Annotated in this window: 54 protein-coding genes and 1 tRNA gene (2 of these 55 cut by a window edge); 25 read left to right on the top strand and 30 right to left on the bottom strand. The window is 67.7% G+C overall.

The features are described 5' to 3' along the window. From thrB to argS, 5 genes are all read right to left on the bottom strand, one after another. Positions 1 to 320, bottom strand: the start of a protein-coding gene (thrB, locus tag CLV49_RS12760) for a homoserine kinase (protein ID WP_106563875.1). It extends 616 nt beyond the left edge of the window; only the first 320 of its 936 coding nucleotides appear in the window; its start codon is at positions 318 to 320; its stop codon lies beyond the left edge, outside the window. A gap of 55 nt (positions 321 to 375) precedes the next feature. After that, complete coding sequence (locus tag CLV49_RS12755) at positions 376 to 1,713, bottom strand: homoserine dehydrogenase (protein ID WP_106563874.1); 1,338 nt, start codon at positions 1,711 to 1,713, stop codon at positions 376 to 378. After that, entirely contained in the window at positions 1,710 to 3,224 is a 1,515-nt protein-coding gene (locus tag CLV49_RS12750; RefSeq protein WP_106563873.1) for a diaminopimelate decarboxylase family protein, read from the bottom strand. Before CLV49_RS12750 ends, CLV49_RS12755 begins: the two co-directional genes overlap by 4 nt. Positions 3,225 to 3,371: 147 nt before the next feature. Next, on the bottom strand, positions 3,372 to 4,160 hold the full coding sequence (locus CLV49_RS12745; RefSeq protein WP_106563872.1) for an LmeA family phospholipid-binding protein: 789 nt from the start codon (positions 4,158 to 4,160) through the stop codon (positions 3,372 to 3,374). Position 4,161: 1 nt separating this feature from the next. Continuing rightward, positions 4,162 to 5,826 carry an arginine--tRNA ligase gene (argS, locus tag CLV49_RS12740; protein WP_106563871.1) on the bottom strand — a complete coding sequence of 555 codons (1,665 nt, stop codon included), beginning with the start codon at positions 5,824 to 5,826 and terminating at the stop codon, positions 4,162 to 4,164. Positions 5,827 to 5,938: 112 nt separating this feature from the next. Between argS and CLV49_RS12735 the strand changes: the two genes are divergently transcribed. After that, entirely contained in the window at positions 5,939 to 6,556 is a 618-nt protein-coding gene (locus CLV49_RS12735) for a hypothetical protein (protein ID WP_106563870.1), read from the top strand. A gap of 54 nt (positions 6,557 to 6,610) precedes the next feature. Next, a complete protein-coding gene (locus tag CLV49_RS12730) occupies positions 6,611 to 6,817 on the top strand; it encodes a hypothetical protein (RefSeq protein ID WP_127054270.1) in 207 nt (68 codons plus the stop codon). 43 nt (positions 6,818 to 6,860) lie between these two features. Here the strand turns inward: CLV49_RS12730 and CLV49_RS12725 are convergent, their stop codons facing one another. The 6 genes from CLV49_RS12725 to CLV49_RS12705 form a co-directional block, all read right to left on the bottom strand. Beyond that, the gene (locus CLV49_RS12725) at positions 6,861 to 7,655 is read right to left on the bottom strand and encodes a transglutaminase-like domain-containing protein (protein WP_106563868.1); all 795 of its coding nucleotides are present in this window, start codon (positions 7,653 to 7,655) and stop codon (positions 6,861 to 6,863) included. 83 nt (positions 7,656 to 7,738) lie between these two features. After that, entirely contained in the window at positions 7,739 to 8,086 is a 348-nt protein-coding gene (locus CLV49_RS12720; protein ID WP_106563867.1) for a hypothetical protein, read from the bottom strand. 11 nt (positions 8,087 to 8,097) lie between these two features. Continuing rightward, on the bottom strand, positions 8,098 to 8,349 hold the full coding sequence (locus CLV49_RS18200) for a hypothetical protein (RefSeq protein ID WP_127054272.1): 252 nt from the start codon (positions 8,347 to 8,349) through the stop codon (positions 8,098 to 8,100). A 106-nt stretch (positions 8,350 to 8,455) separates the two neighbouring features. Continuing rightward, complete coding sequence (locus CLV49_RS12715; RefSeq protein WP_127054274.1) at positions 8,456 to 8,698, bottom strand: hypothetical protein; 243 nt, start codon at positions 8,696 to 8,698, stop codon at positions 8,456 to 8,458. A gap of 129 nt (positions 8,699 to 8,827) precedes the next feature. Continuing rightward, on the bottom strand, positions 8,828 to 9,106 hold the full coding sequence (locus CLV49_RS12710) for a helix-turn-helix domain-containing protein (RefSeq protein ID WP_243696584.1): 279 nt from the start codon (positions 9,104 to 9,106) through the stop codon (positions 8,828 to 8,830). A gap of 133 nt (positions 9,107 to 9,239) precedes the next feature. Then, on the bottom strand, positions 9,240 to 9,905 hold the full coding sequence (locus CLV49_RS12705; protein ID WP_106563865.1) for a pyridoxine/pyridoxamine 5'-phosphate oxidase: 666 nt from the start codon (positions 9,903 to 9,905) through the stop codon (positions 9,240 to 9,242). A gap of 95 nt (positions 9,906 to 10,000) precedes the next feature. On the opposite strand from CLV49_RS12705, the gene CLV49_RS12700 reads away from it, so the two are divergent. The 4 genes from CLV49_RS12700 (at position 10,001) to CLV49_RS18680 (ending at position 13,852) form a co-directional block, all read left to right on the top strand. After that, positions 10,001 to 10,073 (top strand) — tRNA-Arg (locus CLV49_RS12700). A gap of 391 nt (positions 10,074 to 10,464) precedes the next feature. Next, the gene (locus tag CLV49_RS12695; protein WP_106563864.1) at positions 10,465 to 11,583 is read left to right on the top strand and encodes a glycosyltransferase; all 1,119 of its coding nucleotides are present in this window, start codon (positions 10,465 to 10,467) and stop codon (positions 11,581 to 11,583) included. 20 nt (positions 11,584 to 11,603) lie between these two features. Continuing rightward, a complete protein-coding gene (locus CLV49_RS18645; RefSeq protein WP_342352643.1) occupies positions 11,604 to 12,809 on the top strand; it encodes a glycosyltransferase in 1,206 nt (401 codons plus the stop codon). Beyond that, positions 12,806 to 13,852 carry a glycosyltransferase gene (locus tag CLV49_RS18680; RefSeq protein ID WP_106563862.1) on the top strand — a complete coding sequence of 349 codons (1,047 nt, stop codon included), beginning with the start codon at positions 12,806 to 12,808 and terminating at the stop codon, positions 13,850 to 13,852. The genes CLV49_RS18645 and CLV49_RS18680 overlap by 4 nt, the downstream gene beginning before the upstream one ends. 75 nt (positions 13,853 to 13,927) lie before the next feature. Here CLV49_RS18680 and CLV49_RS12680 read toward each other — a convergent pair whose 3' ends face one another. From CLV49_RS12680 to CLV49_RS12655, 6 genes are all read right to left on the bottom strand, one after another. Beyond that, positions 13,928 to 15,133 carry a polysaccharide biosynthesis protein gene (locus tag CLV49_RS12680; protein ID WP_106563861.1) on the bottom strand — a complete coding sequence of 402 codons (1,206 nt, stop codon included), beginning with the start codon at positions 15,131 to 15,133 and terminating at the stop codon, positions 13,928 to 13,930. Continuing rightward, complete coding sequence (locus CLV49_RS12675; protein ID WP_106563860.1) at positions 15,130 to 16,242, bottom strand: glycosyltransferase; 1,113 nt, start codon at positions 16,240 to 16,242, stop codon at positions 15,130 to 15,132. Before CLV49_RS12675 ends, CLV49_RS12680 begins: the two co-directional genes overlap by 4 nt. Before the next feature lie 7 nt (positions 16,243 to 16,249). Further along, on the bottom strand, positions 16,250 to 18,280 hold the full coding sequence (locus CLV49_RS12670) for an acyltransferase family protein (RefSeq protein WP_106563859.1): 2,031 nt from the start codon (positions 18,278 to 18,280) through the stop codon (positions 16,250 to 16,252). Further along, positions 18,273 to 19,727 (bottom strand): O-antigen ligase family protein, encoded by a 1,455-nt coding sequence (locus tag CLV49_RS12665; protein ID WP_127054276.1) that lies wholly within the window; start codon positions 19,725 to 19,727, stop codon positions 18,273 to 18,275. The genes CLV49_RS12670 and CLV49_RS12665 overlap by 8 nt, the downstream gene beginning before the upstream one ends. Continuing rightward, a complete protein-coding gene (locus CLV49_RS12660; RefSeq protein WP_243696585.1) occupies positions 19,724 to 21,109 on the bottom strand; it encodes a sugar transferase in 1,386 nt (461 codons plus the stop codon). The genes CLV49_RS12665 and CLV49_RS12660 overlap by 4 nt, the downstream gene beginning before the upstream one ends. A gap of 231 nt (positions 21,110 to 21,340) precedes the next feature. Next, a complete protein-coding gene (locus CLV49_RS12655) occupies positions 21,341 to 22,057 on the bottom strand; it encodes a CPBP family glutamic-type intramembrane protease (RefSeq protein WP_158261976.1) in 717 nt (238 codons plus the stop codon). Between the two features lie 116 nt (positions 22,058 to 22,173). Here CLV49_RS12655 and CLV49_RS12650 point away from each other — a divergent pair, with 116 nt between their 5' ends. The 6 genes from CLV49_RS12650 (at position 22,174) to CLV49_RS12630 (ending at position 28,608) form a co-directional block, all read left to right on the top strand. Beyond that, complete coding sequence (locus CLV49_RS12650) at positions 22,174 to 23,586, top strand: tyrosine-protein kinase domain-containing protein (protein WP_106563855.1); 1,413 nt, start codon at positions 22,174 to 22,176, stop codon at positions 23,584 to 23,586. Between the two features lie 67 nt (positions 23,587 to 23,653). Continuing rightward, a complete protein-coding gene (locus CLV49_RS12645) occupies positions 23,654 to 24,283 on the top strand; it encodes an arsenate reductase/protein-tyrosine-phosphatase family protein (protein WP_106563854.1) in 630 nt (209 codons plus the stop codon). A 23-nt stretch (positions 24,284 to 24,306) separates the two neighbouring features. Beyond that, a complete protein-coding gene (locus CLV49_RS18360) occupies positions 24,307 to 25,257 on the top strand; it encodes a hypothetical protein (protein ID WP_158261975.1) in 951 nt (316 codons plus the stop codon). Beyond that, complete coding sequence (locus CLV49_RS12640; RefSeq protein ID WP_158261974.1) at positions 25,254 to 27,224, top strand: DUF4012 domain-containing protein; 1,971 nt, start codon at positions 25,254 to 25,256, stop codon at positions 27,222 to 27,224. Before CLV49_RS18360 ends, CLV49_RS12640 begins: the two co-directional genes overlap by 4 nt. A 120-nt stretch (positions 27,225 to 27,344) precedes the next feature. Beyond that, on the top strand, positions 27,345 to 27,881 hold the full coding sequence (locus CLV49_RS12635) for a hypothetical protein (RefSeq protein WP_106563852.1): 537 nt from the start codon (positions 27,345 to 27,347) through the stop codon (positions 27,879 to 27,881). 226 nt (positions 27,882 to 28,107) lie between these two features. Beyond that, positions 28,108 to 28,608 carry a hypothetical protein gene (locus tag CLV49_RS12630; RefSeq protein ID WP_106563851.1) on the top strand — a complete coding sequence of 167 codons (501 nt, stop codon included), beginning with the start codon at positions 28,108 to 28,110 and terminating at the stop codon, positions 28,606 to 28,608. 77 nt (positions 28,609 to 28,685) lie between these two features. On the opposite strand, the gene CLV49_RS12625 is transcribed toward CLV49_RS12630, so the two are convergent. From CLV49_RS12625 to CLV49_RS12605, 5 genes are all read right to left on the bottom strand, one after another. Beyond that, the gene (locus tag CLV49_RS12625) at positions 28,686 to 29,792 is read right to left on the bottom strand and encodes an ABC transporter ATP-binding protein (RefSeq protein ID WP_106563850.1); all 1,107 of its coding nucleotides are present in this window, start codon (positions 29,790 to 29,792) and stop codon (positions 28,686 to 28,688) included. Further along, the gene (locus CLV49_RS12620; protein ID WP_106563849.1) at positions 29,789 to 30,634 is read right to left on the bottom strand and encodes an ABC transporter permease; all 846 of its coding nucleotides are present in this window, start codon (positions 30,632 to 30,634) and stop codon (positions 29,789 to 29,791) included. Before CLV49_RS12620 ends, CLV49_RS12625 begins: the two co-directional genes overlap by 4 nt. After that, positions 30,622 to 31,554, bottom strand: a complete 933-nt coding sequence (locus CLV49_RS12615; protein WP_106563848.1) for an ABC transporter permease — start codon at positions 31,552 to 31,554, stop codon at positions 30,622 to 30,624. The genes CLV49_RS12620 and CLV49_RS12615 overlap by 13 nt, the downstream gene beginning before the upstream one ends. After that, complete coding sequence (locus CLV49_RS12610; protein WP_106563847.1) at positions 31,533 to 32,660, bottom strand: ABC transporter substrate-binding protein; 1,128 nt, start codon at positions 32,658 to 32,660, stop codon at positions 31,533 to 31,535. The genes CLV49_RS12615 and CLV49_RS12610 overlap by 22 nt, the downstream gene beginning before the upstream one ends. A gap of 213 nt (positions 32,661 to 32,873) precedes the next feature. Further along, a complete protein-coding gene (locus tag CLV49_RS12605) occupies positions 32,874 to 33,731 on the bottom strand; it encodes a DUF3097 domain-containing protein (RefSeq protein WP_243696587.1) in 858 nt (285 codons plus the stop codon). A 164-nt stretch (positions 33,732 to 33,895) separates the two neighbouring features. Between CLV49_RS12605 and CLV49_RS12600 the strand changes: the two genes are divergently transcribed. The 7 genes from CLV49_RS12600 to CLV49_RS12570 all read left to right on the top strand — a co-directional run bounded on the left by CLV49_RS12600 (position 33,896) and on the right by CLV49_RS12570 (position 42,402). After that, complete coding sequence (locus CLV49_RS12600; protein ID WP_208019782.1) at positions 33,896 to 35,989, top strand: TPM domain-containing protein; 2,094 nt, start codon at positions 33,896 to 33,898, stop codon at positions 35,987 to 35,989. A 70-nt stretch (positions 35,990 to 36,059) separates the two neighbouring features. Next, entirely contained in the window at positions 36,060 to 36,833 is a 774-nt protein-coding gene (locus CLV49_RS12595; protein ID WP_106563846.1) for a PspA/IM30 family protein, read from the top strand. A gap of 75 nt (positions 36,834 to 36,908) precedes the next feature. Beyond that, positions 36,909 to 37,748 (top strand): arginase family protein, encoded by an 840-nt coding sequence (locus tag CLV49_RS12590; RefSeq protein WP_106563845.1) that lies wholly within the window; start codon positions 36,909 to 36,911, stop codon positions 37,746 to 37,748. A 163-nt stretch (positions 37,749 to 37,911) separates the two neighbouring features. Further along, positions 37,912 to 38,700 (top strand): crotonase/enoyl-CoA hydratase family protein, encoded by a 789-nt coding sequence (locus tag CLV49_RS12585; protein ID WP_106563844.1) that lies wholly within the window; start codon positions 37,912 to 37,914, stop codon positions 38,698 to 38,700. 109 nt (positions 38,701 to 38,809) lie between these two features. Continuing rightward, entirely contained in the window at positions 38,810 to 40,270 is a 1,461-nt protein-coding gene (locus CLV49_RS12580) for a dihydrolipoyl dehydrogenase family protein (RefSeq protein ID WP_106563843.1), read from the top strand. After that, a complete protein-coding gene (locus CLV49_RS12575) occupies positions 40,271 to 40,684 on the top strand; it encodes a Fe-S oxidoreductase (protein WP_106563842.1) in 414 nt (137 codons plus the stop codon). It abuts the gene before it with no gap. A gap of 173 nt (positions 40,685 to 40,857) precedes the next feature. Beyond that, positions 40,858 to 42,402, top strand: coding sequence for a hypothetical protein (locus CLV49_RS12570; RefSeq protein WP_106563841.1), 1,545 nt, complete (start codon positions 40,858 to 40,860; stop codon positions 42,400 to 42,402). A 153-nt stretch (positions 42,403 to 42,555) separates the two neighbouring features. Here CLV49_RS12570 and CLV49_RS12565 read toward each other — a convergent pair whose 3' ends face one another. Next, positions 42,556 to 43,044, bottom strand: a complete 489-nt coding sequence (locus CLV49_RS12565; protein ID WP_106563840.1) for an SIP domain-containing protein — start codon at positions 43,042 to 43,044, stop codon at positions 42,556 to 42,558. Between the two features lie 76 nt (positions 43,045 to 43,120). Next, complete coding sequence (locus CLV49_RS12560; protein WP_106563839.1) at positions 43,121 to 43,588, bottom strand: carboxymuconolactone decarboxylase family protein; 468 nt, start codon at positions 43,586 to 43,588, stop codon at positions 43,121 to 43,123. 153 nt (positions 43,589 to 43,741) lie between these two features. Here CLV49_RS12560 and CLV49_RS12555 point away from each other — a divergent pair, with 153 nt between their 5' ends. From CLV49_RS12555 to CLV49_RS12530, 6 genes are all read left to right on the top strand, one after another. Then, entirely contained in the window at positions 43,742 to 44,674 is a 933-nt protein-coding gene (locus tag CLV49_RS12555) for an alpha/beta fold hydrolase (protein WP_106563838.1), read from the top strand. Positions 44,675 to 44,770: 96 nt separating this feature from the next. Further along, a complete protein-coding gene (locus tag CLV49_RS12550; RefSeq protein WP_106563837.1) occupies positions 44,771 to 46,267 on the top strand; it encodes an ABC transporter substrate-binding protein in 1,497 nt (498 codons plus the stop codon). 42 nt (positions 46,268 to 46,309) lie between these two features. Then, positions 46,310 to 47,260, top strand: coding sequence for an ABC transporter permease (locus CLV49_RS12545; RefSeq protein WP_106563836.1), 951 nt, complete (start codon positions 46,310 to 46,312; stop codon positions 47,258 to 47,260). A 212-nt stretch (positions 47,261 to 47,472) separates the two neighbouring features. After that, positions 47,473 to 48,264 (top strand): ABC transporter permease, encoded by a 792-nt coding sequence (locus CLV49_RS12540; RefSeq protein WP_424978342.1) that lies wholly within the window; start codon positions 47,473 to 47,475, stop codon positions 48,262 to 48,264. Next, positions 48,261 to 49,259: an ABC transporter ATP-binding protein gene (locus CLV49_RS12535; RefSeq protein WP_341810516.1), complete on the top strand. Its 999-nt coding sequence runs from the start codon at positions 48,261 to 48,263 to the stop codon at positions 49,257 to 49,259. The genes CLV49_RS12540 and CLV49_RS12535 overlap by 4 nt, the downstream gene beginning before the upstream one ends. Beyond that, a complete protein-coding gene (locus CLV49_RS12530) occupies positions 49,256 to 50,041 on the top strand; it encodes an ABC transporter ATP-binding protein (protein ID WP_106563835.1) in 786 nt (261 codons plus the stop codon). Before CLV49_RS12535 ends, CLV49_RS12530 begins: the two co-directional genes overlap by 4 nt. 200 nt (positions 50,042 to 50,241) lie before the next feature. Here the strand turns inward: CLV49_RS12530 and CLV49_RS18635 are convergent, their stop codons facing one another. The 6 genes from CLV49_RS18635 to CLV49_RS12500 form a co-directional block, all read right to left on the bottom strand. Further along, positions 50,242 to 51,003, bottom strand: a complete 762-nt coding sequence (locus tag CLV49_RS18635) for an HNH endonuclease signature motif containing protein (protein WP_106563834.1) — start codon at positions 51,001 to 51,003, stop codon at positions 50,242 to 50,244. Then, positions 51,000 to 51,716: a DUF222 domain-containing protein gene (locus CLV49_RS18630; protein ID WP_106563833.1), complete on the bottom strand. Its 717-nt coding sequence runs from the start codon at positions 51,714 to 51,716 to the stop codon at positions 51,000 to 51,002. Before CLV49_RS18630 ends, CLV49_RS18635 begins: the two co-directional genes overlap by 4 nt. A 63-nt stretch (positions 51,717 to 51,779) precedes the next feature. Next, positions 51,780 to 52,166 (bottom strand): hypothetical protein, encoded by a 387-nt coding sequence (locus CLV49_RS12515; RefSeq protein WP_106563832.1) that lies wholly within the window; start codon positions 52,164 to 52,166, stop codon positions 51,780 to 51,782. Continuing rightward, positions 52,163 to 52,579, bottom strand: coding sequence for an HIT family protein (locus tag CLV49_RS12510; RefSeq protein WP_106563831.1), 417 nt, complete (start codon positions 52,577 to 52,579; stop codon positions 52,163 to 52,165). The genes CLV49_RS12515 and CLV49_RS12510 overlap by 4 nt, the downstream gene beginning before the upstream one ends. 52 nt (positions 52,580 to 52,631) lie before the next feature. Continuing rightward, on the bottom strand, positions 52,632 to 53,411 hold the full coding sequence (locus CLV49_RS12505) for a glycoside hydrolase family 16 protein (RefSeq protein WP_106563830.1): 780 nt from the start codon (positions 53,409 to 53,411) through the stop codon (positions 52,632 to 52,634). Positions 53,412 to 53,536: 125 nt separating this feature from the next. Then, positions 53,537 to 57,267: the 3' portion of an Ig-like domain-containing protein gene (locus tag CLV49_RS12500; RefSeq protein ID WP_106563829.1), read on the bottom strand. Its footprint extends 178 nt past the window's final position; 3,731 of the gene's 3,909 nt are visible here — the last part of the coding sequence; its start codon lies off the right edge, out of view — the gene reads right to left on this strand; it ends in the stop codon at positions 53,537 to 53,539.

Below are 57,267 nucleotides of genomic sequence, written 5' to 3'. Positions count from 1 at the left end.
ACCACGGCCGCGCCGGACGACCCCATGCCGCGACCGTGAGGGATGGTGTTGCGCGCGCGGAGGTCGAGACCGGGGACCTCGTCGATCCCCATGGCCTTCAGCGCGTAGAGAAGGGAGGACGCGACGAGGTTGGTCTCGTCGGTGGGCACCTGTCCGGCACCGACCCCCTCGACGGTGACGCGAACGCCCGGTCGATCGACGGCCTCGACGACGAGTTCGTCGTACACCGACAATGCGAGGCCGAGGGTGTCGAATCCGGGACCGAGGTTGGCCGTGGTCGCCGGCACCCGGACGGCGACGCGGCGGCCGACGAGGCTCACGCCGACGCCTCCGCCCGCAGGCTGTGCGCGATTCCGCGCCCCTGCACCATCACCGTCAGGCCCCTTCGATTCGGAGGACGCTGCGCACCGACGCGACGGCGCCTGACGCGGAGAGAGCCTCGACCGCAGCCGCGAGAGCGGCGTCGCGGGCGGTGTGGGTTCCGATCACGAGGGTGGCCGTGCCGCCGTCGGCCTCGGTGGCCAGGCCATCGGCCGTGACGGCGCCGTTGGCGGTCTGCCGCAGGGTCTCCACCGACACCCCGCGGTCGGCGAGGATGCCCGCGAGCTCGGCGAGCACACCGGGACGATCCTCGACGTCGAGGCTGATGCGGTACCGGGTCTGCGCCGCCCCGATGGGGAGGACGGCGAGGTCGGCCGCGACGGACTCGCCCACGCCCACACCGCCGGCGATGTGCCGCCGCGCGATGGAGACGATGTCGCCGAGCACGGCTGAAGCGGTCTGCACTCCCCCGGCCCCGGCGCCGTAGAACATGAGCGGACCGGCAGCCTCGGCCTCGACGAACACCGCGTTGTTGCCGCCGTAGACGGTGGCGAGCGGGTGGTCTCGTCGGACGAGAGCCGGATGCACGCGCGCCGAGACGCCCTCGAGTCCGTCCTCGTCGGTGATGCGCTCGGCGATGGCGAGCAGCTTGATGACGAAGCCGGCCTCTCGCGCCGACTCCACGTCGGCGAGGGTGATCGCAGAGATGCCCTCGCGGTGGACGGCCGCGGCGGGGACCGAGGTGTGGAAGGCGAGACCGGCGAGGATCGCGGCCTTCTGGGCGGCATCGAAGCCCTCGACGTCGAGCGTCGGGTCGGCCTCCAGATAGCCGAGCTCGAGGGCCACCCGCTGGGCATCCTCCATGCTGTCGCCGAAGCGGTCCATCCGGTCGAGGATGTAGTTGGTGCTGCCGTTCACGATCGCAAGAATGCGTTCGACGTGGTCGCCCGCGAGGCTGTCGCGCAGGGGGCGGATGATCGGGATGGCGGCCGCGACGGCGGCCTCGTAGTACACCTCGGCGCCCACCTGGGCGGCGGCGGCGAAGATCTCGGCGCCGTGCTCGGCGAGGAGCGCCTTGTTGCCCGTGACCACGTCGGCCCCCGAGCCGATGGCCGCGAGGATGTACGACTTCGCCGGCTCGATGCCGCCCATGAGTTCGACGACGATGTCGGCGCCCTGGATGAGCGTCTCAGCATCGGTCGTGAGGAGCTCCGCGGGGAGGTTGACGGAGCGCGTAGCGGTCACGTCGCGCACGGCGATGCCGACGAGGTCGATGGGCACTCCGGCCCTCGCGGCCAGTTCGTCGTGGTGTTCGAGCAGCAGGCGTGCCACCTGCGCGCCCACCGTTCCCGCCCCGAGCAGGGCCACTCGGAGGCTGCGGGTCTCGCTCATCGTGCATCCAATCCGGCGTCGCGCGCCAACAGCTGGTCTTCGGTCTCTCCGCGCACGAGGATCCGCGCTCGTCCGTCGCGCACGGCGACGACGGGCGGCCTGGTGAGGAAGTTGTAGTTGCTCGCGAGCGAGAAGCAGTAGGCGCCCGTCGCCGGCACGGCCACGAGGTCTCCTGGGCTCACATCGGCCGGGAGGTAGTCGGCGTTCACGACGATGTCGCCCGACTCGCAGTGCTTTCCGGCGAGGCGTACGAGCTGCGGCCCGGATGCCGAGGCCCGGCCCACGACGCGCACCGTGTAGTCCGCGCCGTAGAGGGACGGGCGAGCGTTGTCGCTCATGCCCCCGTCGACACTCACGTAGCGTCGGACGGCGCTGCTTCCGACCGCCTCGGTGTCGGGAACCGCCGCTGCCGCTCCGTCTGTCGCACCCTCGGCTCCGGCGCCGGTACCGAGGTCGGGGTCGACGCCGACCTCGACCGTGACGTCCTTCGTGGTGCCGACCGTGTAGAGCGTGACGCCGGCGCCGCCGATGATGGAGCGCCCGGGTTCGAACGCGAGCGCGGGCACGGGGATGCCGAGCTCCGAACACGTGGCCGCGACGGTCTCGGCGATCTGCGCCGCGATGGTCTCGATGGGTGTGGGGCGATCGGCCGCCGTGTAGGCGATGCCGAAACCGCCTCCGAGGTTGAGCGTGGGGACGGGTCCGCCCTCGAGCAACCGCGCGTGCACCGCGAGGAGACGATGAGCCGACTCGGAGAAGCCGCCGGCGTCGAAGATCTGCGAACCGATGTGGCAGTGCAGGCCGACGAAGTCGAGCGAGGCATGGGAGCGGATGGCCGCGACGGCACTCTCGGCGGCCTCGAGTGTGAGGCCGAACTTCTGGTCCTCGTGGGCGGTGGCGAGGAAGTCGTGCGTCTGAGCGTGCACGCCGGAGTTGATGCGGAGGCGGACACCCTGCCGCACGCCGTGCCGCTCGGCTGCAGCCGCGACGCGCTCGATCTCCTGGAGGCTGTCGAGCACGATCGTGCCGACCCCACTCGTGACGGCGCGCTCGATCTCGGTCTGCGACTTGTTGTTGCCGTGGAAGCCGATGCGGGCGGGCGGCGCCCCCGCGGCGAGCGCGAGGGCGAGTTCGCCGCCCGAGCACACGTCGACGCCGAGCCCCGCCTCGAGCATCCACCGCACGACGTCGGCCGAGAGGAACGCCTTGCCGGCGTAGTAGCAGCCGGCGCTCGATCCGATCGACGTCATCGCGTCGTTCAGCGCGGTGGAGATGCGCGCGGCGTTGGCGCGCGCGCTGGATTCGTCGACCACGTACAGCGGGGTGCCGAACGATGCGGCCAGGTCGGTGACGGCGACTCCGGCGATCTCGACGACCCCGTCGTCGCGCCGCGAGGCCTCCTGCGGCCACACGCCGTCGACGAGATCATTCACGTCGGCCGGGACGTCGAGCCAGGCCGGCGCGAGCGGATTCGGGCCGCCCGCAGCGGGGGCGTGCTGTGCTGAGACCACGAGAGATGCCTGTCGGTGGAGAGAACTGTCGGTGGAGGGAGCTGTCGGGTGGAAACGAGGTGGAGAGAGAGGACGATCGGGTTTCGGGAAGTCTATCGAGGCGCGTATGCCACGCGGCGGGACGGGGATCGACGTGTGGGCCGGCGACTATCCACAGGTGCCGCGGGAGTCGAGAAGGGCACCGTCGAGCACGACGTCCGAGATGCCGAGCGAGAGCTCCGCCGCGTCGGGGGCCACCTCGAGGCCCGTGAGCTGGGCGCCCTCGGGCAGGTAGTTCGCGACACACACCGTGACGGGAGCGTCTCCGACGATGAGGTCGAGCACCGACTGCAGATCGATCGTGCCGAGGTCGGTGGTGACCTCCGCCGAGTCCGGCGTGAACACGAGCGAAGTGCCCGCGGCCTCCGGAATCACCCGCAGGAGGTAGGAGATCCGGAGACCGAAGAGGGCCGTGCCGTCCTCGTACGCCAGGGTGCCGTCGCCGAACTGCAGCGTCGGGTCGTTCCCGGGCATCTCGACGAAGGAGTTGAGCGCGTCCTCATCGAGGGTGGCGACGGCGTCGACGCGTCCGACGGGCTGCTCGATGTCGGTCGGGACCCTCGACGCCGTGACCTCGAGACCCATCGGTACGCCGTCGATCACCGCGGCGTCGTCGCTCAGGACGACCCGTTCGAGCGTGCCGCTCAGCAGCTGCACGATGACCCAGTCGCCCTCGATCGACACGTCGACGTCGGCCTCGACGGTCTCGGGCAGCTTCTGCTCCACCTGAGTCTTGACGACGTCCTCCGCGATGTTGCGCGCGATCCCGTCTCCGGCGATCAGCGCGACGATCCCGAGCACGAGCAGCACGATGGCGACCACCAGTCCGATGACCCATCGCCGTCCGCGGCTCGGGTTCTTCTCGACGGGCCGGGCCACGAAGAAGTCGTCGGTCATGTCACATCCGCTCGGGCGCGGAGACCCCGAGGAGGCCGAGACCGTTGCGGATGACCTGCCCCGTCGCGTCGTTCAGCCAAAGGCGCGTGCGGTGGAGGTCCGAGACGGGCTCGTCCCCCATGGGCAGCACGCGGCAGTTGTCGTACCAGCGGTGATACAGGCCGGCGACCTCTTCCAGGTAGCGCGCGATGCGGTGCGGTTCGCGCAGCTCGGCGGCCTGCGCGACGATCCGCGGGAACTCCTGCAGCGCGCCGAGCAGAGCGGACTCCGTCTCGTGTTCCAGCAGTTCGGGCGCGAAGGCGGAACGATCGACGCCGACGCTCGCGGCGTTCCGGTCGACGGCACTCGTGCGGGCGTGCGCGTACTGAACGTAGAAGACGGGGTTGTCGTTCGAGCGCTTCGCGAGGAGATCGAGGTCGATGTCGAGCGGAGAGTCGCTCGACGAGCGCACGAGCGCGTACCGACCGGCGTCCACTCCCACCGCGTCGACGAGGTCGTCGAGCGTCACGATCGTGCCGGCGCGCTTCGACATCTTGACGGGCTCGCCGTCCTTCAGCAGGTTGACCATCTGGCCGATGAGGATCTGGAGGTTCTCGCCAGGGGTGTCGCCGAAGGCCTCCGCCATGGCCATCATCCGGCCGACGTAGCCGTGGTGGTCGGCGCCGAGCATGATGAGGTTCTGCTCGAAGCCGCGCTCGCGCTTGTTGAGGTAGTAGCCGAGGTCGCCGGAGATGTACGCGGGCTCGCCGTTGCTACGGATGATCACGCGGTCGCGGTCGTCGCCGAAGGTGGTGGTGCGCAGCCAGACGGCGCCATCCTCCTCGAAGACGTGGCCGAGCGCCCGCAGCCGTTCGATGGCGCGGCCGACAGCCCCGGACTCGTGGAGGTGGTCCTCGTGGAAGTAGACGTCGAAGTCGACGCCGAACCCGTGGAGCTTGGCCTTGATCTCGTCGAACATCAGCTGCGTGCCGTGCGAGCGGAAGACCTCCTGCTGCGCCTCCCGGTCGAGCGCCGCCATGTCTCCGTCGTACTCCGCGACGACCCGCTCGGCGATCTCGCCGATGTACGCGCCGCCGTAGCCGTCCTCCGGCGTGGGCTCGCCGAGGTAGTGGGCGAGGAGGCTGCGGGCGAAGCGGTCGATCTGCGAGCCGTGGTCGTTGAAGTAGTACTCGCGCGTGACGGACGCGCCCTCCGCCTGGAGCACACGAGCGAGCGAGTCGCCGACGGCAGCCCACCGCACGCCGCCCATGTGGATGGGACCCGTGGGGTTGGCCGAGACGAACTCGAGGTTGATGGGTATGCCTGCGTAGAGGCTGCCGCGGCCGTAGGCATCGCCCGCGTCGACGATGGTCTTCGCGAGCACGCCGGCCGCCGACGCGGACAAGCGGATGTTGATGAAACCGGGGCCCGCGACCTCGGCTGAATCGATGCCGTCGACGTTCGCGAGTCCCTCCGCGAGCTCGGTGGCGAGCTCGCGCGGGTTGGCGCCCAGCGGCTTCGCGAGCCGCATCGCGAGGTTGGACGTCCAGTCCCCGTGCTCCCGATTCTTCGGGCGCTCGATGGTGACGGATTCGGGCGTGATCGACGCCGACGAGCCGACCTGACGTCGCTCCGCGAGGGGGAGGACGAGGTCGAACAGGGTCTTGGCGAGGTCAGCAGGGGTCACGGGGGTCGATTCTATCCGGCCGCGGCGACCGATCCGGCTCCCCTCCTCGCGCCTGCAGGGTTGCACGCTGCGCGATTGTTATCGTCGGCGTGCCCCCTCACGAAAGACCAGGATGATCGACACCTCGCTCCGCCGCCCCCGCTTCCGTCCGCTCCTGTTCGCCGCGCTCGTCGCGGGAACGGTCGGGATGCTGAGCGGTTGCGCACCCGAGCCCGGCCCGGTCGGCCCTACGGGAGGGCCCTCCGCCACCTCCACCCCGAGCGGAACGCTCCCCCCGTCGGAGCAGCCCGATCTGGGCGAGCCGGGACCCGAGTGCGGCGAGATCCTCACGGCCGACGACATCTACGCCTACAACTCGAACATGAGCGCCGTCGCCGCGCCTGCTCCCACCGAGGGAAGTCTCGCAGCCGAGGCCGCATCCCTCGAGGGCACGGTGTGCCGCTGGAGCAACGACACCTCGAACCTCGGCATCGATGTGGCGGTGGCCGTACCCGGCGATACCGCTCTCGCAGACCTGGAGGCCTCGGCCGAGGCCGACGCGACCTTCGCAGGGGAGATCAGCAGCCCGCCGGAGGTGCAGGCGTACTTCGACGTCGATGGATCCGTCGGCACGGCCCAGGTGTTCGCGGCCGGCCGCTGGATCGTGCTCTCGAGTCCCATGTTCATCGAGGCGGCCGACGCTGAGCCCCTCATCACCGCGATCCTGGCGAACCTCGGCGACGCGTCCTAGACGCGACCGAGCGGGACGGAATCAGCGCTCACGCTACCGGGGTACCCTTCAGGGGTGGAGTACATCAGGCCATGGCATCCCGTGTTCGCATGGTTCGCCCTCGTCATCGCGACCCTCGGCCTGGCCCTTTCCTTCTTCAATCTGTTCGTCAACACAGACCGTGTCGGATCCTGGCTCCCTCTTCTGCTGATCATGCCTTTCACGCTCGCCTACGCGATCGCGAGCCTGCGCCTGCGAGCGCGGCGCAAACGATCCCGCTGAGCATCGCAGGCGAAGCACCCACCCCTCTTCGGTGGCGGAGGAATCAGCCGATGCTGTACGGCGAGCGGTAGTCGTCGAACGGGAGCACGTCGGCCACTGCCGTCACGTGCACGCGGTCGAGCGTGAGAGCGCCGAAGTGGTTCGTGAGGAAGGCGATGTCGGCCGAGTCTCGGCCCGTGGCGATGCGCACGAACGACGCGCGGGGTGCGAGCCGGGTGGCGTCGATGACGATCCACCGCCCGTCCACCCAGGCCTCGGCGACGGCGTGGAAGTCCATGGGCGAGACGCCCGGGGCGTAGACGGCGACGACGCGCGCCGGAACGTCGCGAGCGCGCAGGAGGGCGACGACGGTGTGGGCGTAGTCGCGGCACACGCCCTGACGGCTCTGGATCGTGGTCGCCGCGCTGTCCGTTCCCGACGTGGAACCCGGGACGTAGCGGAAGTTCTCCGACACCCACGAGCCGATCGCGTCCACGAGCTGGCCGCCCGCGAGGTGACCGAAGGTGGAGGACGCGAAGCCGTAGAGCTCGTCCGACTCGCAGTAGCGGCTGGGCCGCAGATACTCGATCATGTCGAGCTCGACAGCCTGTTCGATCGGGCGCTGGGCGAGCACGGCGGCGAGGTAGTCGACGCGGTACGAACCGGCCGGTGCCCAGAAGCGGTGGAGTCGTGTGCCGTGACGGCCTGCGACCTCGTGGACGGGGTGCTGAAGCCCGTTGCCGAACACCGTGAGCGACTCGTGCTGGATGGGTGTGCCAGCGGCGACGGCGATCGAGAGGATGACGTCGCTCGGCGCGGCGAGCCGGAATTCGAGCATCGAGGTGACGGTGGCTGGCATCGTCCCATCCTCACACGCTCTCGGCACCCCGGATACCGTTCCGGGCACCTCTCCCCTCCCCGTCGACGCGGGGCGTTCGTCCGCTAACGCGAGGCGTCGAGAAGCATGGTGTCGAGGATGGTCCAGTCGTCCGAGAGTTCGAGCATCGGGCAGCCGTCCACCGCTCGACGGGTACCGAGGATCACGGGCATCGCCCCGACGATCTTGAGGCGGTGGATGGTGCGCTGCAGGCTTGCGATCGGAAGCGCCGATGCGTCGATGAGGACCATCGCCGGTCGCTCCAGGACCGCCTCCAGCAGCTCGGCACGCGACGAGCAGATCTCGAGGTGCCAGTCGGGACGGCGGAGCCGCACGATCTCCGCGGAATGGCCGTCGTACTCGACGCTCGCGAGCATGACGACGCGATGGGACTTCGCTCGATCGACCGCCATAGACGGGCGACTCACCAGGCCCGGCCCGTCGCGCGGGTGACCGGTTCCTCCATCAGGCGGGAGACGGACAATTCCTCCACGGCCCGGCGTCTGCGCACGCGCAGGAGACTCACGCCCTGCTCGTGCAGGTCGGCGACGATTCCGGGGGTCAGTCGAGCCCGACGCGGGCAGACCGACCATCCCGTGCGCGGGTGATAGGTCCCGACGAGATGAACTCGCGCGAGCGCGGACCGTCGGGAACCGACGCGGCTGAACAAGGGCATGTCGAGTCTCCGGGTTCACAGCCCTCAAGGGCACTCCGGTCAAACTAACATGTATACATGCGCATGTTTTCCACCCATTTTGGGGGTGAAAGCAGGGGTGAAGAGCTCACTTCCGCACCGAGACGAGGGTCTCGAGAATCGTTCGGGCCAGACGGTCTGCGCTCTCGAGACTCATGACGAGCTCTCCCCCGCCGGCCTCCTCCGCCGCGATGGCGATCCACGGTTCCTGATCGGAACGATGCTGGGCGATGACCACGTCCAGCTGATCTCCTCTGGCCAGCCGCACGATGTGCTCCTCCGGAACGAACGGGCGGGAGACGACCACCGGGACCTCCCAGGAACGACTCACGTGCCACTCCTCATCCCTCGTCGCCGTTTCTCGGTGCGTGAGGCACCAGGGGGGACACTTCACGACTCTCCGATCGGGGCGAACGTCAGAGCACCCGGTCTCACGGCCGATACGCGGCGCTTCCGTTGTTCACCGACGTGCTGCAGGGACCTCTGGGGGCAGGATCTCTCCCAGGGGGGCGTCGAGTGCAGTGGCGAGCATGACGAGAGTCTTCAGCCGGGGGTTGGCAGGCGTTCCCGGGTTCGACTCTCCGTTCTCTAACTTTCTGTACGTGAAGGTGGAGATTCCCGCGCGATGCGCCAGCTTCTCCTGGCTCCAGCCCGCAGCCTCCCGAAGTCGCGCGAGGTTGGCGCCGAGCTCTTTCGAGAACTCGATCCACCGCTCGTCTTCCGTTGCCACGTTGCTCACGTGTGCACCATAACCGCTTTAATCGTAGCCACGAGGGACCGTTCGGAGTGGGTTGGGGAACCGGATTCTCCGTCGCCGCGCACCCCCAATGCGGGGCCGGAGGCCAACAGCGCCGCCGGCCCGGATCGCTTCCTCACGGCCAGAGGTCGCGGGCTGACCATCCGTGCTCGCTGCGGGTATATTCGACCCGCTCTCCGTCGCTCGCCGGTCGGAGCTGCACCACGTCTACATGGTCGGGCTCGAGCCTGTAGGCCGTCCACGATTCGGGCACCTCGTCGGGGTTCTCTTCGATCGCGGCGAGCGCCTCGTCGCGGAGCCGTTCCACCTCGGACGGGTCGTCGAGCTCCGTCCCCTGCCGGCCGATGATCACGCCGGCGCGTGCCTTCGGGTGACGCGCACGGAAGTCCTGTTCCGACACGTCCCGCGGGGCCGGAGCGACCGAGCCGCGCACCCGCACCTGCCGCCCCGTCTTCGCCCAATAGAAGACGGCCTCGGCGACGGGCGTGTGTGCGAGCGCGACGCCCTTGGCACTCGTCGACGGGGTGGCGAACCACACGGCGTCGTCGAGGTCCTTGAGGATCACGGTCCGCGCCTGCGGCTCACCCTCGGGCGACACGGTGGCGAGAGCGAAGGCGTGGGCGACCGGGGTCTCCCGCTCGGCCTCCTGCTCCAGCCAGTCGCGGAGGAGCAGCAGCGGATCGCTCGGAACGTCGGCCGCTCGCAGCTCCGGCTGTTCGGTGGGACGGGTGGGGATCTCGCGGAGGATCTCGCGGAACGAGCCGGTGGGAGCGTCGGTCATTCCGCGAGCATATGACCGGGCCACACGGGCGCGTCACCCCTCCCCCGCACTGTCGGGGAGCCCACGCGGATTCTGATAACGTGGCAGAGCACTGCGCCTCCGTAGCTCAGGGGATAGAGCGCCGGTTTCCGGTACCGAAGGTCGGGGGTTCGAATCCCTCCGGGGGCACGCACGTCGCGAAGCGCGACAGACTCAGAGCCCGGCCATTGGCCGGGCTCTTTTATCTACTTCGTCCTGATCGCGACGAGGGTGAGGCTCCATACAGGAGGGTCCTCGTCGCCCCGTTCTGGGGTATCTACGTCACTCGCATCCGGAAGCAGCCGGAGTGTCCGCCTATATAGTGGTCGTATTCCCATCGTTGGCCTCGCCAGATGAGCGCACGGAGACCGCATGTTAAAGCAGCCGTCCGTCACCCGAGTTCAGTCGCTCGGGGCATTGACACCCTTCTCAGAGAATTCGTCACGCTTGCGGCAGGTTGGGCCGGTCTGATGCTGCGATCACCCATAGCGCCGGTCTCACATGCTTCCAACCGACCTCTTCTTGCGGGAGAGGAAGGTAGATGGCGGGCCTGATAGTCCATGAGTGGATCGAAAGGCACGGTGGCTCAGAGAATGTGGTCGACTCGATGGCGACTGCCTTTCCCGACGCGGCGATCCACTGTCTCTGGAATAACGCACCTGACCGGTTCCCAGGCCGGACGGTGACTGAGTCATGGATGTCGAAGACTCCACTCCGACGTAGCAAAGCATTCGCTCTACCGTTCATGCCCAGCACCTGGTACCGAACTGATATTTCTGAGGCTGAATTTGTCCTTGTAAGCTCCCACCTCTTCGCCCATCACGTCGGAGCAAAGGATGCCGCAAGCGGTCCGCCGCGCTTCGTTTACGTACATACGCCGGGTAGGTACATCTGGACACCGGAGCTTGATGCGCGGGGCGATAACCCGGTAACTCGAGCAGCTGCACCGCTCCTGAAGAAAATCGACCGTCGCCGCGCACTTGAGGGAGCTGATTTCGCGGCCAACAGCGATTACATCCGCAATCGCGTGTCGAATTCTTGGGGAGTGGACGCCAGAGTCATACATCCTCCCGTACGCGTCGGACTCTTGCAATCGGAAAGTGACTGGCGAAACCGCCTCAATGAAGAGGACCGACAGGTGGCGGAGGCGCTCCCGCCTAATTTCATTCTTGGAGCCTCGCGCTTCGTCGACTACAAGCGGCTGGATGTAGCTATCCGGGCAGGCGAGCTTGCCGATCTGCCCGTGGTGCTTGCTGGGGCAGGACCGCAACTAGCGGAACTCCAACAGAAGGCAAGCACCGCATCCGTTCCGGTGACGTTTGTTCATCGTCCATCGGACGAACTCCTCTTCAGCCTCTATCAGCAGGCAGCGCTTCTTGTGTTCGCCGCGGTCGAGGACTTCGGGATCATGCCCGTCGAAGCGATGAGCCTAGGAACCCCCGTGCTGGTCATCGCAGAAGGCGGCGCGTCCGAAAGCGTTCGGGCCCTTTCCGGTGGCTCGGTAATCGAGACGCTGGACGACAGCGCAATCAAGGTCGGAATATCCGAATCCTTAGGCCTCGACATGACAGTCGCTCGAGCGTCGGCCGGCAGAAAGTTCGGTCCCGAGCGATTCGAACGAGATGTGAAGATCTGGGTGAAGGACGGCATCGCCCTTTGAAGCCTTCAGTCACGGTGAGGATGAACGACCTGCCGAAGGAACGAAGCCAACCGCGGGTGCTTCACCTCGGTCACACAACTGAGATAGGCGGGGCTGAGATGGCTCTCGCTCGTCTCCTTGAATCGTCGACCCGGGGATGGAACGCGCACCTTCTCATCCCTCGAAAACCGCGGAGCAACGGTGCATTCTCGGAACTCGCGAGCCCTATCATCTCGCGGGTCGGCCCAGCTCAAGCGCCTGGAGCAACCAGCAGCGGGCGGTCAATCGGAGCGCTCCTTCGCTTCGCATTGTCGGGAGTCACCCAGGCTGTGCTCATCCGCACGAACAGCTCGTTCCGCACGGCTGATGTACTTCATGCGAACACATCACGCTCCGCAATCTACGCTGCTCTCGCAGCGCTCAGCTGCAGAACCCCACTCGTCATTCACCTTCGGGACATGGTCAGCCGCGAGAGCCTTGGCGCCCTAGGTTACGAACTCTTCACTCGACTTGTGCTCAGACGAGCCGACGGCGTGATTGCGAATTCGGGCGCGACGCTTGACTCTGCTCTGCCGCACCTTCGCGCCTCGACTCACTCGGAGGTAATTCCGAGCCCAGCTGGTATCACGACCGTCGCCCACTCAATCGAAGCTGCGAGACGGGCTGCTCGGCCCGTCGATGTGATCGGAATGGTCGCCCGCGTAGATGAGTGGAAAGGCCACGAAGTACTCCTTCGTGCGTTCTCGGCGGCCTTCGCAGGATCGCACGTCCGACTAAAACTCGCGGGCGGTACTCCCTTCGCTAACGCTGATTATCAGCGGAAATTGCTCACCTTATGCGAGGACTTGGGGGTGACCGACCAGGTGGAGTGGCTAGGCCACGTAACAGATGTGCCCACTTTTATCGCATCTCTGGACGTCTGCGTGCAGTCATCTATTCGCCCAGAGCCACTCGGACAAAACGTCCTCCAGTATCTGGCCGCTGGAAAGCCGACAGTCGCCGTCGATGCGGGTGGACCAGCCGAATGGATCGAGAACGAAACGACTGGCATTCTGACAGATATGGGCGATGTTGACGCGCTAGCTGACGCCCTTACCCGTCTCGCCGACGATCAAGAGCTCCGGGTCGCGCTCGCGACGAATGCGCCGACAACCGTCGCAGACGCCACAGACGAGATCGTGACACAGCGGCACGCGGCATTCTTTAGGCAAGTCGTCGGCAGGCGCCCGGGACAGGTCGGCCCATGAAAGTTTGTTTGGTGGCCGCTCCCCTTCTCGCTCGATCAGGCGTGTATCGCTCGTCCCGTGAGCTTGTGGCGGCCGGGCAGGCAGAGGGTCTCGACTGGACTCTGTTCCAAGGGGTGTCTAGGAATGCCGCCGGGCACCGTCCCCCAGAAGATCCACCGTGGGTCACTGAAGTGGAACTAGAAGCTGACGGCGCCAAGGGCATCGTCTCGTTACGTCAGCTGCTGAAGGGGAGCCGAGACGTCGCGGAGGCCGATGTAATCGTCAGCATGATCCCCCAAACGGATATGGCGCTCGCAACTCTCGCAAAGCCGTGGGTCGCGTATTTGAGAGGTCGCCCTTGGCCAGCTAAGGGAGAGTCGTCATCTGTGCGGCGAATTGTTTGGGAGGTCCTCGAGCGGTCCGCGCTGCGTCGGTCCAAGGAGGTGTGGGCCACGACCCATGTTCTCCGCGATGAGATCGGCTTGGGCCGGGCGGTGGAGATCGTCCCACCAGGGTTGGCCCCGCGCCCGCGTCAGTGGGATGGAATCGGTCGACGTCAAACCGCGGTCTGGGCAGCCCGCTTCGATATCGACAAGAATCCCTCCCTTTTCGTCGAGATGATGGCAAGAGATGGGTCTGACGCAGCAATGTATGGAGCGGGTCCGCTCCAGGGTCAGATCGAGTCGATGGCACCGTCTAACGTGCGCGTACGAGGCTGGGCCTCTGCGTCCGATCTATGGGATGACGCCGCGGTCTACGTTGGGACATCAACGAGGGAGGCCTTCGGACGGAGCGCCGTGGAGGCGGCAATGGCCGGAATACCCTTGATTCTCTCTGCACGGTTCGGGGCTGCCCCTCTCCTGATAACCGACCCCAGGCTTGAGGCGAAGCTGATTCTTGAACCCTCGATGGGCCATTTAGATCGCTGGGTCGAGGCCCTGCGAGAACTGCGCGAGGATGAAGCACTCCGACGCAAAGTGTCAACTCACGTCGTGGAGAATGCTGCGAAACTCACGGTTGGGGACTCCGCCCGGGCTATCCGATCACGGCTAGAAAGTCTCTAAGCCCGGAGAATTGACCTTTCGACATAGCCGGGGGTGCACGCGGGTCATAGACGATACGTCTGGCCCGGGTTCACCTCAGCGTCCACGAAGTAGTCGAAATGCTGCAAACACCTGCACGAGAAGCACCGTGCACTCGGCAACAATTTCTCCGATCAAGCCTCCCGCAGGTCCCCATATCGCAGCAAGGGAGAGGATGAGGGGGACACCGATGACAGCGCCAGCAATTGCGCTTCGAACTATCGATCGAATGTCCCGGAGCGCGACTAGCAGGATGTTTCCTGTCGCCCGAGAAACACAAACGGTGGCAATGAGTAGCCCGCCCAACATTGACAGCTCGATAGGAATATCCGTAACACCAGAAAAGAGGATCCGCGACACCGGTGGCGCGAGGATCGCGAAGCCGAGCCCCGCGGACAATCCCAGGCCCACGTTGATTAGCACACTCTGGTGAGCACGTCGCAAACGTTCAGACTGGTCTGTTCCACGCCCGACCCACGCCTGCAAGAAGTTCGGTACGGCTTGCAGTACCGACAGGCCCATCCGTTGAAGGCGTTCGACGGCGGCGAAGAGCGCCACCGAGCCGGGCGCCGCGAGCCCCACCAAGGTTATTGGGAGTGCGATATACAGCGCGCTCACGGCTCGGCCTGAGAGCGCTAGGAGTTGGGCGCGCAGAAACCATACGAGCCGTCGAGGACCGATTCCACGCAGATCCGTGCGGCTGAGCCCGACCATGAGAACTGATATGACAGGGGACGCCAAGGACGACAGCAGCACCGCGGCGCCATACGCCCATAGCGGGCCTCCCATGGAGATCACGACGGCGGCCACAGAGATGGTCGTCACCTTGGGGAAAGTGTCGGCGAGGGCAATCCTTAGGGGGGACGACGTCCCTACAAAGAACCACGTTGACGTCAGCCCGACCGCCGCAGCTCCGACGGCCATTAGGGCAGCCTCGAATGAGTACGAGCTAGTCAAGAGACTCGCTCCCACAGCTGCGGCGGCCGACATCGGGGCTAGGGCGGCCGTTTTCGTCGAGAGCGCAATGGCGAGCAGTTTTTTGCGACTTCGCAGACCAGCCCGCGCCACACGCTGGGGGCCGTTCAGGGCCCATCCAAGTTCCACGATCACTGCAGCCGCCCCGCCTAGAGACTGCCCGAGCGCAATCGCTGCCCACCCTGCTGCACCGAACTGCGACGTAACCGCCGGCAGCGCCAGAAGGGGGCTGACCGCGGCGATGATCGGAAGAAGTATGAAGCCGGCTAGCCTCAGCACGCCCTTCATTTTCTTCCGGCGTCGGCGGAAGTGCTCATCGCCCTCACGCCCCTGCGTTCCAACTCGCCTATCAGTAGATCGAAACGTTGTGTCACATAGGCTTCGAGTCGATTCGCGATACCCGCATCATGATCCGGCCGGTAACTCATACTCACTTGTGTGAGCGCAGATGCGATGTCGGCGGGCGATCCGGGCGACACGGTGAGAAGTTTCTCCCCGACCAATGGTTCAATCTCGCTTAGAGCGCGACTGTGCCTGGTCACTACCAAGCGGTCGCAGGAGAGACCCTGCCAAACTTTATTTGCGATCACTCCCTCGGCTTTAATCGACTCCCCGAAGACACCGAGAACTACCTGGTGCTCTGCAATCACCGCCCTTAGCTCTTCCGGAGCCACTGGAGGCCTGATGATGAATCTCTCTTCGACGCCGCCTGCATTGGTCTTCACCAGGTGACTACTCTTCGCGACGTCGCCGACGAGAGTCAATTGCACGTGCAAATTGGACGGAAGAGACGCCACCGCTGCCACGACGAACTCGAGGCCGTGGAGAGGGACGTGGTTGCCGTAGTACAAAACTCGAAGAGGGGGCACCTCTGTATCGGACTTCACTGGAGTCGCCCAGGGTGGCGCGCCGACAGGCAAAGACAAGGCGGTTGCATTCCGACGAATGAACGGCCTTACCGCGGCCGCTCGAACCTCGGTATCGATCAGAAAGACATCGGCGAATTTGCGAGCGATCAGATCTATCAGTCGATAGACCCTCGCTTTAAGGCTGCGCGCGCTCGCGTTGTGGCGATCCTCGATCTCGGTCTCATGCAGGCCGATGAAACCGTCAACAACGTGGATCGCTCCTACCGACCGAGCGACTGCCCACGTCACGATGGCATACGGAAGAGAAAACTCGCTCAAGACGACAACCTTTGCCTGTCGCGATTCCTTCCAGAGATGGGCGATATTTGTAGCTAGCTTCACCAGGCGATTGCGGCCAACTGCCGCTGGCACAGGTCTCACATCGAACCCGCAACCCATGAGATGACTACGAAGGCGGGAATTGCGCGGGTACTCGACGTCCCTGATCGCAAAATAGACCACAGCGGGTCGAATCGGTAGCTCAGACATTCGGGCCCTACTTCCCCGGTGCTACGACAGGAGCCGCCGCACGGTTCAAGAGTTGGCCGATCGCCTTGACGAAGACGGGGGCCATACTTCGGCTGAACTCAGCTGTGAGGTGGTGCTCGTCGCGATAGACGAGGAGGTCATCGATGATGGCTGGACAGAGTTGGTCGTCGCACAGATAGTCGTTCAGATCGAGGAGCTCGCCTCCGGCAGAACGCACATTTGTGAGTCCGGAGTCGGACGAAAGTGCTTCACTTCGTTGCGTTGCGCACGTACTCGCATCGTTCAGATGCGCGGAAAGACACAGCGCTGGGCTGGTCGACATACTCGGAGTATCTGCGATGACGAGCACCTGCTGCGAGGGAACAAGCATGGTGATGGTCTCACCTAATCCTTGGTCCCAGTCCTGAGGAGGGCCCTGAATCGCATCGACGGAACGCATGTTGGACAGGACGGTTAGGGCAGGTGGCTCCGACTGGAGCCGTTCGATTACGGCGCCTCGCCAGCGTACGCATTCGGAGTACGACGAGCCATCTCGCAATATCTCAACAGATGCTGAGGGACATGAACTCTTCGTGAAGGTCTCTAGACGAATCGTTCCGGCGTCCGCCAGAGTCTTGAGAGCTGGGAACCAGTGAGCGGCGTGGGAGTCACCGAATAGCGCGACCATCGGAGCGCTTTCGTTCGAGCCGAATCGACATGGCTTGGAATCGACAGACTCGAAGTCACGATGACAGCCCGTCGCGTAGAGCGCCGGTATGTCGTCGGCCGCGTCCCAGAGGGACGGCTTCAAGTTCGCAGGTACTGTGTCAGCCGCCCTAGGCGATTGCGATACTTCGTAAGCTTGCGCGTCATCGCCCGAAGTCAATGAGCGCGCGGACGCCGCGGGGATCGCGACAACGCTTATCAGCGCAATCACGGCAGACGAGGCCGCTACGAACAGGAGGGTTCTACGTCCACCTGCCTCGACGAAAACACGCGATCTCCTCCCGGGCTCTTCGACCAGACGGTATAGAACGTAAGCGAGCGGAACAGCTAAGAGGGCGAGACCAACGGATACGGCGATTGGCAAATCAGCGGGCGTAATAGCCGCCGCCGGAATCACTATTAGGGGCCAGTGAACCAAATAGAGAGAGTACGAGATCTTCCCGATCCATTGGAGGGGGTGAATCGAGAGCAGTCGTGCGGGTCCCAGCCGGGAATCATTTCCGCACAAAATCACTAACGCAGTACCCACGACCGGCAATATTGCCACCACGCCCGGGAAAGGTAACTCCGCGCTCAGGAACGCTCCGCCGGACACAATGGCCAAGAGTCCAGTCCAGCCAAGGGCCGCACGCGCAGTGGCTGAGACTCTACGAGCGAGCGGGTCTCCCACGAGAGCGATTAGTCCGCCGATGCCGAATTCCCAGGCTCGGGACGGGAGCGAGAAGAACGCCCAGGGCTGCGACGACCCCGTCAGTAGCACGCAAACCGCGAAGGACACGAGGACTATCGCGAAGGTGAAAATGATGAGGCTTCGTCTGCTCCTACGTCCCACCGCAAACGCGACCATCAGCGCGATGGGCCAGATTAGGTAGAACTGTTCCTCTACACCAAGGGACCAGTACTGCTGGAACACGGATGGCGACGTCTCCGCCAGATAGTCCGTACCTTGGACAGCAAAGAGCAAATTCGGGACGTAGAGCGCTGTCGCAGCGGCATCACGGAACACGGCCGGCAGGGCAAGCGGAGGCATCCAGATTGCCGCAGCCACCAGGCTTAACAGGAGTGTTGCCACGGACGCTGGGAGAATTCGGCGTGCTCGCTTCGCCCAAAACGCTGCTAGATCCACCCGTCCCTCCCGAGCTAGCCCCACCGCAAGGTGTCCGGTGATCAGATAGCCCGAAATAACGAAGAATACGTCGACCCCGACAAATCCTCCCCCGAGCCAAGGAACCCCTGCGTGATAGATAAGGACCAGGCCCACCGCTACGGCGCGTAGGCCCTGGACGTCCGACCTAAATGCACGACGGCCTGCGGCCGGCTTGTCCTCAGGCATCGATAGCTTGCCTCGAGTGGGTACGCGATCGATCAACGGAGACGAGTCCCCCCCGTTCACTGCGAGGCTCGCGGGGCTCGGACATCGCAACCCCCACAACCGCAGCCACGATACAAATTGGTGCGAGCAGGCTCCAGTACCCGGCCGTCAACATCGCGACAGCAAGAGCCAGGGCGGCAGCAGCTCCGGCAGTTCGAAGCGCGGTCCCCCTCCGCCCGAGAGACACAACAACCGCGAGAAGCATCCAAATGAGAATTGCAAGACCCAGGAACCCCATCTGAAGCCCGATCATGAGGTAGCCGTTATCCGCGTTGAGATAGCCCAGCGGGGCCACTTCAGCGAATTGCTGGCTCACCGGGCCAGCCGCGCCCGCCCCGGCTCCAAGCGGGTGACTCGTGAATGCATTCCATGCAATTGGAAGGGTTGCATCACGGCGACTGTTGAACGAACCATCGGCGTCGAGGTTGGTGAGCGTCAGCGCTCGATCAACGGCGGCCTGAACCCTCGGTACACCGAGGGCTATCAGGACACTCACAAAGATCGCCGTCCCGGCGAGAACGACCAGGAGGTTGCGCAGGACACGGAGGACGAATTCGCCTCGAGACCATATTGCCAGAGCTAGTAAACCCACCGTCACCCCCGCTATCAGAGAGGTACGCGTGAGGCTAAGGAAGTTGACGACATAGAGCAAAGTTGCGACGACAAAGAAGCCCGCCTTCGCTCGTCCGGATGCTCGCAAACCTGCAACCAATAGGGCGGGTGCCATACATGCGAGAAAGAGGCCCATGTCCTGGTTCGACTGGAATGTGCCCATGAGACGGATCTGGTCTCCAACACTGTAGGTGGAAAGGCCCTCGGTTGCTGACCGAATCTCCTCCGCCGATAATCCAAAGATCGCCTGGCGAAGGCCGACAACGATGTTGACGAGGACAACGGAGGCAATGGCGCCCAGAATGAACTTTCTAGCCCTCGGGACCTCGTGGTCGGGCGTGTGTGAGAGAGAGGCCGTCACCGCGACAACCGTGAGCGGAGCAGCTACAAGTCCAACCAGACCTCGAAGGGAAAACTCGACGTTCATCGTCGCGGCCAAACTGACACCGGCCATCACCACCGCCAGAACGAGGAACAGTGCGCCAGGAATAATGACTCGGCGATCAAGGCCCGGCCGCTTGAACGAGGCACATCCAGCCAGAATGAGAAGTGCAGTACCAACTGAGTTTAATTCCTCCACCCCTGACGCGTAGCGCCCTAGGAAGGCAGAGAAGCCAACCGTCAAGATCCCGAGAACGATGAAGCCATTTCTGATACCGAGCTTCAGGACAGTGATAAGTGCAACACAAACTCCAAAGAGCACGGCAAGGGCGACGGGTGCTTCGATTGCCAGGAATGTGGCCGCAATCGTCGCGATTGTGGCGCTGCCGTAGAGAGCCAGTCTGCCGAGTTTCAATGCGCACTCCCGCCGGGCGCGACGACCGCCCTCACTGTCCGCCAAAGTATGTTGATGTCACCCATAAGTGACCAATTCTCCACGTAGAAGAGATCGAGCCTAATCGCGTCCTCCCATGACAGCTCGGATCGACCGCTCACTTGCCAGAGGCCGCTCATACCGGGCTTGATGAGCAGTCGCCGGTAGGCGATGTTGTCGTACAGAGCTACCTCGGCTTCACGCTGAGGCCGAGGACCGACGAGGCTCATGTCGCCCTTGAGTACGTTGAGCAGTTGGGGGAACTCGTCGATCGAGTACTTCCGCAGTACCTTCCCGATAGACGTGAGTCGAGGATCGTCCTTGACTTTGAAGAGCGGTTTGTCGCTCGTGCCCTGAGCAGCGAGCAATTGCTGCAGCTCCGCGTCGGCGTTCTCCCGCATCGAACGGAACTTGAGCATCTCGAACGGCTTCCCGTTGAGCCCTACGCGTTCCTGTCGATACAGCACACGTCCCCGGCTGGTGAGCTTCACGGCGAGTGCCACGAGCAGGAGCGGGATGCTGAGCGCGAGCAGCATGAGGCCGGACCCGAGAATGTCGAACCCGCGCTTGCCGTACTTCTTCCAGCCCTCACTGCGCGGCGTCTCCACATGAATAAGAGGAAGGCCGGCCACGGGACGGGTGTGGATACGCGGGCCACCCACATCCGTGAGACTCGGGGCGAGCACCAGGTGGTGCACACCCGGGATCAGCTGCCAGCTCAGCTCGCGAAGCTCCTGCGGTGAGAGGGTGTCGCTACTCGTGACCACCACCGTGTCGGCACCGAACGTGTCGAGCGCCTCGACGATGGAGTCGTATTCCTGCGATGTACGCACCGGGATGCCCTCGAGTTCCGCGCCCGCCGGGTAGCCCTTGACCCACGCTCCCACCACGCGGTAGCCGGCGCTCGTGTCGCGCGACAGCTGGGTGGCGATGTGGACCACGCTCTGCTCGGACCCGATGAGGAGAACGTTGGACGCGAACCGTCCCTGCGAACGCTCCACGGCCAGCCACTGGCGCCACGCCCACCGGAAGAACAGCAGCATGAGGATGCCGAGGGGGAACGCCAGCAGGATGTAGCCGCGGGCGATGTCGATCCGGAAGATGAACGCGACAATCGCCACGAAGCCGAACAGGCGGCCGCTCGAATCGGCCACGAGCTTGTACTCCGTGGACCCGGCACCCACCACACGGTAGTTCCGCGAGCCTCCGAAACGAAGGGCAAGCACCCAGAGGGCCGTGAGGACGACCGAGACGATCGTGTAGCTCACGACCAGCGGCGCCTCGCCTGGAGCAGGAATCCGCGTCGTGTCGCCGTCGCCACCGAGCCAGACGAGCTGCACCCCGAAGACGACCCAGACGAGCACGAGAAAATCAGTGACCGCCAGGCGCCGAGCGTAGCTGCGACGCCAGTCACGGCGTCTGCCGGATTCGCGCGGAGCGCCGGTCTGAGTGGGCGACGACGGTGTCACAACTTCTGAATCAACATCGGTACTCACGTCGGACCCCTCTTGCGGCCGAGCATTTTGCCCTTTTCGGACCCCCATATGCGGGACCCTCTCAGTGTATTGATTCGAAGGTTTCGAGGAGATGACGTTCTACCCCAATGCGAGTGTCGGATAAACAGGGGACAAACCCGTGGCTGAGAGGGCGATCGCGAGGCCTGAAGCGTTGAACACCATGTGGGCGACGATCGCTGCACCGACCCTGTACGACCGGGCGACGAGGCCGAACCCGACGCCCGCGATGAACGTGACGAGGGCAGCAAGGAGACCCGCGCCGGCCACAGCGTGGACCGCTGCGAATGTGGCCGCCACGACGAGCACGGTGACCAGTTCACGCCAAAGCCCCAACCCCAGACGCTCCCCCACCGCCGGCTGGAGCGTGCCGCGGAAGAACAGCTCCTCGAGCACGGGGGCAACCACGATCGACGCGATAACGATGGCGATACCTGCGACGACGCCGACCGCCCCGCCGCTCAGGATCGCGGATCCCGTACCGATCCGTCCGGTCGTGAGCACCTCGAGGAGCAGACCGAGCGAGCGAGCGGTGAGCCCGACGAAGAGACCAGCCACGACCCCGGCAACGGAGATCGGCAGGCGAAGAACCCGCCACCACGGTTCGACACGCCCCTTTGTGGCGCCGCGGACGGACAGCGCGACCGCCGCGGAGAGAGGCAGCCAGACGACGGCGTACGAAAGAGACTCTCGGAGCGCAGCGGGAACCGAAGGAAGGGACGCCACCGGAAGGACCGCGACGGCGATGAGCACACCCACCACGGGCACCGTCAGGCTCCAGCGATGAGTGGTGGGCATGTGAGCCACCGTAGTGGGAGATCCGTCACGGATCGAAGCGGACTGTGGACGGATGTATGGGAGCATGTTTCGCAAGGCGTCGATCGGGCGTCGCCCTATCGAGGAAGGCCGCGAACGTGGAGTTGCGCGACTACATCAGGATCCTGCGTAAGAGTTGGGTTCTCATAACGGCGATGGTCCTGCTCGGCGTCGCCGCAGCCGCAGGGTACTCACTTCTGCAGACTCCGCTCTATAGCGCGACGAGCAAGGTGTTCGTATCGACGCAAGCCGGCGGAAGCGCGACAGACCTCAATCAAGGCAATGCGTTTGCCACGCAGCGCGTCAATACATACGCCGATCTCGTCAGCACGCCGGTTGTACTCCTTCCCGTGATCGCAGACCTGGACCTCGATACCGACGCGGATGCCCTGGGGCGAAGCATTTCTTCGTCCGCACGGGAGAGCACATCACTGATCGAGATCACGGTCACGAACGCTAGTCCGGTTCTGGCGGCAGATATTGCAAACGGAACCTCGGAGAGTCTCACAAGCGTCGTGGATAATCTCGAGCGGCCACTCGAGGAGGGCGCTGTGTCGCCGGTCAAGCTCAGCCTCGTTCAGCAGGCGACCGTTCCATCAACCCCTGTGAGCCCCAACGCCACTATCAATCTCATCCTTGGTCTCCTCGTCGGCCTCGCGCTCGGCGTGGGCTTCGGCGTTCTCCGTGAAGTTCTCGACACACGTATACGCACCGAGCGCGACGTGAAGAGCGTCACGGAGGCCGCGATCGTCGGTGGCATTGCCTTCGACCCGAAGGCCGTCTCCCGCCCGCTCATCGTGCAGGACGACCCCCGCAGCCCGCGCGCGGAGTCGTTCCGCAGTCTGCGCACCAACCTGCAGTTCATCGGGGCCGGCAGCGCCGGCCACAGCTTCGTGGTCACCTCCTCGATCGAGTCCGAGGGCAAGAGCACCACGGCGGCCAACCTCTCCATCGCTCTGGCGGCCGCGGGTTCCCGCGTCGTTCTGGTCGACGGCGACCTGCGTCGCCCGAAGGTGGCCGACTACATGGGCATCGAGGGAAGCGTGGGACTCACCGACGTGCTCATCGGCCGCGCCGAACTCCACGACGTGCTCCAGCCGTGGGGTCGCTCCACCGTGACGGTGCTCCCGGCCGGCAAGATCCCGCCGAACCCGAGCGAACTTCTGGGTTCCCCCGGCATGGAGCACCTCGTGGAGACGCTCGCGGCCGAGTTCGACCACGTGATCTACGATGCTCCCCCGCTACTGCCAGTCACGGACAGTGCGATCCTCGGCAAGCTCGTGGGCGGCGCCCTCGTCGTGGTGGCGGCGGGACGCACCACCAAGCACCAGCTGGAAGGTGCGGTTACCACTCTCGAGCACGTGGGCGCGCCCGTCTCGGGCATCATCCTCACGATGCTGCCGACATCGGGCCCGGACGCCTATGGCTACGGGCGCTATGGCTACGGCTACGGCTACGGCGCGGACGAGCCGATCGAGTCCAAGGAGCAGTCGACCGCCAGCGCGTCCTGATTCGCGCGGCTCTCCTCGGAGACCAGTCCGACAGCACACCCACCACGGGACCGACCCGAGAGACGACATGACCGCGACCTTCGAGATCCTCACCGTGTGCACGGGGAACATCTGCCGTTCCCCGCTCGCCGAACAGATCCTGCGGAGCGGCCTGGCGGACATCCCTCGCGTCAGCGTGGCGAGTGCCGGCGTGTACGCGATGGTCGGGAGCCCGATGACGCCGGAGGCGGCCGCATTGTCCGTGGAGTTCGGCGGTCTGGGCTCCGAGCACCACCTGGCGCGCGACCTCTCGCCCGCCCTCATCGACGCGTCCGGCCTCGTGTTCGCGATGTCCCGCGAACATCGTCGCTCCATCGTGGAGATGCGTCCGCGCGCAGCCCGCACCACGTTCACGTTGCGCGAGTTCGCACGGTTGGCCGACGGCACCACCGACGACGAGCTCTCCTACGCGGCAGCCCTCCCCCTCGACGCCGTCAGAGAGCGTCTGGCCGAGGCGGTGATCGCCGTCGGTGCACGCCGTGGCATCGTCGAACGCCCGGTCGACCCGGCAGACGACGACATCGTCGACCCTCACCGCCGCGGCGATGCGATCTATCGGGAGTCGGCCGGTCAGCTCGTACCCGCCGCTGAGATCGCCGTCCGCGTGCTGCGCCGCGCCGCGACGATCACCTCACCGTCGACTCCGGGAGCCCGCTGATGATGCCGAGAAGACCACGGCGGATGTCGGCGGCCCGTGAGGCGCGGAAACGATGGCTGGCGATCGCCGGGATCGTGCTGTTCCTCGCCGTCGACATCCTGCTGGTGGTTCTGGCGCTCCGCTCGATGTCTCCGCGCGACAACGGCTCGGGACCACCGGCCGAACCGGTTCCCGTCGCATCGTCACCGATGGCGACGCCCGCGAACACTCCCACGCCGAGTGCCACCCCAGGCGTCACGGTGGCGGCCCCCACGCGTGTGCTCACCGCTCTGAACGCGACCGTCGCCTGGCGAGCGATGACAGGCGCCTGCCCGGCCACGGCTGCGAATCCCGAGCTCACAACGGACGCGGGAGCCACCTGGACGTCCACCGACCTGACGACGACGACCGGGGTCCTGGCACTTCAGCGCATCGTCGTGACGGATGCCGATACCGCCACGTTCCTCGGTTCGGCCGAGGACTGCACACCCGACGCAGCACGCACCTTCGTGGCGGGAGCGGACTTCGCTGAGGCTCCCGATCAGCTCGACGGCACCTGGTACCTCGCACCGGTCGGAAGTGCGACGATGCATGCCCCCGGCCGCGACGTGGCGGCACCGTGCGCGAGTGCGGTCTCGGTGGCCCCCATCGACGATTCCCGGGCCGGCGTCTTGTGCGCCGACGGCTCGGCTCACATCACCGACGATGTCGCGGCTACCTGGACGAGTGTCGATGCGCCGGCCGGAACGGTCGCCCTCACGGGGACGAGCAACGGTCTCATCACCGCCAGCGTCGGCTCGAACGACTGCGCCGGCGTGCTGCTCACGAACATCGGTCTCACGGGTGATTCCTCTCCGCTCGGCTGTGTGGAAAGCTCGGAGTCTCCCGCCGACCTCAGCGGATCGACGGCGATCGACTGGACGGACGACAGCATGTGGATCTGGGTGGGCGATCGCCTGCTCATCTCCACCGACCAAGGAGCGACCTGGACGTGACCGACGCGAACAAGCCGGAGGGTACCGCCGGCGAGAACGACGCCACGCGCCCCGCGGATTCCACCGCGCCCGGCGGGCCCGACTTCGACCTCGACGCCTGGGAGGCCAAGGGGAACCGGCGGAGGCGGAGCTCGAGCAGCAGCGGTTCGGGGTCGAGCAGTAGCGGACGCGGGAAGGGTACGAGCAGCCGGTCCCGTCGGAAGCGTGCGCGTCGCCGCCGCATCATCGGGTGGAGCATCGCGGGTGTCGCCGTGGTCCTCATCGCGGCGACGGCGTGGGTGGGCATCCGCGCCCTTCTCGCCAAGGATGAGCTCGAGGCCGCCGTTCCGCTCGCCAACGATGTCGTGTCCGCGATCGGTGATGGCGACACCGAGGGGGCCCGCAGCACGGCGGACCGGCTCGCCCAGCACACCGCCTCCGCTGCGAGCCTGACCGGCGATCCCGTCTGGCGCGCGTTCGAGGTGCTGCCCTTCATCGGCGACGACCTCCACGCCGTTCGAGAGATCGCCGGATCGGTGGACTCCCTCGCCACGGATGCACTCGACCCGCTGCTCACGCTCGTGCAGGACTTCAGTCTCGAACAGTTCACGCCGAAGGACGGCGCACTGCCCGTCCAGCCCCTCATCGACGCCCAACCCACGGTTGCGCAGGCCGCGGCCGCCACGGCTGCGGCGCATGATCGGGTGGATGCGATCGACACGTCAGGGACGCTCTCCCCCGTGACGGATGCAGTGGATCGGCTCGGTGGGCTCGTGGACACGGCCGATGCCGCCACGGATGCCGCGAATCGTGCGGTGCAGCTGCTGCCGCTCGTGCTCGGGAGCGATCGGCCGCGCGACTATCTGCTGATCTTCCAGAACTCCGCAGAGCCTCGCTCCGCCGGCGGAATCGCCGGCGCGTTCGCTCTCCTGCACACGGAGAACGGAACGATGTCGCTCACCCAGCAGGCCACGGCGCAGGACTTCCCCAAGGCCGACCAGCCGATCATCGACCTCCCGACGGAGACCGAGGGCATCTACGGGGACATCACGGGGCGGTTCGCCCAGAACATCACGATCACGCCGCAATTCCCTCTCTCGGGCGAACTCGCTCAGGCCTGGTGGGAGCGTTCCTACGGTACGAAGGTCGACGGCGTGATCGCCCTCGACCCCACCACGCTGAGCTACCTGCTGCGTGCCACCGGCCCGATCACCCTCGCCACGGGCGACCAGCTCACGAGCGACAACGCCGTGAAACTGCTTCTTCAGGATGTCTACTCCCGCTACCCGGACACGCAGGTCCAGGACCTCTTCTTCGCATCGACCGCGGCCGCGGTGTTCTCGGCGATCTCATCCGGCGACGTCGATCCGGTCGCGTTCATCGAGGCCCTGGCCCAGGCCTCGAGCGAGCGACGAGTACTCATCTGGAGCAGCGATCCCGTCGAGCAGGCCATCCTCGACGACACATCTCTCAACGGAGATCTCACCCAGTTCGGGGGACAAGATCGGTACGGGGTCTACATTAACGATTCCACCGGGGCCAAGATGGGCACCTATCTGGAGTACCGGCTCGGGGCGGTCGATACGTCCTGCCGGAACGACGGGCGGCCGTACCGCGACGTCGAGGTGACCGTGACGAGTACAGCGCCGACCGACGCCGCCACGAGTCTGCCCAGCTACGTCACGGGCGGAGGCCAGTTCGGCGTAACCCCTGGTAACACGAAGATTATCCTCGCGTTCTACGGTGCGGACGGGTCACAGTTCGTCGGAATCGAGCGCGGAGGCGAGGCCGTTTCCTCGCGGACGGCGCAGGATTTCGGGCTGCCGGTGGTGCTCACGACGGTGGAACTCGCACCCGGAGAGACCGCCACGATCCACGTGCGCTGGCTCGCTCCTGAGGATCCGTCGGATTCTCCTGTTACGGAAATGACGCCAGGGGTTCACGCGATCGAAACAGAGAAACCTAGGTTTGACTGCAAGTTTCCCTAGAATGGAATGACTGGACCGTCCTCTGACGGATTCGACTCCAGGACTCTCACAGCACCGTGACCCAGCCACGCACGGCTGTGGCCGCCCATAAAACGCAGACCGATCCTTCAGGGGGACAACGTGTTCAAAAAGATCATTGCGGGAGCAGGCATTGCGCTTGTCGCCCTCTTCGCCGTTCCGACCGCCGCTCAGGCGCTCTACGCTCCGGAAGACAGCATCACCGTCACCGGTACCCCGGCGCCCGGCGGCACCGTGACCGTCACCATCGATGCAGCCTTCACGCCGGGCGAGGATGTCTCCTTCACCCTCACGGGCGAGAACGCCTCGGCCGCCACGCTCGCCGTATTCAAGGCCGCGGTTGAGACGAAGTCGCTCACGAAGGCCGCGGACGCCTCCGGCTCCGCTGCGCTCGACGTGACCCTCCCGGCCAACGCCTCGGGCACCTACACGATCACCGGCACCGGCCTCAGCTCCGGCATCGTCGGCACCGCCGCGGTCACCGTCGTGGCCGGCGACGGTTCCGGCACGGACGACGGCGACGGACTCGCCGTCACCGGTGGCACGGCTCTCACCGCCATCTGGATCGCGGGCGGCGCTCTCGCGCTCGGCATCGTGCTCCTGCTGGTCCGCACGATGCGCCGCAAGGCCAGCGTCTGATCTTCAGTCACTGAAGGAGAAGGCCCCCGGGTTCACCCGGGGGCCTTCTCCTTTTTGCTGTGCTCGGACGTAGGCCCCACGTCGGGACCGATCGCGAGTTCTCCACAGGGAGAAGGCCCGTGAGAACGGCTCATGTAACAACTCCCTTAGCGTGCAAAGAGTTCTGGATGAAAGCCGTCGCCGAACGCGACGTGGCCGTCCTCGCCACCGCACAGCAAGGAAACCCATGATCAAGAAGCTCCTCGCCGTCCTCGGGCTGGCATTCGTCGCCCTTCTCGCCGTCCCATCGGCCGCCTCCGCCTACGCGCCCGGTGGCAACGGAGTGGGAGACGTGACGGGACGTCCTGTGCCGGGTGGTTCCCTCAACGTGGGCTTCGAGGGAGTGTTCGCCCCCGGGGAGAAGGTGGAGATCATCGTCACCTGCCCCGGAGCGGCCGACATGGTCCTCGACGACGTCGCGGACGCCGATGGCAGCACGAGCACCGACTTCACGGTGCCGGCCGGCGCCACGGGTACCTGCAGCATCGCGGCACGCGGCGTGAGCTCGGGCGCCGCCGGCACCGCCGCCTTCTCCATCATCCCCGCCGATTCCGGCACGTCGGGCGGCGACGACCTCGCGGTGACGGGCGCCTCGACCGCAGCCGTCGTGTGGCTGGGCGCGGGCACCCTCATCGTGGGCGCGGTGCTCCTCCGCGTTCGATCGCTTCGACGCAGCGCCAGCAACTAGCGCGCCTGCCTGCACGGCCGGCCGGCCGTCAACGAACAGAAGCGCCGCCCGTCAGTCGACGGGCGGCGCTTCTCGTGTCAGCGGGCGGCGAGGGAGTCCGCGGCCACCTCGATCGAGACCTCGTCGCCGAACGCGAGCCGCTCATCCGCCGCGTGCTGCATGCGGACCGTGAGCCCGCCGTCCGTCCGCAAGCGCGTCCGCCTCAGCGAACCCAGGAACGTGCTCTCGAGCACCGACGCCCGCTCGCCGCGTCCGTCGGTCGCGAGACGGACGTTCTCGGGTCGCAGGAGCACCTCGATGGGGCCATCCGGACGCGATGAACGCAGGGGCAGGCGGACCCCGAAGACGGTCGCGTGCCCGCCCTCCGCCGTGGCCGGGACCACACTCGAGAGGCCCACGAAGTCGGCCACGAACGGCGTCGCCGGATCGCGGTAGAGGTCCTCGGGCGAGCCGATCTGCTCGATGCGGCCACCGTTCATCACGGCGATCCGGTCGGAGACGGCGAGCGCCTCCTCCTGGTCGTGCGTCACGAACACCGTCGTGATCGCGAGACGCAGCTGGATGCGACGGATCTCATCACGCAGCTGCACCCGCACCTTCGCGTCGAGAGCCGAGAGCGGCTCGTCGAGCAGCAGCACCCGTGGCTCCGTCACGAGCGCGCGGGCGAGCGCCACGCGCTGCTGCTGGCCGCCGGAGAGCTGGGCGGGGTACCGGTCGCCGAAGTCACGCAGCCCCACGAGCTCGAGCGCGGCGAGCGCCCGCTCCCGCGCCTCCGCCTTCTTCACCTTGCGCATTCCGAGTCCGAACATCGTGTTCTCGACGGCCGTGAGGTGGGGGAAGAGGGAGTACGCCTGAAAGACCATCCCGAGGTCCCGCTTGTTCGTGGGCACGTTCGACACGTCCGTGCCGCCGATGCGCACGACGCCGCCTTCCGGCGACTCCAGGCCGGCGAGGACACGCAGAGCCGTGGTCTTGCCGCATCCCGACGGACCGAGAAGCGATACGAACTCCCCCGCCGCGATGTCGAGGTCGAGTCCGTGCAGCACGCGGTGCCCGCCGTACTCCTTGACGACCTCGCGGAAGGAGACGCTCGCCCCGTCGACGCCGGCGGCGACGAGCGGATTCGAGCCCGTGGTGCGGGCGTCCCGCGAGGTGGCTGTGTCGAGAGCGCGGTCCGATGTCATGTCGGGTCCTTTCGCGGAGTGGAGCGTCGAAGGGCCGTCGCCGTGCCGACGCGACCGATGGCGAGCAGCAGGAGGAAGGCGAAGAGCAGCGCGAGGAGCGCGAGGATCACCGCGACGTAGGGGTCCTGCTTGTTGACGACGAAGAGCGCCGTCTGGAGGTTCTGCCTGTTGAGCAGCGACGCGATCGTGAACTCACCGAGCACCACGGCCACCGAGATGAGCGAGGCGGACAGCAGCCCGACGCGGAGGTTCGGTGCGAGGACACGGAAGAGCACGCTCCCCCATCCGGCGCCGAGCGAGCGGGCGGCCTCCGAGAGGGTGCGGACGTCGATCGCGTCGAGGTTCGCCTGGATCGCGCGGTAGGCGTACGGAAGCACCGTCACGCCGTACGCGAAGGCGAGCGTCCACACACCGGTTCCCACGGTGCGACCGATCGACAGATATATGGGAGCGAGTCCCACCACGAGCACGATCGCAGGGATCGAAAGCGGGAGGAGGCAGAGGAACTCGAGCGGTCGCCGCAGCTTCGGGAAGCGCAGCGTCACGAGGATCATCGTGGGGGCCAGGAGGAAGAGGACGATCGCCACGGTGGTGAGGGCCAGCACGAGAGATCCCTGCAGCCCCTTCCAGATCGGCGCGTACTTCCCCGCGTTCGCCGGGTCGACGAGCGCGACCCAGTGGCTGAGGTCGTAGCCGCCACCCGAGGTGCGGAACGTGAAGGCCACCATGGACGCGATCGGGATGAGGAACACGAGCCCGACGACACCGAGAATGAGCCAGGTCGTGGGGCGGCGCGGAGCGATCGTTGCGCGGACGGTACCCGTCCGGGTCAGGCCTGCCATCGAGCGGCCCTCCTCTGCACGAGCGCGTACGCGCACATGACCACGGCCATGATCACGATCATGCCGAGCGCGAGCACACCCGCCACGTTCTCGCGGCCCAGCACCGTCTCGCTCGTGAGCGCCGTCCGGATCTGCAGCGGCACGATCGACGAGCCCTGACTCGACAGAGCCGCCGCCGTGGCGTACGACGAGAACGCGTTCGCGATGAGGAGCAGGAAGCTCGCGAAGAACGACGGCGCGAGCACCGGTATCCCCACCTTCCACCAGAACGTCGCCGGCGTGCCTCCGAGCGTCAGCGTCGCCTCCATCCACTGCGGCTTGAGGCCCGCGAGCGCCGGGAGGAACGTGATCACCATGAGCGGTACCTGAAAGTAGATGTACGGCAGGACGAGGCCGGGAAGCTCGTAGATCCAGGCGCCGTCGGCGAAGATGTCGACGCCGAACACGTCACGCAGGAACACGGTGACGACGCCCTGCAGACCGATCGTCGCGATGAACGCGAACGCGAGCATCACGCCGCCGAACTGCGCGAGCACACCGCTCGCGGCGTCAACGATCGATCGAGCACGGCCGTCCTCGGGGAAGCCGAGCATGGCGTAGCTGAGCGCCGCGCCCACGACGGCTCCGATCGCCGCCGTGAGGAACGACAGCCAGATCGAGTTCCAGAACGCGCCGAGGATCACCGGGTCGGCGAGAGCCGAGAGGTTCTCCAGGGTGAAGGCGCCGTCGGAGGTGAAGAGGCCGCTCGCAAGAGCGATACCCGTTGGGAGGGCCAGGAAAACGGCGACGTATGCACCGAACGGGAGCAGCCCGAGGGCTGCAGGGGCTGTGGCGCGTCGGCGCCGTCGACCGGAGTCGACGGCACCGACGCCCTCGTGAACTGCTGAGGTCACCTGGTCTAGCCGACCGCGGCGGCCCATTCGCTGCCGAGGAGCTCGCCGGCAGCGGCACTCTGGTCGGACGTCGGCACGACGACCTCAGACGGAGCCTCGGGGAGCGCCTCGAAGAGGTCGGCGTCGATGGTCCCAGCCTCCTCCATCGCGTCGGCGAGCACTGGGCGGGCACCACCGGCGAGCCACAGGTTCTGCGCCTCGTCGCTGTAGAGGAACTCCTGCCAGAGGCGCGCTGCGGCGGGGTGCGGTGCGTCGGCGTTCACAGCCTGGTTGTAGTAGCCCGCGTAGCCCGTACCCGGGAGGATCTTGACCTTCCAGTCGGGGTTGTCCGCCGTGTGGGCGACGTTCAGGTAGTCCCAGTCGAAGACGACGGGGGTCTCACCGGAGGCGACCGTTGCGCTCGTGACGTCGAGCTTCAGCATGTTTCCAGCGGCGTTGAGTTCCTTGAAGAACTCGATGCCGGGGCCGAAGTCGTCGAGGTCACCGCCGTTCTGCACGGTCGCGAGACCCACGGCGGCAAATGCGGCACCGGCCTGGGTCGGGTCGCCGTTGATCGCGACGGAGCCCTTGAAGTCGGAGCCGAGGAGGTCCTCGAGCGACTCGGGCGCGTCGAACTTGGAGGAGTCGTAGCCGATCGACATGTATCCGCCGTAGTCGCCCGTGAAGAGTCCGCTCTCCTCCTTCAGCTCGTCGGGGATCGAGTCCCAGTTCTCCACCTTGTACGGGGCGAAGGTGTCGGTGTTCTCGAGGGCGACCGTGAGGCCGAGGTCGAAGACGTCAGGCGCGGTGTCGAGGCCCTTGTTGGTCTCGGCCGCCTGGATCTCCTCGGCGCTCGACGCGTCGGGCGACGCCTCGTTGATGGTGATCTCCGGGTACTTCGCGGCGAACGCGTCGAGGACGGCACCGTAGTTGGCCCAGTCGCGCGGGAGGGCGATGACGTTGAGCTGCCCCTCCGCCTTCGCGGCGGCCTCGAGGTCGGCGAGCGAGCCGAAGTCGGCGAGGCTCGTGGCCGTCGCGGCGTCCGTCGATGCGTCGCCGCCTGAGGCGTCGGCTCCTCCGGACGAGCATGCTCCGAGGAGCAGGGTGATGGACGCAGCGGCCGCGAGTGCGGCGATGCCTCGACGTGTGGACATGGGTTCCTCTCGTGGTGCGCCGAGGTCGGGCATGACTCGGCTGCCTCACGGAGGTTAGGAGCGTCACGCGACATCAGGGCGTCCGCCGGGTGAACGGCTCGTGACGCGCACGCAACCACCTCCCCCTCCCCTCACCCCTTCCCAGACCCCAAAAAGATGGCGATACACCATCGGGTTTCGGGGTGTATCGCCATCTTTTTGGGGTGAGGGGGGTCAGGAGGTGGGTTCGGTGACGAAGTCGATGAGGTGCTCGACGCGGCCGAGGAGCTCCGGCTCGAGGTCACCGAAGGTGTTCACCTTCGAGAGGATGTGCTGCCACGCCGCCGCGATGTCGGCCTGCGTCTCGTGGGGCCAGCCGAACGACCGGCATATCCCCTTCTTCCACTCGATGTTCCGCGGGATCGTGGGCCACGCCTCGATGCCGAGGCGCTGCGGCTTCACCGCCTGCCACACGTCGATGAACGGGTGCCCCACGATGAGCACGTGATCGCGGTATGCAGGCTTCACCGCGCTCGCGGCGATACGACTCTCCTTCGAACCCTCGACGAGGTGATCGACGAGCACTCCGATCCGACGATCGCGCGAGGGCTTCGCCTCCTCGAGATGGCTCGCGAGGTCGTCGATGCCGCCGAGGTACTCGACGACGACCCCCTCCACCCGGAGGTCGTGCCCCCACACCTTCTCGACGAGCTCGGCGTCGTGCCGCCCCTCGACGTAGATGCGACTGGCCCGTGCCGTGCGCGCCTGAAGGTTCTCGACGGCGAAGGAACCCGACGCGGTGCGCTTCGGTGCGGCCTTCGCGGCGGCCGGCGGCGTGAGCACGACAGGCTTGCCGTCGATGAGGAAGCCTGAGCCGAGCGGGAAGGCGCGAATCTTTCCCCGACGATCCTCGAGCTCGATCATCCGGGCATCCGCACGGACGACGGCACCGACCCAGCCGGACGCCGCCTCCTCCACCACCATGTCCCGTTCCACCGCGACGGATGGGACCACCGTGCGACCGGCCGCACGCCAATCACCGGCGAGCACGTCGCCTCCGTACCGGTCGAAGGGGTCGCGGGAATCGATCACCCGGCCACGCTAATCGTGCTCCGCTGCGGCGCCGCCGAGGCACGCCGCTCCGCCGGAGGTCGACCCAACCTGAACGAGCCCTGGGACTGGGCTGGGTGGATGGACGGGGCAGGAAGCCGCCGCCTAGACTTCAAGACACGCTCAGGAAACAGGAGAGTGGGCCGATGCTCGCGAGGTTCGGAACGGCGATCGCCGCTGTCGTCATCGCCGCGTCGATGACCCTCCTCCCCACGTCGGTGGCGTCCGCATCACCCGACGAGACGACCCTCCCGGCCGACGTGACCTCCATCCTGTCGACCGAGACACCGGTCGACCTCGGCTCCGAGCACGTCGTCGACAATGCCGGAGTGCTCGACGCCGGCGGGGTGACCGCGATCGAGGACGCCATCGGCGAGCTCCAGCGGGAGGACGTCGATCTCTGGGTCGTCTACGTCGACGAGTTCTCCTCCCCCGCCGACGCGGAGGAATGGGCGAACACCACAGCGGAGCAGAACGGCCTCGGACCGAATCAGTACCTCCTCGCCGTTGCGACGGATGCGCGCACCTACTATCTCTCGGGCGACACGTCCGGCCCCGTCTCGGGAGACCAGCTCACCTCGATCGAGCTGGACCAGATCCTCCCCCAGCTGCGTGACGAGGACTGGGCCGGTGCCGGCGTCGCCGCTGCAGACGGCCTCCGCGGCGTCGTCTCGGGGAGCTACGGATCGAACGGATCCGGCTTCTTCTGGGTGCTCATCATCGGCGTCGTCGTGGTCGGCGCCATCATCTTCTTCGTGGTCCGTTCACGGCGCCGCACGCAGGGTGCGCCGACCGGCGGGCCGGCGGCCGTTCCGCTGCCCGAGCTCGAGAGGCAGGCGGGCGTCGCCCTCGTGCAGACGGACGACGCGGTGCGGACGAGCGAGCAGGAGCTCAGCTTCGCCGTCGCCCAGTACGGCTCCGACGCGACAACGCCGTTCCGTGGGTCGATCGACGCCGCCAAGGCGAAGCTCACGGAGGCCTTCACGCTCAAGCAGCAGCTCGACGACCACATCGAGGACACCGAGCAGCAGAAGCGGGAATGGAACACCCGCATCATCGCGCTGTGCGACGAGGCCGACGACGCGCTCGACGCCCAGGCCGTCTCCTTCGCCGAGCTGCGGGCGATCGAGGCGAAGGCGCCGGAGGCTCTCGCGACGATCCGCACGGAAACGGGATCGACGAGCGCGCGTCTGCCCGGCACGGGTCAGCGCCTCGATGCGGCACGCGCGCGTCTCGCCCCGAGCGCCCTCGAGCCCGTCGCTGACAACGTGAGGGAGGCCGATGGGCTGCTCGCGTTCGCCTCCGAACGCTTCACGGAGGCGGACACCGCCATCGCCGCCCAGCGCAGCGGCGAGGCCGCCGTCGCCATCCGCGCGGCGGAGACGGCCGTCGACCAGGCCATCTCCCTCCTCGATGCGGTCGACCGCCGCCTCGAGCAGCTCGACCACGCCGAGCAGGCGATCCCCGGCCTGCTCTCCGAGCTCGATGCCGACATCGCCGCGGCCCGTGCACGCGGCGAGCGCGGCGGCGACCTCGCCGCCGCCGTCGCCGCGGCCGAGACCGTCGCCACCGACGTCCGCGCGGCCCGCTCGTCCGGCGCACCCGGAGACCCCGTCGCGACACTCGACCGCCTCACTGCCGCCGAGACGTCCATCGAGTCCGCGACCGCCGAGGTCCGTCAAGCGGACGAGGCCGCCCGGCGCGCAGCGAGCCTGCTCGGCTCCGTCCTCGTCTCCGCTCGCGCGAAGGTCAGCGCGGCCGAGGACTTCATCAGCTCCCGCCGCGGCACCATCTCGGAAGAGGCGCGCACGCGACTCGCGAGCGCCGGTCAGTCCCTCGTCCGTGCCGAGCAGCTGGCCCCGACCGATCCGGCCGCCGCGCTCGAGAACGCCCAGCGCGCCGAGTCGCTCGCGTCCGACGCGATGCGCGCAGCGCAGGTGGACGTGACCTCCTACTCCTCCGGCCGCATGTCCACGGGCAGCGGGATCGGGGATGCCACGGCGGGCGCCGTGATCGGGAACATCCTCACGGACATGCTCCTCGGCGGCGGGGGTAATCGCGGCGGCTACGGAGGCGGCGGCATCTTCGGCGGGGGCGGGGGCGGTTTCGGTGGGGGCTTCGGCGGAAGCGGACGATCCCGCTCCGGCGGCGGCAGTTTCGGCGGCTCCCGATCCCGTTCGAGCTTCGGCGGATCCCGCGGAGGCGGCGGTCGATCGCGATCGGGCGGCGGACGCTTCTGAGCCGCCGCGCCGCCACGACACCTGACTTTCACACGACAGACGACAGCACCACGACGAGAGGAACCACCCCATGAGCAAGCAGTCCATCTTCGGCCGCATCAGCCAGCTCGCCCGCGCCAACATCAACGCCCTCCTGGACCAGGCGGAGGACCCCCAGAAGATGCTCGACCAGATGGTGCGGGACTACACCAACTCGATCGCCGACGCCGAGAGCGCCATCGCCGAGACCATCGGAAACCTCCGCCTGCTCGAGCAGGACCACGCCGAGGACGTCCGCGCCGCACAGGAGTGGGGCCAGAAGGCCATCGCCGCGAGCCGCAAGGGCGACGAGCTCCGAGCCGCCGGCAACACCGTGGATGCCGACAAGTTCGACAACCTCGCGAAGGTCGCGCTCCAGCGCCAGCTGAGCGAGGAGCGCGAGGCGCGCGCCGCCGAGCCCCAGATCAGCGCGCAGACGCAGGTCGTCGACAAACTCAAGTCGGGCCTCGACAACATGAAGGGCAAGCTCGAGCAGCTCAAGTCGAAGCGCAGCGAGCTGATCGCACGCGCGAAGACGGCCGAGGCGCAGCAGCGCGTGCACGACGCGGTCAAGAGCATCGACATCATGGACCCGACGAGCGAGGTCTCCCGCTTCGAGGACAAGATCCGCCGCGAGGAGGCGAAGGCGGCCGGCCAGGCCGAGCTCGCCGCGTCGAGCCTCGACGCCCAGTTCGAGTCGCTCGAGGACCTGGGCGAGCTCACCGAGGTGGAGGCTCGCCTGGCCGCCCTGAAGAGCGGCGGATCGGCGACTCCGCTCCCCGCCGTCGAGGCCACTCCGGGCACCTCCTACACGCCGGGACAGTGACCGCCGGCTCGCCGACGCCCCGGACGGGCGGCGCGGACAGCATCCGCGCCGTCCGCCGCCGGGCGGAGGCCTGACATGGCCCGCTTCGTCGTGGTGCCGCAGTGGCAGGGATCGGGTTCCGATCGTGCGATGCGGCTCGCGACCGGCGCGGCGCGGATCGCGGAGGATCTGCCGAGATCCGCCACCGAGTACGTCGACGTGCCGCTCGAGGCGGGCTCGGCGCTCGACACGGGCGTCGTCCGCGCCTCGTCCGTCCTGCGAGTGCGCGAGGAACTCGCCGCGACGCTCGGTCAAGGGCAGGGACCGGCCGTGACGGTCGGTGGCGACTGCGGAGTGGAACTCGCGGCCGTCGAACACGCCGCATCCCTCGATCACGGGATCGCCGTGGTCTGGTTCGACGCCCACGCCGACCTCAACGTGCCGGAGGAGTCGCCGTCCGGCGCCTTCCACGGGATGGTGCTCCGCTCCATTCTCGGCGACGGTCCCCCGGCTTTCGCCTCCCGTTCGGCGGTGCAGCCGTCGCGCACCGTCCTCGCGGGGGTGCGCTCCATGGACCCGGGCGAGGAGGCGTTCGCCGCCGAGTCGGGGGTCGCCGTGCTCGCGGGGACCGAGGCCTCCACCGAAGCGATCCTCGCCGCACTGCGCGCGACCGGCGCGACGAGCGTCTACGTGCACATCGACCTCGACGTCCTCGATCCCGCGTCGGTCACCGCCGTGAACCACCCGGAGCCGTTCGGCCTGTCCGTCTCCGATCTGCTCGATGCGGTGAAGTCGATCCGCGCCGAGTTCGAGCTCGCTGGAGCCGGGATCATGGAGTTCGCCCCGGCCGACGAGGTGCCGGGCGGTGTGACGGACCCGGATGCCGGCGACGACCTCACGACGATCCTCCGCCTCATCGCCGCGCTGCGGGCCTGATCCGCGCCGAGGTCGTCCGTGTGTGCGCAGTGATGCCGCTCGGTGGCAGACGGCGGCGACCGGGCTGCCCCGCCGCGCGGTCGGTCGTACGCGATCGCGCGGGTCCGCCGGCGCGTGCGTGCAACCGGGTGCGGGTGTCGGTGGCAGCGACCACAATGGGGGAATGACGACGGAGCAACTGATCCTCACCGAACGCCGGGGGCATGTCCTTCTCATCGGCCTGAATCGTCCGGAGAAGCGAAACGCCGCCACGTTCGACATGCTGCGTTCTCTCGCGGCCGCCTACGGCGAGCTCGACGCCGACCCGGAGTTGCGAGTCGGTGTGGTCTGGGCCGTCGGCGACCACTTCACGGGAGGGCTCGACCTGGCCGACATCGGCCCGCGGCTCGGGTCCGACGGCCTCGACTTCGTGCCAGATGGAGGCATCCACCCGTGGCAGGTGGAGGGGCGCAGTGTCCGCAAACCCATCGTGATGGCCACCCAGGGCACCTGCTTCACGCTCGGGATCGAGCTCGCCCTCGCGAGCGACATCGTCGTGGCCGCAACCGATACGAGCTTCGCCCAGTTGGAAGTGTCGAGGGGCATCCTCCCGTTCGGCGGCGCCACCATCCGTTTCCCCCGCGCCGCCGGATGGGGGAACGCGATGCGCTGGATCCTCACCGGCGACCCCTTCGACGCCGAGGAAGCCCACCGTATCGGCCTCGTGCAGGAGCTCACCCAACCGGGAGAGCAGCTCGATCGGGCGCTCGAGATCGCGCAGCGGATCGCCGCACAAGCGCCGCTCGCCGTGCAGGCCACGCTTGCGAACGCGCGGGCGGCCGTCCGCGAGGGCGACGCCGCGGCGGAAGCCGACCTGGGTCCGGCACTCGCCGCCCTCGCCGCGAGCGAGGACGCCGCTATCGGCATGCGCGCCTTCGCCACCCGAACAACCGCCGACTTCGTCGGGCGCTGACATCCGCGAGGGCGATCGCCCTCGAACCCGCACGACGCACGGAACGACCCGCAGCACAGCACAGACAGACACACAGACACACAGACGGCACGCACAGACAGGACTCGCCATGACCGACACCACCGAATCCACCCCGACCGACCAGTGGGATCTCATCGTCATCGGCGCGGGTGCCGTCGGCGAGAACGTGGCGGACTACGCCACGAAGGGAGGACTCCGCGTGGTGATCGTGGAGGCCGAGCTCGTGGGCGGTGAGTGCTCGTACTGGGCGTGCATGCCCTCGAAGGCGCTTCTCCGCCCCGCGACCGTGAGACTCGCGGCACAGCGTGTGGCCGGCGCGAGCGCGGCCGTCACCGGTGAACTCGATGTGGCCGCCGTGCTCGAGCGGCGTACGAGCTTCACGAGCGAGTGGAACGACGCGAGTCAGGTCGAGTGGCTGCAGGGCGCGGGGATCGACCTGGTGCGCGGCCGGGCGCGCATCGTGGGCGACCGTCGCGTGGACGTGACGCAGCCGGACGGCACCGTGCGCACCCTCACAGCCACGCACGCCGTGGCCCTGTGCACCGGGTCCGTGCCCACGATGCCTCCCATCGACGGCCTCGCGGAGGCGAAGCCGTGGACGAGCCGTGAGGCCACGAGCGTCACCGAGATCCCGTCGTCGGTCGCGATCGTCGGCGGCGGAGTGGTCGCATCCGAACTCGCGACGATCTACCGGTCCCTCGGAGCGGAGGTCACCGTCGTGATCCGTGGACGCCTGCTCGGAACGCTCGAGGACATCGCATCAGAGCGCGTGCAGAAGAGCCTCGAGGAGTCCGGCGTCCGGATCGTCGTCGGCTCCCCGTCGAGCGTGCACCGCGGCGACGACGGCCGCGTCACGATCGCCCTCGGCGAGGACGACGAGCCGATCGTCGCCGACGAGATCGTCGTGGCGACGGGTCGGCACCCGGCCACATCGGACCTCGGACTCGAGGAGGTCGGCGTCACACCGAAGGACCTCCACGTCGACGACTCGATGCGCGTGTCCGGCGTTCACGGCGACTGGCTCTACGCCGTGGGCGACGTCAACGGCCGTGCCCTCCTGACCCACCAGGGCAAGTACCAGGCGCGTGCCGCCGGGCTCGCCATCGCGGCTCGCGCCGCCGGTACCCTCCCGTCCTCCCCCTCTGCTCGTCCCGAGCCGTGGAGCGACTACGCCGCCACCGCCGATCACGAGCATGTTCCGTCCGTCGTGTTCACCGAGCCCGAGGTCGCCACCGTCGGGCTCACCTCGACGGCCGCGACCGAGGCGGGCTATCCCGTGCGCGTCGTGGACTACGACCTCGGCTCGGTCGCCGGCGCCGCGGTGCATTCCGACGGATACTCCGGTGCCGTCCGCGCGGTCATCGACACGGAGCGGCGCGTGATCCTCGGAATGACGTTCGTGGGTCAGGACGTGTCCGAGATGCTGCACGCGGCGACCATCGCCGTGGTGGGAGAGGTATCCCTCGACCGCTTGTGGCACGCGGTGCCCGCGTACCCGACCATGAACGAGGTCTGGCTGCGCCTGCTCGAGACGGAACGGTACGCGTAGATGCCATCCCTGCTGCTCGACTCCCCGGTGAGCCGCGCCGGATACTACTTCGCCACAGCGGTCGGACTCACGTGGGGTTTCCTCTGCTCCACGGGGCGTGTCGAACGGCGCAACGGACTGTGGGTGTTCACCGGCATGCCGAAGCGCGCGTTCGGTCGTGGCGGATCGTGCGTGGGCTCCTGCTATCTCACCGATTCGAACGTCTCAGACGACGTCCTCGAACATGAGGCCGTCCACAAGCGTCAGTGGCAGCGCTACGGGATGCTCTTCCCGTTCCTCTACCTCGCCGCCGGGCGCGACCCGTTGCGCAACCGGTTCGAGATCGAGGCAGGACTCGAGAAGGGCGGCTATCTGCGTCGCCGCCGGCGTCCGCGGACGAATGGGGCGACGACGACGAACGGGCCGACGGCGTAGTCCCGTTCGCGCGGCACCCGGAGTCGCCCCGGATGACGTTGCTGTTAATTCGGCAGCACAGAGTGCGCCATACCCCCCGTTCCGGGTACCCTGGGAAGAACGGCTCCGTGTGCGGGATTCCCCCCCAACCCGCGCGGTGAGAGCCTGCGTTGAGCCGACGGCGGGAGCCGGCCATGCATTCAATCGACGTCGCCCTGCGCCGAAACGCCAGCGACGTCCTCAGCGTGCCCGGAAACGCCCTGCTTTCGGCTCTCCGCCACCCCTCCGCGGTGCTCGTCGGCGCACGGTTCGTCGTGGTCAGGCGTATGCCTCTGGTGATCGCCGTGGTGCTCATGATCCAGCTGCTCGGCGGCGTCATCGCCGACCCGACGAGGGCCGCCGCTCCCGTGATATCGACCGCCGCGGCTCTCGCCGGCGTCGTGTCGAACGGGGCCACGACCGCCGGAGCGGCGGTGACGGCCGTCTCCACCGTCAACGCCGCCGCGAGTGCCGCCGCTCTGCAGTCCATCGCCGTCGCCGCTCATGTGGACGAGGCCGAACAACAGTCGGCCTACGTCCTCCTCGACTCCGCTCGCGTGACCCCCGCCGTGGTGAGCAACCCCCACGCCGTCGACCGCATCCTCGACGCCGCCCTCCCGGCGACCCGGGTCGCCGCGTGGTGGGGCTCTCTCTCCACGACGGAGCGCGCCGACATCGTCACAGCCTCGCCGACGCTTGTCGGGAACCTCGACGGAGTGCCCCTCGCCGACCGGGTCTCAGCCAACCGTGAGAGCGCGTCTCGGGCCCTCGCCGCGTACCCCCGCTCGGGCTCGGAGCTCGCGAGCGACGAAGCCACCTACCTCGCGCGGGTGGCGTCGGGAAACGTCTCGCTCTACGCCTTCGACGTGTCGCGCGACGCGATCGTGGAAATGGTCGGCGATGCGACCACCGCCACGCGCACCCTGATCTTCACCCCCGGTACGACCGCGACGCTCGCCGACTTCTACGACGGCTCCATGCAGTCACTCGCGCAGTGGGAGGTCGAGCACGCGACGAGTGCCGAACCGACCGTGGCATTCGTGTACAAGATCGGCTCGTTTCCGCAGTGGAGCGTGAGCGACGGGCCGTTCGACAATCACCGGTCCATCACGCTCGGAGTGCTCTTCGACCGCTTCAACGAGGGTCTCGACGCCACGGCCGTCGGCGACCTCGCTCGCACGTCCGTCGAGCACAGTTTCGGCTCGAGCATCGGCGGAGTGGCGGAGACCCTCGGCACGCGTTTCGATACCCGGATCGTTCTCGGCGGGGTCGGGATGCTCGCCGGGTGGCAGCCGTCGGCATCGACGCGCTACGTGGCATACGTCGCCGGAAACGACGTCACCCGCTACATCTACGGTCTCGTCGAAGGCGACACGCTCGGGTACGCCGTCGCCCCGTCGGCCGCCAACGGATTCGAGCAGGAGGACCCGGAGCTCCAGAGCGACGCCTGGTACCTGCCGCTTCGGCTGCTGTCGGGCATCCTGGGACCGGCGATCGAGGTGGCGCAAGGGTTCATCAATCACAATCGCGTGGCCTCGGCGAGCGACAACGCCGCGGTGCTTCGAGGAGTCCTCGCGGACGTCGGTTCCGCCGGCGAGACAAGGACGGCGTCCGACCACGACGATGCGCCCTCCGCACCCGTGACGCCGCATGTGGACCTCATGGCCCTGCCGTCTCGCGAACTGCGTTCCGAGCAGTAGCCGTCGACCGCTGGTTCGGCCCGACTCAGCGGCGCGAGGCTCCGGACGAGGCTCTGCATGAGCCTCCCGACCGGCCAGGGACGAGCCCCGTGCGCGAAGGCCCGATGACAAGTTCAGTCCGGCACGGTCCCGATGACCGACCGTTCGACAGACTCAGGACAGGCGGTAGGCGACGGGGGCCGTGACACGGGTCGCGTCGACGCCGAGGTCGTGCACGAGGTGTTCGTATGCGGGAGCGACGCCTCGGTAGTCACCGCCGAGCCAGACCTCCACGCGCACGTCGGGACGATCGACGGCGTCAGCCGCGGGGGCGCACAGCATCTCGTCGGCCCATGCGGTGACGGCTCGTACAACCGCTTCACCACGGCCGCACGATGCGCCGGTTCCCGGAGCTCCCGACCGGGCCGAACGGGGCAACCACGTGACGGTCATGCGGGACGGAACGGCGATCAGGCCGATGTCGTCGGCGGAGGCCACCTCGACGAACACCCGACCGCTCGCGCAGAGCGGAAGCGTCGCGACCATCGCCTCGAGTTCGGCGATCGCCGACTCGTCGCAGGCGAGGAGGAAGGGGGCGAGACGGCGGCTCTCCGCAGCGGAGGAGGAGCGGCGCCGGGTGGTCTCGCGAGAGGTGGTCGTCATAGCCCCATCAGTATAGGCATGCCTTACCTCACATCTGTACCCCGTCCGGGCAACTCACACCCGCGCGGACGGAGCGTCAGTCGTCGTCCGGTTCCGTCGCGTAGCGCCCCGTGATCGCAACGCGGTTGAAGGCGTTGATCGCGACGCTGATCCACGCGATGGCCGCGTACTCGTCCACGGAGAGGAAGTCGAGCACGTCGCGGTACTCGCGATCGGACAGGACACCGTCGCGGATGAGGGTGATCGACTCCACGACGGTGAGCGCCGCACGCTCGCGCTCGTCGTAGATACCCGACTCGCGCCACGCCGGAAGCATCACCAGCCGTTCGGCGGACTCCCCCAGTGCGATGAGCTTCTTCGTGTGCACCCGGATGCAGTACGCGCAGCCGTTGAGCTGCGAGGCGTGCAACTGCACGAGTTCGGCCGTGGTCGCGGGGACGCCGGCCTCCTTCGCGACCTTGCCGACCTCGGTCGAGAACGCGGCGAGCTTCTCATATGCGCTCGGCACGGTGCGGGACAGGTGGATGCGTTCCTCGTCGATCACCCTTCCATGATGGTGCCCTGTCGGCGCCTCGGCCAGAGCATTGCGCGGAACGGCGGACTCTGTCACCGAACGTCACGATGTGATCGCGGCGGGACCCGAGCCACGACGGATGGAGGAGACTGTACCGAGTACGGAAAAGCGAGGAGACACCCGATGAGCGACGGCGACACCACCGACGAGTTCCGCTATCTGAGCGGTCAGGCCGTCGCCCTCGGACTCGACTCGGTACCGGCGCACCGGCGCTCCCGTTTCACCGACCGCGATGGCCGCGCGGTGAGCGCGATCGAGTGGAGCACGGGTGGACCCGAGGTGACGTTCTTGCACGGCGCGGGACTCAACGCGCACACCTGGGACGCGACGGCCCTGGCGCTCGGCCTGCCAGCGCTCGCCGTCGACCTCCCGGGTCACGGCCACTCCGACTGGCGGGACGACGTCGACTACCGGGCCGAGACCAATGCCGCCGCCGTCTTCTCGGTGCTCGAGCGCGTGGGCTCCGACTGTCAGCTCATCGTGGGGCAGTCGCTCGGCGGCCTCACCGCTGCCGTGCTCGCCGCGACGAACCCCGGCACGGTCTGCGGCCTCGTGGTGGTCGACATCACACCGAGCGTCGACACGTCGACCGGGGCGGCCGCCGTCCGTGACTTCCTCGACGGGCCGGACGTCTACGCCACGCGGGAGGAGATCGTCGACCGCGCGATCGCCTTCGGAATCGGCACCGACCGGGACGATCTCTCCCGCGGCGTCTTCCTCAACACCAGACCCGTCGACGGCGGATTCGCCTTCCGGCACCACCTCGCGAACCTGGGCGGCGCCGCTCCCCTCTTCGACGCCGACAAGAGCGGCCTCTGGTCGGCGTTCGAACGTCTGACCGTGCCGGTCCTGCTGGTACGAGCCAGCCACGGATTCCTCACCGATGAGCTCGAGGAGGAGTTCCTGACTCGCGTGCCGGGCTCGCGCTCCCTCACGATCGACGGCGGCCACAACCTGCAGGAGCAGGCCCCTACGGCCCTCGCCCACGCGATCACGTCGGCCCTCGAGGTGGCTTGCGCCGACTCGAGTGCCTCCGTCCCGTCCACAACCGCATAGATCCCTCCCCCTGTCGGCGGCACAGCGCGCCGGTACCCGACGTGATGCCGGTACTCTTTCCCCGGCTCGCCGTCCCTCGAAAGGAAAACGTCCGACATGTCCCGTTTCCGCCGGAACGCCGTCGTCGGGCTCGCGCTCGTCGCGGCCCTCGCCCTCACCTCCTGCACCTCGGGCACCGACACCACGAACACCCCGGACGCAGACGCCTCCGTGACGGTCGGCCTCGTGCTGGAGCCGACGGATCTCGACATCCGCCACACCTCGGGCGCGGCCCTCGAACAGGTGCTCATCGACAACGTCTACGAGGGCCTCGTCTCGCGCACCGCGAGCGGCGAGATCGAGGACAATCTCGCGTCGAGCCACGAGGTGAGCGACGACGGCCTCACGTACACGTTCACGCTCAACGACGGCATCACTTTCCACTCGGGCAACGAGGCCACGGTCGATGACGTCGTGTGGTCGCTCAACGGCGTGAAGGACGACGAGACCCTCATCGACCACGCGAACTTCGCGAACGTCTCCTCCATCGCCGCCGACGGCGACGACACGGTCGTGATCACCCTCACGGCGCCCGACTCGAACTTCCTCTGGAACCTCACGGGCCGCGGCGGGCTCGTGTTCGAGCAGGCCGACGACACCGACCTCTCGACCGGCGCCAACGGCACGGGCCCGTTCACCCTCGGCGAGTGGAAGCAGGGCGCGAGCATCTCGCTCGATCGCTTCGACGACTACTGGGGCGACGCGGCCCAGGTGTCCGAGGTCGTCTTCGAGTACATCCCCGACGCCACGGCCGGCGTGAACGCCATCGTGGCGGGCGACATCGACGTCCTCACGCCGGTGGACGCGAACCTGCGCAGCCAGGTCGATGCGGTCGACGAGCTCACGATCACCGAGGGCAGGACCACGGACAAGTACACGCTCGCGTTCAACAATGCGCGCGCGCCTCTCGATGACGTGCGTGTGCGCGAGGCGCTCCGCCTCGCGATCGATCACGAGGCGATCATCGCGGCCATCGGCGGCGCCGGTGTGGAGCAGGGCGGCCCGATCCCCGAGCTCGATCCGGGCTACGAGGACCTCACGGACGTGCGCCCGTTCGATCCCGAGCGCGCCAAGCAGCTCCTCGCGGAGGCCGGACAGAGCGACCTCGAGCTGACGCTCACGATCCCGAACATCTACGCGAACACCGTCTCGAACGTGCTCGTCTCGCAGTTCAAGGACGTCGGCGTCACCCTCGATGTGGACTCCGTCGAGTTCTCCGCCTGGCTGGAGGACGTGTACACGAACAAGGACTACGACCTGAGCTTCGTCGACCACCTCGAGGCGCGCGACTTCGGCAACTGGGCGAACCCGGATTACTATTTCGGCTATGACAACCCGGAAGTGCAGTCGCTCTTCCAGGAGTCGGTCGCAGCCACGAGCGACGACGAGGCCGCGGACCTCCTCGCGCAGGCCGCGCGCATCGTCGCCGAAGACCACGCCGGCGACGTCCTGTACAACGCCACGGCGCTCACGGCCGTCGCGGACGGGATCACCGGCTTCCCCACCGACTCGCCGAACGCGCGACTCGACCTCGGCGAGCTGGCGGTCGGCTAGCGGCCGACGCGACGTGATCGTGACCGGGATCGGCCGGACGCGGTGATCCGTTTCCTGGCCACTCGGATCGTCCTGCTCCTCGTCGGGCTCCTGATCGCGAGTGCACTGATCTTCTTCACGCTGCGGGTGCTCCCGGGTGACGTCGCACAGGTGATCGCGGGCACTCAGAGCACGCCGGAGCAGGTCGCCGCGATCCGCGAACAACTCGGCCTCAACGTGCCACTGCCGGTGCAGTACCTCGACTGGGTGGGCGGCATCCTCCGCGGCGATCTGGGGTCCTCGCTCGTCACGGGCACCCCCGTGGTCGAGGAGCTCGTGGAGAAGGCGGCCGTGACGGTACCCCTCGCCCTCATGTCGCTCGTCATCGCGCTGCTCGTGAGCGTGCCGTTCGGAGTTCTCGCCGCGCTGCGCCGTTCCTCGGTCTCCGGTACGGTCTTCGCCGTGACGGCTCAGGCCCTCGCCGCCGTTCCCGTGGTGTGGGCCGGGATGATCCTCGTCATCGTCTTCGCGGTGTGGCTCGGTTGGCTGCCGCCGCAGGGTTTCCCGCGCGGCGGCTGGGACGATCCGGCCGCGGCGGTCCGGGCGCTGCTCCTGCCTGCCCTGACGATCGGGGTGGTCGAGGGCGCCGTGCTGCTGCGCTTCGTCCGCTCCGCCACGCTCGAGGCGATGGGACAGGACTACGTGCGCACGGCAGCGGCCACGGGACTGACCCGGCGGCGCGCACTGCTCACGCACGGGCTCCCGAACGTGGCCCTGTCCGTGGTCTCGGTCCTCGCCCTGCAGGTCGCCGGCCTCCTCGTGGGCGCCGTGATCGTCGAGCAGCTCTTCACGCTCCCCGGTGTCGGCCGCATGCTCGTCTCGGACGTGGGCAACCGCGACCTCGAGAAGGTGCAGGGGGCCGTGTTCCTCTTCACGGCGATCGTGCTCGTCATCGGCGCGCTCATCGACGTGCTCGCGCGCGTGCTCGACCCTCGGCAGCGGGAGACGTCATGACCGCATCGACGCCTGCGACTCCCCCGGCCGGTGGCCCGATGGGCGATGGACGCTCGACCGGCGCTAGCCCCTCGACCGGCGCTAGCCCCTCGACCGGCGCTAGCCCGTCGACCGGCGCTACTCGCTCTGCCGGCTCACGCCGCTCGGCGGGCGCGCGACCGCGCTGGTTCGCCGCTTTCATCCGCCACCCCTCGGCGATCTACGGCAGTGTCGTGATCCTCGTCCTGCTGCTCGCCGCCGCCGTCTCCTTCATCTGGACCCCGTACGAGCCGCAGCGCGCCAACCCCTACGAGCAGTGGCTCCCCCCGTCGTTCACGCACCTGCTCGGCACCGACAACATCGGACGCGACATCTTCAGTGTGCTGCTCGTGGGCGCCCGAGTGACCGTGGGCGTGGCCGTGGGCAGCGCGCTCGTGGCGATCGTCGTGGGGGTGGGTCTCGCGGCGCTCGGCGCCCTCACCGCTCGCTGGTTCCGGGAGGGGATCGCGGTGCTCGTGGACGTGCTCATCGCCTTCCCCACCCTCCTCATCGCGATGATGCTCGCGTCCGCCTTCGGCGGCTCGCTCCTCGTGGTGATCGTCGCCGTCGGGTTCTCGTTCGGCGTGAACATCGGTCGCGTGTCGCGCCCGGAGCTCCGACGGATCCGCCGCGCGGAGTATGTGCTCGCGGGGCGGGCAGCGGGGCGGGGTCCCGTGCGCAACCTCGTGACGCATCTGCTTCCGAACGTGGCACCCGTGTTCATCGTGCAGGTGTCGTGGTCGATGGCCGTGGCGATCCTCGCGGAGGCCGGTCTGTCGTACCTCGGCTACGGTGCACCGTCGAACACCCCATCGTGGGGTCGGATGCTCGCCGAGCTGCAGTCGTACATCGGGATCCACCCGTGGTCGGTGCTGTGGCCAGGACTCGCGATCACTCTCACGGTGCTCGCGTTCAACCTGCTCGGCGACGCGATCCGCGACGTGACCGACCCGCGTCTGACCCGCGCTCCGGTGGTGACCGCATGAGCCTCGAGGTGCGCGATCTGACCGTGCGGATCGACGGACGTGTCGTCGTCGACGGTGTGAGCTTCACGGTCGCCGACGGCGAGCGCGTCGGTCTCATCGGCGAGTCCGGTTCGGGGAAGTCCCTCACGGCACTGGCGATCCTCGGGATCCTCCCCGACGGGGCCGCGGCCACCGGCAGCGTGCTCGTGGACGGCACGGAAGTGATCGGCGCAGCCGATCGTGACGTGGCGCGCCTCCGCGGGCGACACGTCGGCATCGTTTTCCAGGAGCCACGCTCCTCCCTCAACCCCATCCGCTCGTTGGGTCGGCAGCTCGCCGATCCGGTGCGTCGTTTCGAGGGGGTCTCGCGGCGGGACGCCGCGGCCCGAGCCGTCGAGCTCGCGCGCCTGGTCCGTCTCCCGGAGCCGGACCGGATCGTGGGTCGCTACCCGCACCAGGTGTCCGGCGGCCAGCTGCAGCGGGCCGCGATCGCCCTCGCCCTCGCGGGCCGCCCGCGCCTCCTCATCGCGGACGAGCCGACGACCGCGCTCGACGTGACCATCCAGGCGGAGATCCTCGACCTCTTCGACCGGCTCGTGTCGGATCTCGACACCGGCCTGCTCTTCATCACCCACGATCTGGCCGTGCTTCGCCGCATCGCGGACCGGGCCGTGGTGCTGCAGAACGGTCGCGTCGTGGAGGAGGGGTCTGTGGATGACCTCGTGCACCGCCCCCGCACCGAGCTCGTGCGCCGGCTCGTGGAGTCGGCCCGCGCCACGAGCTGGCGGTCGTCGGCTCCTCCCGCCGACACGACGGGCGGGATCAGCGGCGCCGACGCCCCTGATCGACCTGCCCCGACCGGCTCGACCGGCATAACCGGCTCAACCGGCTCAACCGGCTCAACCGGCTCAACCGGCTCAACCGGCTCAACCGGCTCAACCGGCTCAACCGGCATATCCCACCCGACCAGCCCGACGGACCGTCCCGGTTCGACAGATCCAAGGAACGCGTCATGACCGGGCCGCTCGTCGAGTTGCGCGAGATTTCACGCGAGTACCGTCTGCCGCGAGAGAACCTCTTCACGCGGGGCAGCGTGACCCACGCGCTGCGCCCCGTGTCGCTCACCGTCGAGGCGGGTGATGCGCTCGGCGTGATCGGTGAGTCCGGTTCCGGGAAGTCGACGCTCGTCCGGTTGCTGACCGCGCTCGATGCGCCGACCGGCGGGGAGGTGCTCTTCGACGGGAAGGTGATCTCGGGTCGCCCCGACACGGCGCTCACCTGGCTCCGACGCGAGGTGGGTGTGGTGTTCCAGGACCCGTACGCGTCGCTCGATCCGCGGATGACCGTCGGTCGCATCGTGGCCGAACCGCTCGTTGCCTTGGGGATCGACGGTGACCGTCGCGCCCGCGTACGGGAGATGCTCGGGCTGCTGGGGCTCGGCACGGAGTTCGGCGACCGGTACCCGCACGAGCTGTCGGGAGGCCAGCGACAGCGGGTGGCCATTGCGCGCGCACTCGTCCATCGCCCGCGGCTGCTCGTGGGTGACGAACCGCTGAGCGCTCTCGATGTGACCGTGCGCGCGTCGATCCTGGACCTCATCGGCACCCTGAAGCAGGACCTGGGGTTCACGCTCGTGCTCGTCTCGCACGACATCGGAGTGGTCGCGCGACTGTGCGACCGTGTCGTCGTGATGACGGAGGGTGAGGTGGTGGAGCAGGGTGACACCTCGACCGTTCTTGCGCACCCGCAGCACCCGTACACCCGCCGTCTCCTCGCCTCGGTTCCGACCATCGACTGAGAGCCCCCGCGTGTTCCCACCTCGAAAAACGCGGGGACCACGATCGTGACGTTCCAGAACCATCGAGGCTCGAAACAAGGTCACCCTTCGACACGCTCAGGGACCGTGACGGTGATGACGAGTTCGACCCGCACCACCTCGCATCCCGTCGACACGCTCACGGACCAGGGTGGAGATGTGCCGACAGCAGCCCCTCGTGATCAGGGACCGCGATGGTCTTGGGGGCTGGGTACCGAGCCCGGTGGTGAATGCAGTCCGCGTCGGCCGGGATCCGGACCGCGGCAGGGTGCGTTGATCGGCGGCGGGTCGATGCGGCGCTTCGTCGCGACCGTCCAGTCGCGGACCCCCGGACCGCGGACCTGCGGCACCCCTCGATGCATCCGTAGCCTCCAGGGTCCGGAATCGATGATGTGGTGGTGCCACCAACACAGGAGCACCCCATTGTGGACGTGCGTGGCGCCGCCCGCGCGGTACGGGATGACGTGGTGCACCTCGCACCAGCCGGCAGGGATGGGGCAGCCGGGGATGAGGCAGCCGCCGTCGCGGACCGTGATCGCTCGACGCTGAGACGGCGTGAAGCAGCGCTGCACCGATCCCATCGAGAGGAGAGCGCCTGTCGCATCGAGAGTGACGGGCTGTGACCCACCGGTATCCGCGAGCTGCGCGACAGTCTCGACCGAGACGGGGGTGTCCATGCCGTCGATGACGCCAACGCCGCTTCCCTGATCGAGCGCCTCCTTCGTGACGGTGACGAGAATGGCCGGCGGTGCGCCAGCGAGGTGCGGCGCATCAGCCACCCGACCAGCGGCATCGAGGATGGCACCGAGAACGTCGTGACGCTGCTGCTCACGAGTGCGCGTCTCGGAACTCTGCGAATCCGCACTCGACGGATCAGCGTTCGATTCGTTCAGCGCGTCGGCATCTTCGCCCCGGTCGACGAAGACGGGCCGAGCAGCCTTCATGTGTGCGTCGCACAGCCTTCGGAATCGTGCCGCGACGACGGAAGGAGGGAACCATGAACGGGAGTGAGACCATCGGAATCCTCACGACCGAATCGGAGCGAACGCCTGCTCCTCGCCCGTTCATCCCGCGCGCGCAAGCCGTCGGGGTCGATCTCGGCCACGACCGCCGCGGCACGGCCACGGACGAGGTCGACCGTGAGAGGCGGCCGGTTCTCGTCACCCGCGGCGGCGTCGACCAGACTCTCCTCCGCCGCACGCAGCACGGCTGGATCGACGCGCGGCGAGGCCGTCTGGAGCTGCGCGACCATGAGTCCGGCGGCCTCGACACCGATGGAACCTGCGCGGACGGCTGAGGCGATGATCGGGAACCGGGGCTGGGTGACCGCTCCAGAGGGCGACACGATCTGTGTGATAGCCGTACCCGTGCGGATCCTCTGCCTCGCCGCTCCGCCCGAGATGCCCATGACTCCCGCAACGGCGTCGACCGGGCCGCGGAACCCGAACGCCGCGACCATCCCCGGACGGGTCTCCGCACGCCGGGCGACCTCGGCCGCGTGCAGAACGCGAGCCGCATCGAGGAGGCGGGCGACGGCTTCGATCCGCCCACCATGGCTCATGAGGTCCGCGTCGGAGAGAGCGGACAGGCTGGCCCCATCGACGGCTCGACGCAGAGAGGCGTCTGCCGCCTCGAGCGCCTGCCGAAGTTCCGTCATACGAACAGTGAACACCAGACCACCGACATTGACTCGTCACCGTCGGAGTGACGAAAAACCCGGTCAGAGTCCGGTTCTGTTCCGTACCACGTCCCGCCGTTCGCCCGCCGAGCGCCGACGACGACCACGTCGTCGAGCGAACGCCACGAAGGCGATCATGGCGAGTACGGCGTTCACGCCCAGAAACACGACGGCGATGAACCCCCACCGCAGTTCTTCATAGACGAGCCACGAGACGAGCCCGACCAGCACGAGGAAGACCACCTCGAGCAGAACCTCCCAGGCGACACTGCCGAGGAGTGACGCCGCAGCGCCACGGCCTCGTCGCCGAGGCGCCCCGCTCGCGCGACGCAACGCGGATCGGTCACGCTTGGGGAGGTCGGAACCCGGTGCGTCGGAGTCGATCGCATCCGGATCCACCGCGTCGGAGCGCGACACGTCGTCGCTCACTCGAACATCTCCGCGAGTGCCGCGTGCGGGTCACCGTCATGCCGGTGGGCCGACGGAGGATCCGGCCAATGCGTCGTGCCGTCGTCCGGCCAGCACGGCACGACATGCAGGTGCAGGTGCGGAACGCTCTGCCCGGCATCCGCTCCAGAGGCCTGGAGCAGCACCACACCGGTCGCCCCGATGCCGCCGACCATCGCGCGCGCGACCCGTTGGGCCAACGCCGTGGTGGCGGCCAGCGCGACGGGATCGGCCGAGACCAGGTCCTTACTGTGATGCACGGGGACGACGAGCGTGTGCCCGGGGGCCAGCGACGAATCGGGCAGCGGCGCGAATGCGACGGCGTGCTCCTCCCGCTCCACCCACACGGCGGGCTCCTCACCGCGGATGATGCGGCAGAAGACACACGATTCCATGTCCCCAGTCTGCCCGACGGACGTGGGAGGTAGCCTCGCACCGAGCCGCCGCTCACCCGTCGAGCCGCTCCCCCACCACCCGCCGCACGACGAGCTCCGGCACGCGGTCGTCCTCCGCGTCCCGATCGGGGAAGTCGAAGACGCCGAGGATCAGCTGCAGCGGGTAGTCCGGCGCCTGCTCCACCGACCAGGTGGGCTCGCCATCGATGAAGAAGCCCACGCGATCCCGCGTCCACTCCACGGCGTAGCGGTGGAACTCGCCGACGTCGATCGCGGTCGGCTCGGCCCGGAACTGCTCGCGCAGCACCGGATCGCGGAACGGATGAATGCCCGATCCGACATCCGCCGACACCGTACCCTGCTCGTCGGAGCGGATCGCGTCGCCGAAGACCTCTACGAGACAGATCTCGCCGGACCTCTCGGGAACGTCCTCTACCCCCACCATCCACGCGGAGAACATGGACCGTGGTCCGATGATCGCCCGGCACTCCACCTCCACCCGCCCGAGATACGGCGTGAATCCCCAGCGCGCAGGCTGTTCCTCCCGGACGACGAGCCCCTCGCGAAAGGGCTGCTGCCCCTGAGCACTCCCGACGGGCCCCGACCAGTTGCCGCTCTGGACCGCCGAGACGCGCAGCGCACCCTCGTGGAGGCCGGGGCACCACAGCGGATGTTCGGGCGGCAGGCTCAGATGCAGCCCATCGCTCTCCAGGCGATATGTGGCCGCGGCCTCTCCCGCGCTGCTCCACGCGGGGAGGTAAGCGGGCGTCCACACCGCCGTGTCGAGGGCTGGGCCATCGAAGCGTTCGTCGAGGAACGGAGGTCCGTACATGACACGAGCGAACCACGAACCACCGACATCGCGACGCTCACCGCACGAATGATGAGCGACCCCACGCACGGGCGATCGGGGGCGGCGCCGCAGCACCGCCCCCGAAGGTCACCATCGATCGGTGATCAGCCTCGCCGCACCACCCGGCGCAGCCACAGCACCGCGATTCCGAGAGCCAGCATGACGGAGGCGAGAGCCATCCACGGCCCGGCCTCCGCTCCCGTGACCGCGAGCGACGGATCACCGTTCCCAGCACCCGAGCCGTCTCCCGCACCAGATCCGGACCCCGACCCCGGAGACGAGGGCTCTTCTTCGCCCGGATTCTCGGGCTGGACGGGCAGCGCCGCCGCAATCCGCACCGCATCACTCTCGACGACCGCCGACTCCTCGAACCCGTCGGCCGCAGCAACCGCCCTGATGGAGAGCAGCGAGCCCTCCGCGTCGGCTGGGATCACGAGGGAGGCGGTGTCGGCCGCGAGCACCGCTGCGGCCACCCGCTCGGACGACGGCTCGACGTCAGCAGCGATCGGCTCCCCATCGAGCAGCCACTCGTAGGTCACGCTCGCATCACCGGGATCGACGTCGGCGACCGCGGTCACCGTGGACCCGACGCGCACGTCACCGCTGATCGCGACCGACAGCACGGCCGCCTGACGCGTCACCGCGATCGTGTAGACGGTCGTGGTGCTCCCGTCAGGACTCGTGACGGTGACCGTCGCCGTGCCCTCGTTGTCCGCCGTGGGGGGATCGACGACGACCTCGGCCTCACGGTCCACCGGAATCGCGCCGATCGTCGGGTACCGCGACCCGACGGTCGTCGCCGAGTAGGCGGTCGTGTCGGCATCGAACCCGTCGACGCTCTCCCCGTTCACCCGCAGCGCCGCGAGGGCGCTCAAGGCAGACGGGGTCGCGCTCGGCTCGAACAGCTGCACCTCCGACACCGTCAGGTGCGTGTTCGCGTACGCGTTCATGACCACTCGGATGCCCGCCGCGGCGATCGGATCGAACGCGACTTCGACCACCGGCGCGCTTCCGTCCTCGGGCTCGGAGACCGCGGTCGCGGTCTCGTAGCCGGGCACCGGAGTCCACGTGCCGTCGGCGTCGCGCGCCAGGATCTGGAGCGACTCCGCCCAGCTGCGGTTGCCGCCGTCCGCGTAGAACCTCACGGTCACTCCGTTGACGTCGCGGCTGTCGAACCGGTACTCGAGCGTGCTCTGCGCCGGCTTGTTCGACGACACCCAGTTCGACCAGCCCTTGTCATCGAGCACGCCGTTCCGCGTGTTGTCGGCGACGTATCCGCCCTCGGTGGAGGACGCCGACGCGGTGACGCCGGCATCCGGCGCGAAGTTGCGCGGTTCCGCCTCCGTGACGATCACGAAGAGCGTTGCGTCCAGAGTGTCCCCGTCGATCTCGGCGGTACCGGGGATCTCGACGGTTCCGACGGAGGCGAGAGCCTCGTCGGTGAGCCCGGCGAGGTCCCACGTGACGGGCACGTCGAACGTGTTCTCGGAGGCGCCGACACGGGCGGGCACCGTCGTCGGGACGACCGGCGCGACCACGTCGGCTGAGCTTCCGGCGGCGACCGTGAGCGACACGGGGTCGGTGACCGTCAGGCCGCCCACGTCGACCTGCGCCGTCACGGAGAACTCGGTTCCGAACACGTCCGTCGCCGTTCCCGGCACGTCGACGCGGCCCGTGGTGTTCCAGACGGACGCGGCGGGAGTGGTCCACGCCACGGCGGCCGGAGCCCCCGTGCCCCACTCGTACCGGGCGGCCACGCTCGCCGGCAGTGTCGGTGCGACACCGGCCGTCGTCCGCACGGCGACCGTCTGGCCGTCGCTCGGAGCGAGGTCTCGGAGGGTCCACCGCTGGTTCGCACCGCCGTTCGATCCGTACACGCCCACCGAGGTGTTCTCCGCGCTGGAGGCCTGCGCCACGTCGAGCGACGTCGCGGTGGAGGCATTCATGAAGCTGAACGTCCGCCCGTCCGTGGAGTTGACGACCCAGGTGGTCGCCGGATCGGAGGCCGCAGCCGCCGGATCGACGGAGCGCAGCTCCGTTCCGCCGCTCGTGGCGGCGAGCACACGGCCGTCGCCCGACTGCAGCACGACGGCTCGCGTGCCGGCCTTCGTGCCTGTGACCTCGTGCGCCGTCCACGTCTGCGCCGTTCCGGCTGCCGAGGTGGTCGCCGACGTGGTGATGGTGGTGGCCGGCGAACCGGTCGTGGCGGTGAGGGCCTTGCCGCTCTGGACGCCGACGATCTGGTAGTCGTGTCCGTCCTCGATCTGCGGCGCGTCGGCGGAGACGCCGGACACTCCGGAGATGTCGAACGTCACGACCGACTTCGCAGGGACCGTCAGGGTCGCGGTCTTTGACGCGGCGTCGACGGCCACGCGCGTGCCCGGCACGATTCCCGTGGACGTCGGGTCGGCGCCCTCCGGAGCCTCGGTGGTCACGTAGGGGGTCACCGTGGCACCCGCTGCGATCGAGCCGAAGCCCGACAGGTCGAGCGTGACGGTCTTCGCTGTCGTTCCCGTGTTCCGGTGCACGATCGTGGCACCCGAACCATCGGCCTTCACGGCGGCGGTGCTGTTGGCGTCGTCGACGGCCACGAGGTGGTCGCCGTTGGCGATGAAGTGCGTGAAGTTGCGGATGGTGTTGAACTTCGAGTTCACCTGAATCCCGCATTCGGGCGCCTTGGTGGAGTCTCCTCCGGCGTCGGCGACACGACGCTCCGACTTCCAGATGGTCTCACCGCCCTCGTCGTACGGCTGGCAGTCGAGGTCGATGAAGATCGAACCCCAGTTGGCGTTCTCCGCCTGCGGCTCCATGTTGTAGAGGTCCTCGACGGGCTGCCAGAGCACCCACGCCTGCGGCTCGAGCTCGCGGAGGTCGTCCATGATGCGGCCGGAGATCCCCAGACCGTTCTCGATGCTGTTGGGGTTCCACCCTCCGCCCCAGTTGCCCTCGATCTCGCTCATCCAGAGCGGCGAGGAGTCCTGCTTGGCCAGGTCGCGCACGGTGAGTCGGCCGTCCGTGCCGTACGTGTGCACGTTCATCTGCTCGACGAGGTCGCGGACCTCCTGCGGGTAGGCGGCCCAGTTGCCGGCGAACCGGCTCGGGTTGGTCTCGTCCATCGCCGCGATCACCGCGTCGGTGGTCGTGTCGGACTCGGCGAGCTCGGCGGCGAGGGCGCGGATCACGTCGACCTGCTGGTCGGGCGACACGTGCATGCCCTCCTGGCGGCCGGTCGGATCACCGTTCACCAGGGTGGTGCCCCAGTAGTTGGTGTTGGGCTCGTTGAACGGGTCGATCGTGTCGACCGAGATCCCGTACTGGTCCTCGAGGCGCTGCGTGACCTCCTTGATGTATCCGACGAACGCTTCCTCAGCCTCGGGCTTGAGCTGCTGCGCGTTCGAGTCGAATCCGCCCGACGCGTAGCCGCTCTCCGTCATGAAGTAGGGGGCGGAGTTCGAGAACGTCTCCCAGTGGCTGATCTGGTCGGCCTCGACGAGCCGCTCCACCCACCAGCGCTGCGTCTCGTCGGCGTTCTCGTCGTAGTTCGAGGGGTCGTCGGCGTCCCACTCCCCGAGGAGCGCGTCACGGTCGGCGTAGCTCGTGCTCACTCCGCCGTAGGTGCCGTCGGAGCCCGTCGGGTCGGCCTTCCACCAGCCCTCGACGGCGCCGCCGGGGCGGAGGTAGTCGTCGACATCCGACGCGTTGCCGCCGCCGATGTTGTAGCGCGCGATGTTGAGGTTGAGCCCGTCCTTCCCGAACACCTTCTGGTAGAGCTCCTCGCGGAGTTCCTCGGGGTAGCCACCCGTGGCGTTCGCGAACCAGACGAGGCTCGTGCCCC

Source organism: Labedella gwakjiensis (assembly GCF_003014675.1).
GTDB classification, from domain to species: domain Bacteria; phylum Actinomycetota; class Actinomycetes; order Actinomycetales; family Microbacteriaceae; genus Labedella; species Labedella gwakjiensis.
The sequence above is the reverse complement of the archived record's forward strand: the minus strand, read 5'-3'. Positions and strand labels throughout refer to the sequence as shown.

What these genes read in the sequence shown, in the direction of transcription:
- CLV49_RS12720 (WP_106563867.1), bottom strand. Translation starts at nt 8,086, where the DNA reads ATGGCGGTCGATCGAGCGAAGTCCCATCGCGTCGTCATGCTCGCGAGC.
- CLV49_RS12620 (WP_106563849.1), bottom strand. Translation starts at nt 30,634, where the DNA reads ATGGCAGGCCTGACCCGGACGGGTACCGTCCGCGCAACGATCGCTCCG.
- CLV49_RS12530 (WP_106563835.1), top strand. Translation starts at nt 49,256, where the DNA reads ATGACCGGGCCGCTCGTCGAGTTGCGCGAGATTTCACGCGAGTACCGT.
- CLV49_RS12535 (WP_341810516.1), top strand. Translation starts at nt 48,261, where the DNA reads ATGAGCCTCGAGGTGCGCGATCTGACCGTGCGGATCGACGGACGTGTC.
- CLV49_RS12745 (WP_106563872.1), bottom strand. Translation starts at nt 4,160, where the DNA reads ATGACCGACGACTTCTTCGTGGCCCGGCCCGTCGAGAAGAACCCGAGC.
- CLV49_RS18630 (WP_106563833.1), bottom strand. Translation starts at nt 51,716, where the DNA reads ATGACGGAACTTCGGCAGGCGCTCGAGGCGGCAGACGCCTCTCTGCGT.
- CLV49_RS12695 (WP_106563864.1), top strand. Translation starts at nt 10,465, where the DNA reads ATGGCGGGCCTGATAGTCCATGAGTGGATCGAAAGGCACGGTGGCTCA.
- CLV49_RS12625 (WP_106563850.1), bottom strand. Translation starts at nt 29,792, where the DNA reads ATGACATCGGACCGCGCTCTCGACACAGCCACCTCGCGGGACGCCCGC.
- CLV49_RS12630 (WP_106563851.1), top strand. Translation starts at nt 28,108, where the DNA reads ATGATCAAGAAGCTCCTCGCCGTCCTCGGGCTGGCATTCGTCGCCCTT.
- CLV49_RS12705 (WP_106563865.1), bottom strand. Translation starts at nt 9,905, where the DNA reads ATGACCGACGCTCCCACCGGCTCGTTCCGCGAGATCCTCCGCGAGATC.
- CLV49_RS12655 (WP_158261976.1), bottom strand. Translation starts at nt 22,057, where the DNA reads ATGCCCACCACTCATCGCTGGAGCCTGACGGTGCCCGTGGTGGGTGTG.
- CLV49_RS12570 (WP_106563841.1), top strand. Translation starts at nt 40,858, where the DNA reads ATGCATTCAATCGACGTCGCCCTGCGCCGAAACGCCAGCGACGTCCTC.
- CLV49_RS12680 (WP_106563861.1), bottom strand. Translation starts at nt 15,133, where the DNA reads ATGAAGGGCGTGCTGAGGCTAGCCGGCTTCATACTTCTTCCGATCATC.
- CLV49_RS12505 (WP_106563830.1), bottom strand. Translation starts at nt 53,411, where the DNA reads ATGTACGGACCTCCGTTCCTCGACGAACGCTTCGATGGCCCAGCCCTC.
- CLV49_RS18635 (WP_106563834.1), bottom strand. Translation starts at nt 51,003, where the DNA reads ATGAAGGCTGCTCGGCCCGTCTTCGTCGACCGGGGCGAAGATGCCGAC.
- CLV49_RS18645 (WP_342352643.1), top strand. Translation starts at nt 11,604, where the DNA reads ATGAACGACCTGCCGAAGGAACGAAGCCAACCGCGGGTGCTTCACCTC.
- CLV49_RS18360 (WP_158261975.1), top strand. Translation starts at nt 24,307, where the DNA reads ATGTCGGCGGCCCGTGAGGCGCGGAAACGATGGCTGGCGATCGCCGGG.
- CLV49_RS12670 (WP_106563859.1), bottom strand. Translation starts at nt 18,280, where the DNA reads ATGCCTGAGGACAAGCCGGCCGCAGGCCGTCGTGCATTTAGGTCGGAC.
- CLV49_RS12735 (WP_106563870.1), top strand. Translation starts at nt 5,939, where the DNA reads ATGATCGACACCTCGCTCCGCCGCCCCCGCTTCCGTCCGCTCCTGTTC.
- CLV49_RS12615 (WP_106563848.1), bottom strand. Translation starts at nt 31,554, where the DNA reads ATGGGCCGCCGCGGTCGGCTAGACCAGGTGACCTCAGCAGTTCACGAG.
- CLV49_RS12555 (WP_106563838.1), top strand. Translation starts at nt 43,742, where the DNA reads ATGAGCGACGGCGACACCACCGACGAGTTCCGCTATCTGAGCGGTCAG.
- CLV49_RS12610 (WP_106563847.1), bottom strand. Translation starts at nt 32,660, where the DNA reads ATGTCCACACGTCGAGGCATCGCCGCACTCGCGGCCGCTGCGTCCATC.
- CLV49_RS12510 (WP_106563831.1), bottom strand. Translation starts at nt 52,579, where the DNA reads ATGGAATCGTGTGTCTTCTGCCGCATCATCCGCGGTGAGGAGCCCGCC.
- CLV49_RS12755 (WP_106563874.1), bottom strand. Translation starts at nt 1,713, where the DNA reads ATGAGCGAGACCCGCAGCCTCCGAGTGGCCCTGCTCGGGGCGGGAACG.
- CLV49_RS12575 (WP_106563842.1), top strand. Translation starts at nt 40,271, where the DNA reads ATGCCATCCCTGCTGCTCGACTCCCCGGTGAGCCGCGCCGGATACTAC.
- CLV49_RS12645 (WP_106563854.1), top strand. Translation starts at nt 23,654, where the DNA reads ATGACCGCGACCTTCGAGATCCTCACCGTGTGCACGGGGAACATCTGC.
- CLV49_RS18200 (WP_127054272.1), bottom strand. Translation starts at nt 8,349, where the DNA reads ATGCCCTTGTTCAGCCGCGTCGGTTCCCGACGGTCCGCGCTCGCGCGA.
- CLV49_RS12585 (WP_106563844.1), top strand. Translation starts at nt 37,912, where the DNA reads ATGACGACGGAGCAACTGATCCTCACCGAACGCCGGGGGCATGTCCTT.
- CLV49_RS12675 (WP_106563860.1), bottom strand. Translation starts at nt 16,242, where the DNA reads ATGTCTGAGCTACCGATTCGACCCGCTGTGGTCTATTTTGCGATCAGG.
- CLV49_RS12725 (WP_106563868.1), bottom strand. Translation starts at nt 7,655, where the DNA reads ATGCCAGCCACCGTCACCTCGATGCTCGAATTCCGGCTCGCCGCGCCG.
- CLV49_RS12580 (WP_106563843.1), top strand. Translation starts at nt 38,810, where the DNA reads ATGACCGACACCACCGAATCCACCCCGACCGACCAGTGGGATCTCATC.
- CLV49_RS12565 (WP_106563840.1), bottom strand. Translation starts at nt 43,044, where the DNA reads ATGACGACCACCTCTCGCGAGACCACCCGGCGCCGCTCCTCCTCCGCT.
- CLV49_RS12550 (WP_106563837.1), top strand. Translation starts at nt 44,771, where the DNA reads ATGTCCCGTTTCCGCCGGAACGCCGTCGTCGGGCTCGCGCTCGTCGCG.
- CLV49_RS12595 (WP_106563846.1), top strand. Translation starts at nt 36,060, where the DNA reads ATGAGCAAGCAGTCCATCTTCGGCCGCATCAGCCAGCTCGCCCGCGCC.
- CLV49_RS12590 (WP_106563845.1), top strand. Translation starts at nt 36,909, where the DNA reads ATGGCCCGCTTCGTCGTGGTGCCGCAGTGGCAGGGATCGGGTTCCGAT.
- CLV49_RS18680 (WP_106563862.1), top strand. Translation starts at nt 12,806, where the DNA reads ATGAAAGTTTGTTTGGTGGCCGCTCCCCTTCTCGCTCGATCAGGCGTG.
- CLV49_RS12600 (WP_208019782.1), top strand. Translation starts at nt 33,896, where the DNA reads ATGCTCGCGAGGTTCGGAACGGCGATCGCCGCTGTCGTCATCGCCGCG.